48 protein-coding genes and 1 pseudogene (1 of these 49 only partly in view) are annotated in these 56783 nt (G+C 66.1%); 19 read left to right on the top strand and 30 right to left on the bottom strand.

Annotated elements, in window-relative coordinates; translation table 11 throughout:
- The first annotated feature begins 194 nt into the window (after positions 1–194).
- Positions 195–1436, top strand: a complete 1242-nt coding sequence (locus tag G542_RS0108780; protein WP_012695605.1) for an L-lactate MFS transporter — start codon at positions 195–197, stop codon at positions 1434–1436.
- Positions 1437–1529: 93 nt separating this feature from the next.
- Here G542_RS0108780 and G542_RS0108775 read toward each other — a convergent pair whose 3' ends face one another.
- The 6 genes from G542_RS0108775 to G542_RS0108750 all read right to left on the bottom strand — a co-directional run bounded on the left by G542_RS0108775 (position 1530) and on the right by G542_RS0108750 (position 9359).
- A complete protein-coding gene (locus G542_RS0108775) occupies positions 1530–3563 on the bottom strand; it encodes a methyl-accepting chemotaxis protein (RefSeq protein WP_027823909.1) in 2034 nt (677 codons plus the stop codon).
- Positions 3564–3623: 60 nt separating this feature from the next.
- Positions 3624–4574 (bottom strand): patatin-like phospholipase family protein, encoded by a 951-nt coding sequence (locus G542_RS16405; protein ID WP_012695607.1) that lies wholly within the window; start codon positions 4572–4574, stop codon positions 3624–3626.
- A gap of 86 nt (positions 4575–4660) precedes the next feature.
- Complete coding sequence (holA, locus tag G542_RS0108765; RefSeq protein WP_012695608.1) at positions 4661–5668, bottom strand: DNA polymerase III subunit delta; 1008 nt, start codon at positions 5666–5668, stop codon at positions 4661–4663.
- 6 nt (positions 5669–5674) lie between these two features.
- The gene (locus G542_RS16400; protein ID WP_012695609.1) at positions 5675–6220 is read right to left on the bottom strand and encodes an LPS-assembly lipoprotein LptE; all 546 of its coding nucleotides are present in this window, start codon (positions 6218–6220) and stop codon (positions 5675–5677) included.
- A 49-nt stretch (positions 6221–6269) separates the two neighbouring features.
- Positions 6270–8870, bottom strand: a complete 2601-nt coding sequence (leuS, locus tag G542_RS0108755; RefSeq protein WP_027823907.1) for a leucine--tRNA ligase — start codon at positions 8868–8870, stop codon at positions 6270–6272.
- Between the two features lie 81 nt (positions 8871–8951).
- Positions 8952–9359, bottom strand: a complete 408-nt coding sequence (locus tag G542_RS0108750; RefSeq protein WP_012695611.1) for a hypothetical protein — start codon at positions 9357–9359, stop codon at positions 8952–8954.
- 184 nt (positions 9360–9543) lie between these two features.
- Here G542_RS0108750 and kup point away from each other — a divergent pair, with 184 nt between their 5' ends.
- Positions 9544–11412 (top strand): low affinity potassium transporter Kup, encoded by a 1869-nt coding sequence (kup, locus tag G542_RS0108745; protein ID WP_012695612.1) that lies wholly within the window; start codon positions 9544–9546, stop codon positions 11410–11412.
- A 1-nt stretch (position 11413) separates the two neighbouring features.
- On the opposite strand, the gene G542_RS0108740 is transcribed toward kup, so the two are convergent.
- The 3 genes from G542_RS0108740 to ampD all read right to left on the bottom strand — a co-directional run bounded on the left by G542_RS0108740 (position 11414) and on the right by ampD (position 14643).
- Positions 11414–12538 (bottom strand): M20 family metallopeptidase, encoded by a 1125-nt coding sequence (locus tag G542_RS0108740; protein ID WP_027823906.1) that lies wholly within the window; start codon positions 12536–12538, stop codon positions 11414–11416.
- 49 nt (positions 12539–12587) lie between these two features.
- The gene (gene dcuC / locus G542_RS0108735; RefSeq protein ID WP_027823905.1) at positions 12588–13964 is read right to left on the bottom strand and encodes a C4-dicarboxylate transporter DcuC; all 1377 of its coding nucleotides are present in this window, start codon (positions 13962–13964) and stop codon (positions 12588–12590) included.
- A gap of 112 nt (positions 13965–14076) precedes the next feature.
- On the bottom strand, positions 14077–14643 hold the full coding sequence (gene ampD, locus G542_RS16395; RefSeq protein ID WP_034985385.1) for a 1,6-anhydro-N-acetylmuramyl-L-alanine amidase AmpD: 567 nt from the start codon (positions 14641–14643) through the stop codon (positions 14077–14079).
- Positions 14644–14705: 62 nt separating this feature from the next.
- On the opposite strand from ampD, the gene G542_RS0108725 reads away from it, so the two are divergent.
- Positions 14706–15221 (top strand): hemerythrin domain-containing protein, encoded by a 516-nt coding sequence (locus tag G542_RS0108725; RefSeq protein ID WP_027823904.1) that lies wholly within the window; start codon positions 14706–14708, stop codon positions 15219–15221.
- 256 nt (positions 15222–15477) lie between these two features.
- Here G542_RS0108725 and G542_RS0108720 read toward each other — a convergent pair whose 3' ends face one another.
- The 13 genes from G542_RS0108720 to G542_RS0108655 form a co-directional block, all read right to left on the bottom strand.
- Complete coding sequence (locus G542_RS0108720; protein ID WP_027823903.1) at positions 15478–16338, bottom strand: helix-turn-helix transcriptional regulator; 861 nt, start codon at positions 16336–16338, stop codon at positions 15478–15480.
- Between the two features lie 331 nt (positions 16339–16669).
- Positions 16670–18466, bottom strand: coding sequence for a 2-isopropylmalate synthase (locus G542_RS0108715; protein ID WP_012695619.1), 1797 nt, complete (start codon positions 18464–18466; stop codon positions 16670–16672).
- A gap of 132 nt (positions 18467–18598) precedes the next feature.
- On the bottom strand, positions 18599–21724 hold the full coding sequence (locus G542_RS17510; protein ID WP_012695620.1) for an EAL domain-containing protein: 3126 nt from the start codon (positions 21722–21724) through the stop codon (positions 18599–18601).
- A gap of 129 nt (positions 21725–21853) precedes the next feature.
- Complete coding sequence (gene lpdA, locus G542_RS0108705) at positions 21854–23632, bottom strand: dihydrolipoyl dehydrogenase (protein WP_027823902.1); 1779 nt, start codon at positions 23630–23632, stop codon at positions 21854–21856.
- 9 nt (positions 23633–23641) lie between these two features.
- Complete coding sequence (gene aceF, locus G542_RS0108700) at positions 23642–25285, bottom strand: dihydrolipoyllysine-residue acetyltransferase (RefSeq protein ID WP_027823901.1); 1644 nt, start codon at positions 25283–25285, stop codon at positions 23642–23644.
- A 59-nt stretch (positions 25286–25344) separates the two neighbouring features.
- The gene (gene aceE / locus G542_RS0108695) at positions 25345–28002 is read right to left on the bottom strand and encodes a pyruvate dehydrogenase (acetyl-transferring), homodimeric type (RefSeq protein ID WP_012695624.1); all 2658 of its coding nucleotides are present in this window, start codon (positions 28000–28002) and stop codon (positions 25345–25347) included.
- Between the two features lie 382 nt (positions 28003–28384).
- A complete protein-coding gene (locus tag G542_RS0108690; protein ID WP_051189983.1) occupies positions 28385–29836 on the bottom strand; it encodes a M48 family metalloprotease in 1452 nt (483 codons plus the stop codon).
- A gap of 62 nt (positions 29837–29898) precedes the next feature.
- Complete coding sequence (locus tag G542_RS16385; protein ID WP_051189982.1) at positions 29899–30228, bottom strand: rhodanese-like domain-containing protein; 330 nt, start codon at positions 30226–30228, stop codon at positions 29899–29901.
- A gap of 27 nt (positions 30229–30255) precedes the next feature.
- Positions 30256–31611, bottom strand: coding sequence for a TolC family protein (locus G542_RS16380; RefSeq protein ID WP_051189981.1), 1356 nt, complete (start codon positions 31609–31611; stop codon positions 30256–30258).
- Positions 31602–31838: a YgaP family membrane protein gene (locus G542_RS0108670; protein ID WP_012695630.1), complete on the bottom strand. Its 237-nt coding sequence runs from the start codon at positions 31836–31838 to the stop codon at positions 31602–31604. The genes G542_RS16380 and G542_RS0108670 overlap by 10 nt, the downstream gene beginning before the upstream one ends.
- On the bottom strand, positions 31835–35059 hold the full coding sequence (locus G542_RS0108665) for an efflux RND transporter permease subunit (RefSeq protein ID WP_027823899.1): 3225 nt from the start codon (positions 35057–35059) through the stop codon (positions 31835–31837). The genes G542_RS0108670 and G542_RS0108665 overlap by 4 nt, the downstream gene beginning before the upstream one ends.
- On the bottom strand, positions 35059–36096 hold the full coding sequence (locus tag G542_RS0108660; RefSeq protein ID WP_027823898.1) for an efflux RND transporter periplasmic adaptor subunit: 1038 nt from the start codon (positions 36094–36096) through the stop codon (positions 35059–35061). Before G542_RS0108660 ends, G542_RS0108665 begins: the two co-directional genes overlap by 1 nt.
- Positions 36097–36165: 69 nt before the next feature.
- Positions 36166–36486 carry an ArsR/SmtB family transcription factor gene (locus tag G542_RS0108655; RefSeq protein WP_012695633.1) on the bottom strand — a complete coding sequence of 107 codons (321 nt, stop codon included), beginning with the start codon at positions 36484–36486 and terminating at the stop codon, positions 36166–36168.
- 108 nt (positions 36487–36594) lie between these two features.
- Between G542_RS0108655 and nadD the strand changes: the two genes are divergently transcribed.
- The 5 genes from nadD to G542_RS0108630 all read left to right on the top strand — a co-directional run bounded on the left by nadD (position 36595) and on the right by G542_RS0108630 (position 39422).
- On the top strand, positions 36595–37257 hold the full coding sequence (nadD, locus tag G542_RS0108650; protein ID WP_027823897.1) for a nicotinate-nucleotide adenylyltransferase: 663 nt from the start codon (positions 36595–36597) through the stop codon (positions 37255–37257).
- Positions 37254–37661 (top strand): ribosome silencing factor, encoded by a 408-nt coding sequence (gene rsfS, locus G542_RS0108645; RefSeq protein WP_051189980.1) that lies wholly within the window; start codon positions 37254–37256, stop codon positions 37659–37661. The genes nadD and rsfS overlap by 4 nt, the downstream gene beginning before the upstream one ends.
- 9 nt (positions 37662–37670) lie before the next feature.
- Entirely contained in the window at positions 37671–38141 is a 471-nt protein-coding gene (gene rlmH / locus G542_RS0108640; RefSeq protein WP_012695636.1) for a 23S rRNA (pseudouridine(1915)-N(3))-methyltransferase RlmH, read from the top strand.
- A gap of 76 nt (positions 38142–38217) precedes the next feature.
- The gene (locus tag G542_RS0108635; RefSeq protein ID WP_012695637.1) at positions 38218–38433 is read left to right on the top strand and encodes an alkylphosphonate utilization protein; all 216 of its coding nucleotides are present in this window, start codon (positions 38218–38220) and stop codon (positions 38431–38433) included.
- 140 nt (positions 38434–38573) lie between these two features.
- Positions 38574–39422, top strand: coding sequence for a methylated-DNA--[protein]-cysteine S-methyltransferase (locus G542_RS0108630; protein WP_239887163.1), 849 nt, complete (start codon positions 38574–38576; stop codon positions 39420–39422).
- Here the strand turns inward: G542_RS0108630 and G542_RS0108625 are convergent.
- Genes G542_RS0108625 through G542_RS0108615 form a run of 3 tightly spaced genes read right to left on the bottom strand, consistent with a single transcriptional unit; the run spans position 39412 to position 42028 of the window.
- Positions 39412–39882: a YidB family protein gene (locus G542_RS0108625; RefSeq protein WP_373279781.1), complete on the bottom strand. Its 471-nt coding sequence runs from the start codon at positions 39880–39882 to the stop codon at positions 39412–39414. The genes G542_RS0108630 and G542_RS0108625 overlap by 11 nt on opposite strands.
- A 33-nt stretch (positions 39883–39915) precedes the next feature.
- A complete protein-coding gene (locus tag G542_RS0108620; protein ID WP_012695640.1) occupies positions 39916–40680 on the bottom strand; it encodes a sulfite exporter TauE/SafE family protein in 765 nt (254 codons plus the stop codon).
- Positions 40681–40738: 58 nt separating this feature from the next.
- Complete coding sequence (locus tag G542_RS0108615; protein WP_027823893.1) at positions 40739–42028, bottom strand: NCS2 family permease; 1290 nt, start codon at positions 42026–42028, stop codon at positions 40739–40741.
- A gap of 193 nt (positions 42029–42221) precedes the next feature.
- Here G542_RS0108615 and guaD point away from each other — a divergent pair, with 193 nt between their 5' ends.
- The gene (gene guaD / locus G542_RS0108610) at positions 42222–43532 is read left to right on the top strand and encodes a guanine deaminase (protein ID WP_012695642.1); all 1311 of its coding nucleotides are present in this window, start codon (positions 42222–42224) and stop codon (positions 43530–43532) included.
- Positions 43532–44116 (top strand): transglycosylase SLT domain-containing protein, encoded by a 585-nt coding sequence (locus tag G542_RS0108605; RefSeq protein WP_027823892.1) that lies wholly within the window; start codon positions 43532–43534, stop codon positions 44114–44116. Before guaD ends, G542_RS0108605 begins: the two co-directional genes overlap by 1 nt.
- Before the next feature lie 95 nt (positions 44117–44211).
- Here the strand turns inward: G542_RS0108605 and G542_RS0108600 are convergent, their stop codons facing one another.
- From G542_RS0108600 to G542_RS0108590, 3 genes are read right to left on the bottom strand one after another with little or no spacing between them, the layout of a single operon-like run.
- Positions 44212–44712, bottom strand: a complete 501-nt coding sequence (locus tag G542_RS0108600) for an RDD family protein (protein WP_012695644.1) — start codon at positions 44710–44712, stop codon at positions 44212–44214.
- A gap of 34 nt (positions 44713–44746) precedes the next feature.
- Positions 44747–45145 carry a DUF3106 domain-containing protein gene (locus G542_RS16375; RefSeq protein ID WP_012695645.1) on the bottom strand — a complete coding sequence of 133 codons (399 nt, stop codon included), beginning with the start codon at positions 45143–45145 and terminating at the stop codon, positions 44747–44749.
- On the bottom strand, positions 45142–45888 hold the full coding sequence (locus tag G542_RS0108590) for a hypothetical protein (protein WP_012695646.1): 747 nt from the start codon (positions 45886–45888) through the stop codon (positions 45142–45144). The genes G542_RS16375 and G542_RS0108590 overlap by 4 nt, the downstream gene beginning before the upstream one ends.
- Before the next feature lie 279 nt (positions 45889–46167).
- Between G542_RS0108590 and ilvB the strand changes: the two genes are divergently transcribed.
- The 4 genes from ilvB (at position 46168) to G542_RS0108565 (ending at position 50941) form a co-directional block, all read left to right on the top strand.
- Entirely contained in the window at positions 46168–47925 is a 1758-nt protein-coding gene (gene ilvB / locus G542_RS0108580; RefSeq protein ID WP_012695647.1) for a biosynthetic-type acetolactate synthase large subunit, read from the top strand.
- A 19-nt stretch (positions 47926–47944) separates the two neighbouring features.
- On the top strand, positions 47945–48436 hold the full coding sequence (gene ilvN, locus G542_RS0108575; RefSeq protein ID WP_012695648.1) for an acetolactate synthase small subunit: 492 nt from the start codon (positions 47945–47947) through the stop codon (positions 48434–48436).
- A gap of 64 nt (positions 48437–48500) precedes the next feature.
- A complete protein-coding gene (ilvC, locus tag G542_RS0108570; protein WP_012695649.1) occupies positions 48501–49517 on the top strand; it encodes a ketol-acid reductoisomerase in 1017 nt (338 codons plus the stop codon).
- A gap of 134 nt (positions 49518–49651) precedes the next feature.
- Positions 49652–50941, top strand: a complete 1290-nt coding sequence (locus G542_RS0108565) for a transporter family protein (protein ID WP_051189979.1) — start codon at positions 49652–49654, stop codon at positions 50939–50941.
- Between the two features lie 67 nt (positions 50942–51008).
- Here the strand turns inward: G542_RS0108565 and G542_RS0108560 are convergent, their stop codons facing one another.
- Together G542_RS0108560 and G542_RS0108555 are read right to left on the bottom strand one after the other, a co-directional pair.
- Positions 51009–51602, bottom strand: a complete 594-nt coding sequence (locus tag G542_RS0108560) for a FapB/FapC family functional amyloid domain-containing protein (protein WP_027823888.1) — start codon at positions 51600–51602, stop codon at positions 51009–51011.
- 2 nt (positions 51603–51604) lie between these two features.
- Positions 51605–52075, bottom strand: a complete 471-nt coding sequence (locus G542_RS0108555; RefSeq protein ID WP_027823887.1) for a hypothetical protein — start codon at positions 52073–52075, stop codon at positions 51605–51607.
- A gap of 338 nt (positions 52076–52413) precedes the next feature.
- Between G542_RS0108555 and G542_RS0108550 the strand changes: the two are divergent.
- The 5 genes and pseudogenes from G542_RS0108550 to tal all read left to right on the top strand — a co-directional run.
- A pseudogene (locus tag G542_RS0108550) lies at positions 52414–53049 on the top strand (phosphatidylserine decarboxylase); the annotation flags it as partial.
- 51 nt (positions 53050–53100) lie between these two features.
- Positions 53101–53910: a CDP-diacylglycerol--serine O-phosphatidyltransferase gene (pssA, locus tag G542_RS0108545; protein ID WP_027823885.1), complete on the top strand. Its 810-nt coding sequence runs from the start codon at positions 53101–53103 to the stop codon at positions 53908–53910.
- A 128-nt stretch (positions 53911–54038) separates the two neighbouring features.
- Positions 54039–54728, top strand: a complete 690-nt coding sequence (gene phoB, locus G542_RS0108540; RefSeq protein WP_012695656.1) for a phosphate regulon transcriptional regulator PhoB — start codon at positions 54039–54041, stop codon at positions 54726–54728.
- A 3-nt stretch (positions 54729–54731) separates the two neighbouring features.
- Positions 54732–56081: a phosphate regulon sensor histidine kinase PhoR gene (gene phoR / locus G542_RS0108535; RefSeq protein WP_027823884.1), complete on the top strand. Its 1350-nt coding sequence runs from the start codon at positions 54732–54734 to the stop codon at positions 56079–56081.
- A 102-nt stretch (positions 56082–56183) separates the two neighbouring features.
- Positions 56184–56783: the 5' portion of a transaldolase gene (gene tal / locus G542_RS0108530; protein WP_012695658.1), read on the top strand. It continues 462 nt past the right edge of the window; the window shows 600 of its 1062 coding nt (coding positions 1–600); the start codon lies at positions 56184–56186; the stop codon falls past the right edge of the window.

Here is a 56783-nt window from a genome sequence, read left to right as displayed (position 1 = left end):
AGGTTGAATGCAGGCCCGGACGGCATGACTCAAGGCAGATATCAATCAGAAAATCTTAATATTCAATTGTGCAAATTTATGGAAATCACTAGACTGCGCCGTTTTTAATCGGGCAGGCCCCCCGTCGGGCCGCGCCAGGCAGACGCCGTACGGGTCCGGTACCCCGGTTTCTGCCGACGTGGAAAGTGATGTGCATGAGCAAACTCAACAAAGGCTTGCAGGTACTGGTGGCCGGTACCTGCATCAACCTGACCATCGGCGTGCTGTACGCCTGGAGCGTGATCAAGAAGGCGCTGGTGAATGACTGGGGCTGGACCAACACCGACGCTTCGATGCCGTACAACGTGGCCATCGTGGTGTGGGCCGTGGCCCTGCTGATTGCCGGTGCGCTGCAGGACCGCATCGGGCCGAAGAAGGTGATCACCCTCGGCGTGGTGCTGGTGGGTCTGGGCATGATCCTGTCGAGCATGATCCCGCAGGACAGCGTACTGGGGCTGACCGTGGCCTTTGGTGGCGTGGTCGGCACCGGCATCGGTTTTGCCTATGCCTGCGTGACCCCGGCTGCCATGAAGTGGTTCCATTCATCCAAAAAGGGCATGGTGTCGGGCATTACCGTCGGCGGCTTCGGGCTGGCTGCCGTGTACCTGGCACCGCTGTGCACCGGGCTGATCGACGGTTTCGGCATTTCGCAGAGCTTCATGATCCTCGGCTCGGCCGTGCTGGTCATCGGCCTGCCGCTGACCCGGGTGATTTCCAACCCGCCGGAAGGCTATGTGGCACCGGCTCCGGCTGCGGCGGCCAGCGCTTCGGCACCGAAGGCATCGGGCCACAACATGACCTGGCGTGAAATGATGAAGACCCGCCAGTTCTACTTCCTGTGGATCATGTTCGTGTTCTCGTCCTCGGCTGGCGTGATGATCATCGGCAACCTCGCCTCGATCGCCACCGACCAGGCCGGCATCCTGAACCCGGCCTACCTGGTGTCGATCCTCGCCATCTCCAACGCCTCCGGCCGTGTGGGTGGCGGCATCCTGTCCGACAGGATCGGTCGTACCAACACCATGCTGCTGGCCTTTGCCCTGCAAGCCGTCAACATGCTGGCCTTCTCGATGTACACCGATGCCGGCATGATCCTGCTGGGTACGGTGGTGGCCGGCATGGCATACGGTTCGCTGATGTCGGTATTCCCGTCGACCACGGCCGACTTCTACGGCCTGAAGAACTACGGTGCCAACTATGGCGTGCTGTACACCGCCTGGGGGGTGTCCGGCTTTGTCGGCCCGCTGCTCGCCGGTCTGGCCGTGGACATCACCGGTACCTACGAATACGCCTACATGATCTCGGCAGCCCTGCTGGGTGTGGCCATCGTGCTGGGCCTGATGACCAGGCCGGTCAAGATGGCCGTGGAACCGGAAGCCGTACCGGCCCGGGCCTGATGCTCCGGGGAACAGGGCATCGCTGATGTCCTGCCGGGAAAAACAAAGGCCGCTGTCCACAGGACAGCGGCCTTTGTCGTTGTAGCGTGTGTGTCAGTCGAGGCGGAAGCGCGTCACCATGCCGTTCAGCGTACCGGCCAGCTGGTTGAGATGGTCGGCACTCTGGCGGCTGGTCTGGCTGGCCCGCTGGTTGTCATGCGACAGCTCGGCAATGCGCCCGACACTGTGGCTGATGGTCTGGCTGGCATTGCTCTGCTCGCGGGTACTGCCGGCGATGCTGCTGACGGCCTCGACGGCCTGCCGGCTTTGCGACTCGATGCGCTCCAGCGTGCCGCCGGCCGCTTCCACTGCCGCCACGCCGGCATTCATGCGCTGGGAAACCGCACGCATCTGCTCGACCACTGCCTGCGATTCGGTCTGCACGCCGGCAATCAGCTGGTCGATCTCGCTGGCCGACCGGGTGGTGCGCTCGGCCAGCTGGCGCACTTCGTCGGCCACTACCGCAAAACCGCGGCCGGCCTCGCCGGCACGGGCGGCTTCGATGGCGGCATTGAGTGCCAGCAGGTTGGTCTGGTCGGCAATGTCCTTGATCAGTTCCAGTACCCGGCTGATGTCGCTGGTGCGTTGGCCGAGCTGGTTGACCACGCCGGCCGTGCCGTGGATTTCCCCGGCGATGGCATGCATTTCGCGGGCGGCTTCGCTGACCTGCCGGTTGCCCTCGCGGGCAGCGCTGGTGGTGGCCTGCGCGACCCGCTCGGCGTCGGCACTGTGTTCGGAAATGTGGTTGATGCTGGTGGACAGCTGCTGCACCGAGGCAGCCAGTTCGCCGGCCGCATCCGACTGTACGTGCGAGCCCTGCTGTACCCGTTCGGCGGCGGATTCCAGTTCGGTCACGGCCTGACCCAGGGCGTGGTTGGACTGGTGGATCTGGCGCATCAGCCCGTTGATGGCCTGGCGCATGTCTTCCAGCGAGCCGGACAGGCGATCGGTTTCGCAGCGGCTGCGGCTGTCGTGCTCGAACGGCGTGGCCAGGTCACCCTGGCCAAAACGGGCCACCGCCTGCGTGATGCGGTTGATCGGACGCAGGCCGCGCCGGGCCACCCAGGCGATCAGGATCACGGTCAGCAGGCCGGCCAGCACGGCGGCCAGCATCAGCCGCTGGCGGACCTGGCTGGCGGCGGCGGTGAATTCGTCTTCCCAGCTGCCGGCACCGACCACCCAGCCGGCTTCGTCGATGGTGGCGACGGCGGCAATCTTGCTGCCGTGCCGGCCGTTGGCCGGGTCCTGCCAGTCGTAGTGCAGGACACCGTTTTTCAGGGTCAGCATGTCGTTGACGACCTGGTTGAGGTTCGGATGCTGCAGCTCTCCCAGGTGTTTGCCGGCCAGTGACGGGTGGATCAGGAAATAGGTATCCGGGAGGCTGGTTCCCGGCTTCATCACGAAGGCGTAGCCGCTGTCGCCGATCCTGAGTTTTTTCAGGCTGGTGGCCATCTGTTGCAACAGGCCGTCCATGCTGATGCGGACCGACAGGGCGCCGATGACCTGTCCCTGCTCATCCAGCACCGGATCGAAATAGCTCATGTAAAAGTGGCCGTTGCGGTTGACCATGCCGTGAAACGGCTTGCCGGCACGCAGGGCAGCGACTTCGGCGCTGTCCGGGCTCAGTGGCACCCCGGTCTGTGGCTGACCGTTCTTGTCCTTGAGCAGGGTGGCGACGCGGATGAACTGGCCATTGTGGCGCACCATTACTGCGGGGTCGGCATCCAGCGTGTCGCGCAGCTGTTCCAGCAGCTGGATGTTGCCGTTGAGGTTCTGCTGGCCGGCCCAGAGCGTGGGGACGCCGGCCAGTGGTCCTCCGGCAGCCGGAGGACCAAGCCGCAGGCCGGCCGGCAGCAGGTGGCGGAACAGCTTGAGCCGCTGGGTAGCGATCTGCCTTGAGTTGGCGAAGTTATCCGACAGGCTGACGGCAATGGCCGACATTTCGTGCGACAGCTGTTTTTCCGCCTGCCCGACGGCCAGCTGCCGGGTCATCAGGTCGGTCAGCAGGATCAGTCCGCCGAATGACAGGACACAGGCCAGAAAGGCCGCCAGTGCCAGACGGGTCGAAAGCGGCACGCGCTTGAACATGGGCAACACTCCTGATGGCTGGCTCCCGGTCGGGAGGGTGTCAGGAGTTTAATTTGTTTGTCATATTTCGTCAGGAGCGGCATGTCTGTGCTGTTGCAGGCGCGGCACAATCTTGCGCAGGAACTGCAGGCCGCACAGGGTACCGCGCCGGTAGTCGTGCTCGAGATCCCGGGGGTGGCTGCCGACCACCCGGCTCTTGAGCGGCTGGCGCGGGGCGATTTCGATGATGCGCAGGTCGCCTGGCGGGGCATCGATGAAGTGCTGGGTGGCGGCGTAGATGCGTTCGTGCTGTTCCAGCAGCCGCACTGCCGTCTGGAGCTTGTCGCTGCGCGACAGGGCCTTGTGCATGTGCTGGCGCCAGGCCGGCACCGGCGAAATGCCGCTGGGCAGGGTGCGGATGACAAGGATCAGGTCGGCGCCGCGATGCCAGGCTTCGCGCACGGGAATGGCATCGCGCACTCCGCCGTCCACGTAACGGACATCGCCGACTTCGGCACCGTTGCGGTACAGCAGCGGAATGGCGCTGGAGGCCTTGAGGCTGGCCAGCCAGTCATAACGGCCCGCCGGCAGGTAAACCGGCCGGTAGTCGTCCTGGCGGCAGGCGCAGAACAGCAGCTCGCGCCCGTTCAGGCGCCGGTGGGCTTCTTCGAGGTCCAGCGGGTAGTCGCGCCGGACCGTGTCGACATACCAGTCAAGGTCGATCAGGTGGCCGCCGCGCAAGAAACGCAGCGGATTGAAGAAATCGCGGGTGGTGGTATAGCGGGTGATGACGTGGCGTGAATAGCCGTGCTGGCCGCAGGCATAGGCTGACAGCGTCTGGGCTCCGGCCGAAGTGCCGATCATCAGCTCGAACGGGAAAAACGCCTGTTGCAGGAAGGCATCCAGCACGCCGGCGGTGAAAATGCCGCGTTGGCCGCCGCCCTCGCAGACGAGGGCGAATTTGCGGTACGGCAGCATCGGCAGCGTGGAGTGGTGTGCTCCCCAGGCGTTGAGCGCGAGTTTGAAGCCCATAAGACAGCAATCATGAAAGCGGGTTCGGAGGACCAGTTGCGGTGCATGTCAGCTGCACTGCTCTTAAAGACACTAGCCGGCCCGCTTCAGTTTGTCCTGCACAGTCCGACGAGCAGGGCCTCCAGCCGGCGCCATGGCTCTCCGGGACCGGCACCCTTGATGGCCCGGTCGATGGCCGCACACTCGGACAGGGCGGCCTGCAGGCGTGCCTGCCCCAGTCGCCGCAGGGCCGGTTCGGCCAGCCGCTGGCGCTCGCCCCACATGCGGTTTTCGCGCAGGAGCTGGGCCATCGGCTTGCCGTCGCGCAGGCCGATGCGGATGCGGATCAGGCTGCGCAGCTCTTCGGCCACCGACCACAAGGCCAGCACCGGGGCTTCACCCTCGGCCTCCAGCCCGGCCAGCATGCGGGCGACGCGGGCGGTTTCGCCGGCGAGCCATGCGGCGTTGAGCTGGAAAACGTCAAAGCGGGCAACGTCGGCCACGGCGGCCTGCAACGCGGCCAGCTCCAGTTCGCCCGGTGGATGCAGCAGGGCGAGCTTGTCGATTTCCTGGCGGGCCGCCAGCAGGTTGCCTTCGACCCGGTCGGCCATGAAGGCCAGCGCCTCCGGCGTCAGCGACTGCTGCTGGCGGGCCAGCCGGCGGCTGATCCAGCCCGGCAGTTCACGCCGCTCGACGGCCTGGGCGGCCAGCGTCACGCCGGCGCTGTCGAGCGCCTTGAACCACTTGCTGGCCTGCTGGGTCTTGTCCAGACGCGGCAGCAGCACCAGCGTCACGGTGTCGTCCGGCAGGCGGGCGGCCAGCCGCACCAGCGCCTCGGCGCCCTCGGTGCCGGGCTTGCCGGACGGCAGGTGGATTTCCAGCAGCTTCCTGTCGGCAAACAGCGAGCTGCTGCCCGCTGCCGCGGTGAGGAGTGACCAGTCGAAATGGCCCTCGACCGTCAGCACCTCGCGTTCCAGATGGCCGGCGGCGCGGGCTGCGGCCCGGATGGCGTCGGCGGCCTCCAGTGCCAGCAGCATTTCGTCACCGTGAATGACATACAGCGGTGCCAGCCCGGCTGCCAGCAGGCGGTCGAGCTCGTCCAGACGTTTCTGCATGGCGGGTCAGTCGGCGCTGGCTGGTGCGGTGGCTGGCGGAGTCTTGTCGTCCGCCGGCTTCAGGGCTGCGAGGCGGTACATCAGCAACTGGGCGGCGCCTTCGCGCAGGGCTTTCCAGACCGTCAGTTCTTCTTCGGCCTTGCCGAGCACCGAGCTTTCGCTGTACGGGAAGTTCTGCGACGCGCTGACCGTGATCGGCTCGCCCAGCTGGCGGCCGTTCTGGGTCACCGTGACCGTGGCGCGGTAGATCAGGCGGTATTCGCTGATCTGGCCGGCCCGGTTGAGGGTGGCGGTTTCCTTGAGCTGCTGCTCGTTGGTCACGCGCAGGACCGCCTGCGCTGCCTGCGGCGTGGAGACCCGGGCCAGGTTGGGCTGGAATTTCAGCTGGCGGTCGATCTGTGCCACGAGGGCGGCGCCCGGCACGACATAGACCGACTGGAACGGCAGTGGCCGCAGGGTGGTGTCAGCCGGCGTGCCGCGCAGGTGAAAGCCGCAGGCAGTCAGGCCAAGGGCCAGCAGGGCGGCCCACAGGGCGCGAGGGACTACGGTCATACGGTTCTCCTGAAGGGGCCGGACCGGCGGCAACCGGCCCGGCCGGGGATCAGACCACGATGTTGACGAGGCGGCCCGGGACCACGATCACTTTTTTGGCCGGCTGGCCGTCCATGAACTTGCGGACCTGTTCGTGCGCCAGGGCGGCGGCCTCGATCACGTCGCGGCCGGCGTCAGCGGCCACGCGGACCGAACCGCGCAGCTTGCCGTTGACCTGCACCACCAGCTCGATTTCGTCCTGCACCAGGGCCGCCGGATCGACTTCCGGCCAGCGCTGGGCCAGCAGTTCGCTGCCGGGCTTGAGCGCGCTCCACAGGGTTTCGCAGATGTGCGGCACGATCGGCGACAGCAGGACCACCACGCTTTCCAGTACTTCCTGCCTGACGGCGCGCGAGGCTTCGGTGCGGTCAAAGAGGTTGAGAAGTTCCATCACGGCGGCGATGGCGGTGTTGAACTGCTGGCGTACGCCGAAGTCGTCGCTGACCTTCTGGATGGTGGTGTGCAGCTTCAGGCGCAGGGCCTTTTCGTCGGCGGTCAGCTCGCCGGCCACGAAGCGTTCGGCTACACCGCCAGCGACGTATTCGCTCACGATCTTGTAGAGGCGCTTGAGGAAGCGGTACGCCCCTTCCACGCCGGCGTCCGACCATTCGAGCGACTGGCTCGGCGGTGCGGCAAACATCATGAAGAGACGCGCGGTGTCGGCGCCGTACTGTTCGATCAGTGCCTGCGGGTCGACGCCGTTGTTCTTCGACTTCGACATCTTCTCGATGCCGCCGACCACGACCGGCAGGCCGTCGGCCTTGTGGGTGGCGGCAATGATCTTGCCCTTTCCGTCGCGTTCGATGACCACGTCGGCCGGGGTGATCCATTCCTTGCTGCCGTTGTCGAGGTCACGGTAGAAGGTTTCGCATACCACCATGCCCTGGGTCAGCAGCCTCTGGAACGGTTCGTCGTTGGCGAGCAGGCCTTCGTCGCGCATCAGCTTGTTGAAGAAGCGCGCGTACAGGAGGTGCAGGATGGCGTGTTCGATGCCGCCGATGTACTGGTCGACGTTGAGCCAGTAGCGGGCGCGGTCGTCGACCATGCCGGTGGCGCAGTCGGGCGAGGCGTAGCGGGCAAAGTACCAGCTCGACTCCACGAAGGTATCCATGGTGTCGGTTTCGCGCCGCGCCGGCTTGCCGCAGCACGGGCAGGTGGTTTCGTAGAATTCGGGCATCTTGGCCAGCGGGTTGCCGCTGCCGTCCGGCACCACGTTTTCCGGCAGCACCACCGGCAGCTGGTCGGCCGGGACCGGCACGTCGCCGCAGCTGTCGCAGTGGATGATCGGGATCGGGCAGCCCCAGTAACGCTGGCGGCTGATACCCCAGTCGCGCAGGCGGTACTGGGTTTTCTTTTCCCCGGCAGCCTTGGCGGCGAGGTCGGCGACGATGGCGTCAAAGGCGCCCTGGAAACCGAGTCCGTCGTACTTGCCCGAGTTGACGAGGCGGGTGCTGTCGTCCTTGGTGGCGTACCAGTCCTGCCAGGTGCTGGCGTCGAAGGTGGCGTCGCCCTCCTTGAGGGTGATGACCTGCCGGACCGGCAGGGCGTACTTGTTGGCGAAGGCAAAGTCGCGCTCGTCGTGCGCCGGTACCGCCATCACCGCACCGGAGCCGTAGCTCATCAGTACGTAGTTGGCGACCCAGACCGGCAGTTTTTCGCCGGTGAGCGGATGCACGACAAAGAGGCCGGTCGGCATGCCTTCCTTTTCCATGGTTGCCATGTCGGCTTCGGCAACCGAGCCGGCCTTGCATCTGGCGATGAAGGCCTGGAGTGCCGGATCGTTCGCGGCAGCCTGGGTGGCCAGCGGGTGTTCGGCGGCGACGGCGACGTAGGTAGCGCCCATCAGGGTATCCGGACGGGTGGTGTAGACGGTCAGCTCGCCGGCGCTGCCGATGCTGGCTTCGTCGTAGGCAAAGCGCACGTCGGCGCCAAAGCTCTTGCCTATCCAGTTGCGCTGCATGGTGGCGACCTGCGGCGGCCAGTCGAGGGTGTCGAGGTCGGACAACAGTTCGTCGGCGTACTGGGTGATGCCGAAGTAGTACATCGGGATTTCGCGCTTTTCCACCAGCGCCCCGGAGCGCCAGCCGCGGCCGTCGATCACCTGTTCGTTGGCGAGTACGGTCTGGTCGACCGGGTCCCAGTTCACCACGCCGTTCTTGCGGTAGATCACGCCCTTTTCAAACAGGCGGGTGAACAGCCACTGCTCCCAGCGGTAGTAGTCCGGCTTGCAGGTGGTGACTTCGCGCTCCCAGTCGATGGCAAAGCCAAGGCTCTTGAGCTGGGTCTTCATGTACTCGATGTTCGAGTAGGTCCAGGCAGCCGGTGCGACCTGGTTCTTGAGGGCGGCGTTTTCCGCCGGCATGCCGAAGGCGTCCCAGCCCATCGGCTGCAACACGTTGTAGCCCTTGAGCGCCATGTAGCGCGACAGCACGTCGCCGATGGTGTAGTTGCGCACATGGCCCATGTGCAGCTTGCCCGACGGGTAGGGGAACATCGACAGGCAGTAGTATTTCGGGCGGCTGGTATCTTCCACGGCCTTGAAGGCGGCGGTCTTTTCCCATTTCTGCTGGGCGGCGACCTCAATGTCGCGGGGCTGGTACTGTTCGTGCATGGTGGCGGGCAATTCTGTCTGGAAAATCAATCGGCCGATTATATCGACCTGCGCAGGCCGCAATCAAAGAAGCCGGGCAAATCAGGCACAGGGCGTGGTGCGCCACAGGCGGTCGGCCGGCCGGCGGCAGCGGTGCTGGCGCAGGCTGCTGTCGATCTGCCAGTGGTCGGCCTGGCGGCTGAGCACGAGCTGGTAGCGGACGTCGCGCAGGCTGTCGTCCAGCAGGCCGGACTGGGTCACCGTGATGGTGACCTGGCGCGGGTCTTCGCCCTCGGCCGAACGGGCATCCAGCAGCAGCTGGCGGGAGGCGGGGGTGATGCCCTCGCCCAGTACCGGAGCCAGCCACGCGAGGGCGACCCGGGATGGCTGCTGACCTGGCTGGCCGGCGTAAGGCAGGGCCGGCAGCAGGCCGGCGGGTTCGGCTCCGGCCTGTCCGGCAGCGAGGCAGAGTGTCGTGAAAGCAAGGCTGGCAAAGGTATGGCGGAACATGGAAGTGTTCTCCTTGCAAAAACGGGAATGACGATGATGACTGTCTACAGTACCTGCTCGGGTGTGGTGTAAAAACCCGGCTTTCATGGAAACGTCGTATGGTTGATGCGGCCTGTCGGGTACACCACTACAATGCGGGCCAGTTTCCGTCTGGCTGCCGGCCGCAATACCGGTAGATCGCTGCATGCAGAACCTTGAACACCGCGACGCCCTGCCGCCGCTGGTCCTGGCCGCACTGGGTATCGTGTTTGGCGATATCGGGACGAGCCCGCTTTATACCCTGAAGGAATGCTTTTCGCCGCTCTACGGGCTGGCGCCTTCCACGGGCAACGTGCTGGGCATCCTGTCGCTGATTTTCTGGTCGATCTCGCTGGTGGTGTCGCTCAAGTACGTGGCCTACGTCCTGCGGGCCGACAACCGCGGCGAGGGCGGCGTGATGGCGCTGATGGCGCTCGCCAAGCGGGCCCGGCCGCGCTGGCGCTACGGGCTGATGATCATCGGCATTGCCGGTGCCTCGCTGTTTTACGGCGATGCGGTGATCACGCCGGCCATTTCGGTGCTGTCGGCCGTCGAAGGGCTGGCAGTGGTGGCGCCGCAGTTCGAAACCTACGTGCTGCCGCTGGCCCTGACCGTACTGGTGGCACTGTTCCTGCTGCAACGCTTCGGCACGGCGCGCGTCGGCGCGCTGTTCGGGCCGGTCATGGTGCTGTGGTTCGGCACGCTGGCCGGGCTGGGCGTATGGCAGATCCTGCAGAATCCGGAAGTGCTCAAGGCGCTCAACCCGGTCCACGCCGTGGTGTTTTTCGTCGAACACCGCACGGCGGCCTTCTTCGCGCTGGGCGCCGTGGTGCTGGCCCTGACCGGAGGCGAAGCGCTCTACGCCGACATGGGCCACTTCGGCCGGCGGCCGATCCGCTGGGCGTGGTTCGGGCTGGTGCTGCCGGCGCTGACGCTCAATTATTTCGGCCAGGGTGCGCTGTTGCTGGCCAACCCGGCCGCAGTGGAAAACCCGTTCTTCAACCTGGCACCGTCCTGGGGCACCCTGCCGCTGGTGGTGCTGGCGACGGCCGCCACGGTGATCGCATCGCAGGCGGTGATTTCCGGTGCCTATTCGCTGACCCGCCAGGCCGTGCAGCTCGGCTACTGCCCGCGGGTGGACATCCGCCACACTTCCGAGCGCGAAATCGGCCAGATCTACATCCCGGTGGTCAACTGGGCGTTGCTGGCCGCCGTGGTGCTGGTCATCCTGGTGTTCGGCACCTCCTCGTCGCTGGCTGCGGCCTACGGCATCGCCGTGACCGGCACCATGGTACTGACCACGCTGCTGGCTTTCGTGGTGTCGCGCTACCGCTGGCGCTGGCCGCTGTGGGCCTCGCTGCTGGTCACCGGCTTTTTCCTGACGCTCGACCTGTCGTTCTTCAGCGCCAACATCCTCAAGGTGCTGGACGGCGGCTGGCTGCCGCTCCTGATGGGCCTGCTGATCTTCACCCTGCTGACCACCTGGAAGCGCGGCCGCGAAATCCTGTACGAGCGCCTGTTTGCCGACGAGCTGCCGCTGGACGATTTCATCGGCAACCTGGAAGCCTACCCGCCGACCCGGGTCGAGGGTACGGCCGTGTTCATGACCGGTTCGACCGAGGGCATTCCGCATGCGCTGCTGCACAACCTCAAGCACAACAAGGTACTGCACCAGCGTGTGGTGCTGATGACGATCAAGAACCTCGACGAGCCTTACGTCAACGACGACACCCGCGTCCACATCCGCCAGCTGTCGCCGTCGTTCTGGCAGGTGGTGGCCCGCTACGGTTTCAAGGAAAGCCCGGGCATTCCGCAGGTGCTGGCGTTGTGTGCCGAACAGGAACTGGTATTCGAGGAAATGGACACCTCGTTCTTCCTGTCGCGCGAAACCCTGGTCTCGACCCGACGACCCGGCATGGCACGCTGGCGTGAAAAGCTGTTCGCCATCATGTCGCGCAATGCCACGCGGGTCACCGACTACTTCCACATCCCGGCCAACCGCGTGGTCGAGATGGGAACAATGGTCGAGATCTGACTCAGCCGGCCAGCCGCGCCAGTACGCCTTGCAGCAGGCGGACGCGCGGCCCGACGCTGTCCAGCATCAGGAACTCGCTTTCGGCGTGGAACCCGCCGCCCTGCGGGCCAAAACCGTCCAGCGACGGAATGCCGGCTGCGGCAGTGAAGTTGGCGTCCGAGCCGCCGCCGGCCTCCTGCCAGCCAAAAGCGATGCCCTCGCTGGCAGCGACTTCTTCCACCACGCGCATCAGCGCCTCGGTTCCGGCAGTCGGCCGCATGGCCGGCTTGTAGGTCTGGCGTTCGACTTCGATCCGGCATCCCGGCACGAACGGGCTGGCGGCCATGGCTTCCAGACGGGCGTGGATGGCGTCGGCTTCGTCGTTGTTCCAGAACCGCAGGTCGACAATCGCCTCGGCAAAATCGGGCACCACGTTGACGCCGGTACCGCCCTGCACCATGCCGACATTCAGCGTGGTGCCGGTATCGAAATTCACCAGCCCGTTGATGGCCAGCGTCCAGTGTGCCAGCTCGGTGATGGCCGAAATGCCGTCCCGCAGCGAGGTACCGGCATGGGCGGCCTTGCCGTGGAAGGCCAGGCGGTACTTGGCATTGCCCTTGCGGGCCTTGACGAGGTCCCCGTTGGCGCGGGCGGCTTCGCACACCAGCACGCAACGGCTCTTGCGGGCCGTGGCCACCAGCCAGTCACGCGAAGAGGGCGAGCCGATTTCCTCGTCGCAGTTGAGGCATACCACCACCTTCAGCCGTGCCAGCACCGCCGGGTCGAGTCCGCGCAGCGCGTACAGCATGGCCAGCACGCCGCCCTTCATGTCCGACACACCGGGACCGTAGGCGGTGGAGCCTTCCACGCGCAGGGGACGGCGGGCGGCTGTGCCGACCGGAAACACGGTATCCATGTGGCCCGACAGCATCACGTCGTATTGGGTCGCACCCGGCGCATTGGTGATTTCCAGGCAGGGACCGCTGGCCGCATCGAGCTGGTGGCGGGTCACCTGCCAGCCCAGTGCTGCGTAATGCGCGGTCATCAGGTCGGCGATACGGGCCACGCCTGCCGGCGTCCGGCTGCCGCAGTCGGTATTGATCAGGGGTTCGAGGTCGGCAAGAAAGGCTTGCAGCGGAAAGGTCATCGCAGGCTCCATCGGCAGAACGGGGTGCCGGACCGGCACCCCGCAGGGATTACATGAAGAGGAAGTAGTTCAGCAGCAGGGCGGTCAGGAGCGCGCCGGTCATCGGCACGCTGGTGCGCTTGACGATTTCGAACGGCGACACGCGGGCGATGCCGGCGCAGGCGATCACTACCGCTGCAATCGGCGACACCGAGCGGCCGATGCTGGATGCCAGCTGCATCGGCAGCAGCATGGTCACGGCCGGAACGCCGAACTTGGCCGCCACCGTCGGTGCCAGCGTGGCAAAGCTGAGGAACGAGGCATTGCCCGAACCCATGACCACGGCAGCGGCCATGATGAGGCCGACCAGTACCAGGGTCATGAAGGTGGCGCCCAGTCCGGCGCCGTCGGCCGAATGCAGCAGCGCGTCGATGGCACCGATGGCCTTGAGCGACTCGGCAAACAGCTCGGCGCAGACGATCAGTGCCACCACCGGGCCGAACACCTTGCCCATGCCTTCCAGGAAACTGTTGAAGCCGGACAGCGATTCGCGCACCGAGCGTGTGCGCACCAGTTCGCAGGCCATGCCGGCAAACACTGTCAGCAGCATCGCCACTTCGACGCTGACCCTGATGTCGTCGATCACCAGCTTGGAAAACACCATCATCAGGCCGAAGGGGATGACCGGCAGCAGCGCGTACCAGCCCGGTGCCTGTTTGTCCTCGCTGCCCTGCTCGTCCAGTTCGGCGTGCTCGCCACGGTGGCTGGCCGGATCCCAGCCCTGCGCACGGTCGCAGTGGCGCTGCCAGAAGTAGTGCAGCAGCATGGTGACGACCAGCATCGGGGCCACCAGCCAGATCTGGTAGTCGACGAAGTAACTGGTCGGGTCCAGCCCGGCCTGGCCGGCCGAGAAGATGGCATTGGTCTGGGTCGGCCCGATCTCGAACGCCTGCGAGGTGGCGATCACCCCTACGGCGGCACCGGGGCTGATGCCGAGGTTACGCATCACCGGATACATGGTGACCATCAGCAGCAGGCCAAGGCCGGTGGCCGAGGTCACGAACAGCGACACGAATACGGCGACCAGATAGCACACCATCAGCATGACGTAGCTGGAGCGGATGCCGGCCACCGGCCTGACCGCTACCCGCACCAGCGCCTGCGAGGCACCGATGTGCGACATGTAGGTGGCAAAACCGGCCACGGCCATGATGGTCAGGCCGAGTGCGGCAGCCCGCTTCGAGAAAATGCCCTTGAACACTTCAAAGAGGTCAAAAAGCGGCAGCCCGGTGCTTTTGGCCGCCGGCAGGATCGGGTGGATGCCGCTCCAGAAGGCGATGACAAACAGGGCCATGCCGGCAATCGCCAGCACGGCCTGCGGGTTGTAGTCCTTGACGATGCCGTAGATGACGAGCGCCAGGACGGGCAGGACGAACAACAGTTCCATTTAGTTGATTAGCGTATTCTTATAAACAAAATTAATATATCTGAAAGCGGTCATTCCCGCTATCGGCGGGACGCCGGCCAGACAAATGGACAGGAAAAGGCCGGCCGGAAACTTAACGCAATGAAGGCAGGATGCAGGGCAGGCTGGTGGCGCGGGCGAGTCGCAGCCAGTCGAACATCGGGCCCGGATCGGTCTTGCGGCCCGGCGCGACATGCTCGTGGCCGGTGATGGCTGCCAGTTGCGGATGGCGCTGCGGCAGGGCGGCCAGGAGGGCGGTCAGCACCCGGTACTGGGCGTCGGTGAAGGGATCGGACAGGTTGCCTTCCAGCTCGATGCCGATGGAGAAATCGTTGCAGCGCTCACGGCCCTGCCAGTGCGACTGGCCGGCATGCCAGGCGCGCCGGCAGGTCGGGACAAACTGCACCAGTTCGCCGTCGCGGCGGATCAGGAAGTGGCTGGATACCCGCAGGTGCGCCACGTCGCGATAGTAAGGATGGGCATCGGCTTCCAGCGTGTTGGTGAACAGGCGCTCGATGGCCGGCCCGCCGTAGCTGTCCGGCGGCAGGCTGATGTGGTGCAGGATGACAAGGTCCGGTCCGGCCCCGGCCGGGCGGGCATCGTGGTTGGGAGACAGGCACGGGCGGGCGGCATCGCACCAGCCGTTGGGATCGATCAGCATGCGCGGGCAGAAACGGACGGATTACACTGGCACGACGATAACAGCCTTGCGAGCGTCCTTCCATGCTGCCTTTTGCCCGTCCGGCTCCGGCCGCCGATGATCCCCTGGGCCTGCTGGCCGCCTGCCACGACAAGGTCCGCCGTTTTGCCGGCATGCTGGAGCGCCTGCCGGCCCATGTAGAGCAGCACGGCATGGATGCCGGGACGGCAACGAGCGTGCGCCAGATCCTGCGCTATTTCGACGTGGCCGGTCCGCTTCATCACCAGGACGAAGAACGTGACCTGTTCCCGCTGCTGCGCCGGCATGTGCCGGAACTGGCGCCGGTACTGGCCGGGCTGGAACAGGAACACGCAGCCCTGGGTGCGCAGTGGCAGGTCCTGCGCCAGCAGTTGCAGGGCCTGCTGGTACAGCCGGAGACCCTGCCCGATGCCGGACTGTGCCGGCAGTTTGCCTACCAGTACTGCGCGCATGCCGTGCAGGAAGAAGCCGTCCCGTTTGCCGAGGCTGCCCGTTGCCTCGACGCCGGCGAGCTGCTGGCCCTGTCGCAGGCCATGGTGGCACGACGGCAGGCCGGCTAGGCGCATCGCGTCCGCCAGGGCTGCCGGCGGCGGTGCTTATGCCACACCCATCCATCCCGCATGGCAGGAGTCCATGTGGTGGCAAACCGGTTTTGGCGAAAAATGGGCAGGTAATTCCGGCGCAAAGCTGGCGAGATTGACTAGAAAACGGTGTTTTCTGGTCACCTTGCGGTGCTTTCTGGTCAAGCTGGACCAGTGGGTGTTGTGTCTGTCCGGCAGGGCTAGCACGATAGCTTCGTACACATGGTTGACTGAATCAGCGATAGAACTGGATCGGACTGCGCTCCGGTTGCGGCACAGGTTCCGGCGGCAGGCGAAAGCTGCTGGGGGTGTGGCCGACATGCTTCTTGAACACTTTGGTGAAATAGGTGGCTGACGAAAATCCCAGCTGGACGGCGATGGACTGGACCGACTGGTCGGACTGTTGCAGGTACAGGCAGGCCAGCCGGATTTTCTTGTCGAGCAGCCAGTGATGGAACGGCAGGCCGAGGTTTTTGCGGACGGTGCGGCAGAAGGTCGATTTGGACATGTGAAAGTGTTGCGCCAGCCGGTCCAGTGACCAGTCGTGGGCCGGATCGGCCTCGATCAGTTCGTTGAGGGCATTGCAGAACGTGATTTCGCGGTCGGAGCGGCGCTTGCGCGGCACCACCCATTCGTCCTCCGGCGGACAAGGGCTGCATACCAGCGCCAGCAGCGCCGCCAGATGATGCAGGTCGTGCAGGGTACCGTGTTCGCCCAGGGCATTGGTGTGGCGCCAGACTTCGGTCGCCGCATGGTTGAGCAGCAGCCGGCCGTGGTTGCCGGTCTGGTGAAAGCGTTCGATGGCGCCGCCGTACAGGGTGCCGGCCAGCATCAGGTGCAGTTTGTGCAGGTGCAGGCGCAGGACCAGCCAGCGCTGGTGCAGGCGGTCGGCCTGCAGCGAGTGTGACAGGAAGGCCGGGACCAGCAGGACTTCACCGGGATGGACCCGGAACATGTCCAGGTCTTCCAGATGTACCTGCAACGGTGCGTCGAGCGGAAACACCAGCTCGAGATAGTTGTGGCTGTGCGCAGGCGCAGCGGTTTCATAGTCCTTGCGGAACAGCAGGGTTTCGATGGGCGCGGCGGCAGACGGCATGACAGGCAGACGGCAGTCGGGATGCCTCATTGTAGGGAGGCTGCCGCCCGGCCCCTTTAAGGGGCATCAAATCCGGCAGGCGGAACATGACCGCCGGCCTGATGCAACAGGCAGTGATGCAGGTTGACTCCCCGGGCCGGGGATGGGGGACGGTCCACGCCAAAAGGGAAGCCCGGACACCACTGGTGGCCGGGTTTGGCGTTTATGCAGCAGGCAGACAGGCCGGACGGCGCCTTGTGGGCGCCGTCCGGGTCAGGTGGCCAACCGGATCACGGCGCCACCGATGGGGCGCGCCAGGCGGGATCACCGCCGGCGCTGCAAGCTTCGGCAATCAGATGTCAAACTGGGCGTTCAGGCGCTCGACGTTGCTGGCGAGCTTGTTGAGGGCCGACAGGTAGGCCTTGGCACTGGCGACGATGATGTCGGTATCGGCGCCCTGGCCGTTGGCGACGCGGCCGTCGCGGGTCAGCCGCACGGTGACTTCACCCTGCGATTCCGTGCCCTTGGTGATGGCATTGACCGAATACAGCTCCAGCTCGGCGCCGCTGTTGACCACCTGTTCGATCGACTTGAACGCGGCGTCCACCGGGCCGGAGCCGCTGGATTCTGCCCGCTGCTCGGCGCCGTGCTGGGCGAACACGATGCTGGCCACCGGCGGCTCGCCGGTTTCGGTGCTGACCTTGAGCGACACGAACTTGTAGTTTTCCGGCTCGCTGGCCACCAGCTCGTCGGACACCAGTGCGTGCAGGTCTTCGTCGAAGATCTCGCGCTTGCGGTCGGCCAGTTCCTTGAAGCGGGCAAAGGCGGCATTCAGCGCTTCTTCGCTGCCGAGCTCGATGCCGAGTTCGGCCAGCTTGGTCCTGAAGGCATTGCGGCCGGAGAGCTTGCCCAGCGTCAGGCGGTTGGTGCTCCAGCCCACTGATTCGGCCGACATGATCTCGTAGGTTTCGCGGTGCTTGAGCACGCCGTCCTGGTGGATGCCGGATTCGTGGGCAAAGGCGTTGGCACCGACAATGGCCTTGTTCGGTTGTACCGGGTAGCCGGTGATGGTGGATACCAGTTTGGATGTCGGCACGATCTGGGAGGCCTCGACGCGGGTCTGGAGACCGAATACGTCTCGACGGGTCTTGATTGCCATCACCACTTCTTCCAGAGAAGCGTTGCCGGCGCGTTCGCCCAGACCGTTGATGGTGCACTCGACCTGGCGGGCGCCGCCCTGCACGGCGGCAAGGCTGTTGGCCACGGCCATGCCAAGGTCGTTGTGACAGTGGGTTGACCAGATCACCTTGTCGCTGCCGGGTACACGGGCGATCAGGGTGCGCATGTGTTCCTGCCATACGGACGGGATGCTGTAACCGACAGTGTCGGGCACGTTGATGGTGGTGGCACCGGCCTGGATGACGGCGTCGAAGATACGCACAAGGAAGTCCATGTCCGAGCGGACTGCATCTTCGGCGGAAAATTCAACGTCGTCGGTGTATTCGCGGGCGATCCTGACAGCCTTGACGGCGGCTTCGACCACCTGGTCCGGCGTCATCCGCAACTTCTTCTCCATGTGGATCGGGCTGGTGGCGATGAAGGTGTGGATACGGCCGCGGGCAGCCGGCCTGATCGCTTCACCAGCGGCACGCACGTCGTTTTCATTGGCGCGGGCCAGGCTGCAGACCGTTGATTCCTTGATGACTTCGGCAATGGCGCGGATCGATTCGGCATCGCCCGGACTGGCGGCAGCAAAGCCTGCCTCGATGATGTCGACACCGAGCTTTTCCAGCTGGCGGGCCACGCGGATTTTTTCCTCGCGGGTCATGGCCGCACCCGGGCTTTGTTCGCCGTCGCGCAAGGTGGTGTCGAAGATGTAGAGGCGATCGCTGCTCATGACAGTCTGGCTCCCGTTCTCTGGCGCGGCGCTGGCGCCCTCGATGTAGTGTTGGATATCAAGTTTCCAGCCGCGGTCAGCCGCGATCCGGGTGAGTTTTTGTAATTGGGAGAGCGGGAGACTGCCGCGGGCGCGCCATTTGTAAACGGCAGCCCTGCTGACCGGATCGGCCGGGTAGGCGAAGGTCAGGGCGTCGGCGAGGGCGGTAACCCCGCCAAAATCGCGAATCAGACGATCAATGTCCAATTGCATGTCGGTCTCCAGCGTCTATGTGTCATGACACTACGCTGGATTGGACAGTGTGGCAAACAGAATTTGCCGGAAAGCGCAAAAATCTGGCGAAAAAGCGTGTCCAGTCATATTTATTGGACTTTTTGTCCAAATTTATCTGGCGGGAAGAGCGTCGCTCGCGGCGGACGTAGCCGGTGGTCCGGCCTCGGACAGGCTGACCGGCAGCAGGCGCTGCGCCAGATAGGTGGCCATGTCCTCGGCCGGCAGCGGCCGGCTGAAGTAATAGCCCTGGATGAAGTCGACCCCCGCCGCGTGCAGGTAGTCCAGCTGGCCCTGCGTTTCCACGCCTTCGGCGATCAGCCGCAGGTTGAGGATTTTGCCCAGTGCAATGATGGCGCGCACGATGGCCGCGTCGGAGGGGTCGGTTTCGACGTCACGCACGAATCCCTGGTCGATTTTCAGCAGGTCGACCGGGAAGCGCTTGAGGTAGTTGAGGCTGGAATAACCGGTGCCGAAATCGTCGATCGACAGTTGCACGCCGAGTGCCTTGAGTTCGGTCAGGGTGGCGATCACCTGTTCGACGTCGTGCATCACGATGCTTTCGGTCAGCTCCAGTTCCAGGTACTGGGGCGGCAGGCTGGTGTCGGCCAGTGCATCGGCCACCACGGCGGTAAAGTTGGACTGCTGGAACTGGCAGCCCGACAGGTTGACCGCCACGGTGAGCGGCGGCAGGCCGGCGCGCTGCCAGACCATCGCCTGGCGGCAGGCTTCACGGATGGCCCAGTTGCCCAGCGTGATGATCAGGCCGGATTCTTCAGCCAGCGGGATGAAGCGTCCCGGGCTGACCATGCCGAGGGTCGGATGCTTCCAGCGCATCAGTGCCTCGCAGCCAACGACGTGGCCGTCGGTCACGTCGATCTGCGGCTGGTAGTGCAGCATGATCTCGCCGCGCAGGTGGGCGTTGCGCAGCTCGCCCTGCAACTGCAACCGCTCGGCGGCGGCGGCGTTCATGTCCGGGGTGTAGAGCTGGAAAGTGTTACGGCCGCGCGCCTTGGCTTGGTACATGGCGATGTCGGCATTGCGGATCAGGTCATCGGCTTCTTCGCCGTCGCGCGGATACAGGCTGACGCCGATGGTGGGCGTGGTTGGGAGTTCGCGTCCGTCGACGCGCACCGGCACCGACATGGCGGTCAGGATGCAGGCTGCGACTTCGGAGGCGGCGCGTTCGTCGGCACCGGGCAGTACCAGCAGGAATTCGTCGCCACCCAGCCGCGCCAGGATGTCGTCCGGGCCGGCAAAGTCCGACAGGCGGCCGGCCACTTCGCGCAGCACCACGTCGCCGACGGCGTGGCCCAGCGTGTCGTTGATGGTCTTGAACTTGTCCAGGTCGACAAACAGTACCGCCAGCGGATGCTGGTGCTGGTGCACGCTGGTGATGGCCTGGCCCAGCCGGCGGTACAGCGCATGGCGGTTGGCCAGTCCGGTCAGGGCGTCGAAATGGGCGTAGCGCTCGATCTGCTCTTCGTTTTCCTTCTGGTCGGTCACGTCGTTGACGGTACCGACAAGGCGCGCAGCGGCCGTGTCTTCGGCGGCAGCAATGTACTGCCCGCGCGCATGCACCCAGCGCATCCGGCCGCCGGGCGGGCAGACCCGGAAGCTGGTTTCCAGCCGGTCGGGTGCATGCGGCTCCTGCTGCCAGTGCTCGAAGGCCTGACGGATGCGGGCCTGGTCGTCCGGGTGCACCCAGGCCAGCCACAGGGCGGCCGGGATCGGCTGCTGTTCCGGTACGCGGATGTCGAGGCGCTGGCGGATGGCGCCGGTGATGGTGATGGCGCCGGTCGCCAGTTCCAGTTCGTAGAGTCCGGTGCCGGAGGCCTGCAATGCCAGCCGCAGGCGTGCGTCGCTGTTGGCAAGGGCGGCAGCGGCCTGCTTGAGCTCGCTGACGTCGCGGGCGATCAGGCACAGCAGTCCGTCGCCTTCGGTGTGGGTCAGCACGCTGGCGGTGACTTCGACTGCCAGGGTCTGGCCGTTGCGGCAACTGAACGAGGTTTCCAGTGTGACGTTGTCCCCGCGCGCAATGCGCTGCTGCAGGCTCATCCAGGCCGCGCCGCCCAGGCTGGGGGCGATCCGTGACAGTGGCCGGCCGTAGAGCTCGTGCGGATGCCAGCCCAGCTGCTTTTGTGCACGCAGGTTGGCATAGCGCACCCGGCTGTTGAGGTCGACCCACAGGATCAGGTCGACACCGTGGTCGACCGAATACTGGGTCAGGCGCAGCTGGCGCTCGCTGTGTTCGACCCGGCGCAACTGGCGCAGCAGCACGCCCAGCAGCAGGCCCGATCCGCACAGCAGCAGGCTGATCAGCAGTGCCTTGGCACGCATGTCCTGGTACCAGCGCTTGAGCAGCACCGAGTAACTGCGGCTGATGCCGATGGCGAGCGACTGGCCGCTGAGCCAGGTCAGCGTCAGCAGGCGCTGTTCGCCATCGGCGGCCTGGTAGTCGAGGATGCGGTCGGTGCTGACCTCGCGCAGCTGTTGCTGCACCAGCGCCTGGGGCAGGGGGTGGCGGTGTGTGGTGGTGCGGGCGTCGGGGTACGAAATCAGCGCCGTACCGTCAGCACGCAGGACATCGATGCCGGTATGTTCGTCCAGCCCCAGCGAGCGGTAGAACTGGTAGAAATAGTCAGGATCAATGCCGGTCAGCAGGACACCGGCAAACTGCCCGTTGTCGTGCAACGGAGCGGCAATCGGCACGAACAGGCGCTGGTCATAGAGGTTGGGCACCGGCTGACCGTAGGTATAGGGCAGTCCGGGCGTGTTGCGCAGCGTATTGAAGTAGTCACGCTGGTGGATGTTGAGCCGCCCGATCGGATAGTGCAGCGACGAGGCCAGCACGTTGCCCCAGGCGTCGGCCACGGTCAGGAAATACGATTGCGGATCCACTTGCAGGGCTTCCTGCAACCGGGCGTACAGGGTGGATTCGTCCCGGTCGTGGATGGCGCGCAGCAGGTCGGCGTCACGGCCGAGGTTGGCCAATTGTCCGGAGGACAGCCGGAACGAGCGCGAAAAATGCACCGACAGCGCCCGCGACAGGGTCAGGAGCTCGGTGCGCGCATCGGCAAGGGTTTGCTGGTAACTGCGCCAGGCCTCGTAACCGGTGGCACCACAGACCAGAATGACCAGCACGGCAAAACCGGCGATCAACCCCCGGCGCAGCCGGGCGGCCGGATGCTGGGCATGGGCCGGAAGGGTGTGCCGCAGGGCAGAGGGCAGGACGGACATTCTGCTGACAGGCCAGGCTCGGGATTCAAGAGGCTGCCATCAAAGCAACAAGCCTGCCTGTTCGTCAAGCAATAAGGTAATTCAATGGCATGACTGTCGCCGCCCGACAGGCGGCGACAGGATTCATGCTCAGCGCCGGCGGACGGGCGGCAGGTCGGTGCAGCTGCCCAGCGCCACTTCCGCCGCCATGCCGATGGATTCGCCCAGCGTCGGATGCGGGTGGATGGTCTTGCCGATATCTTCGGCATCGCAGCCCATCTCGATCGCCAGGCACAGCTCGCCGATCATGTCACCGGCGTGAGTGCCGACCATGGCGCCCCCGACGATCCGGCCGGATTCGCTGTCGAACAGCAGCTTGGTCAAGCCCTCGTCACGACCATTGGCGATGGCGCGTCCGCTGGCGGCCCACGGGAACACCGCCTTCTGCACGCTGACACCCTGCTTTTTCGCCTCGTCCTCGGTCAGGCCCACCCACGCCACTTCCGGATCGGTATAGGCCACGCCCGGAATCACCCGTGCATCGAAAAACGCCTTGTGACCGGCGCAGTTTTCCGCTGCCACATGCGCTTCGTGCACCGCCTTGTGCGCCAGCATCGGCTGGCCGACGATGTCGCCGATGGCAAAAATGTGCGGCACGTTGGTGCGCATCTGCTTGTCCACCGGGATGAAACCGCGCGCATCCACCGCCACGCCGGCCGCTTCGGCACCGATGCGGCGGCCGTTGGGTGCCCGGCCGGTGGCGTACAGCACCCGGTCGTAGCGCCGGGCTTCGGCCGGGGCGTCCGGGCCTTCAAAGCTGACCCATACGCCGTCCTCGCGCGCCTCGACCGCCACGGTGCGGGTATTGAGCATCACCCGGTCGAAACGGTGGGCGTTGTACTTCTGCCAGACCTTGACCAGATCGCGGTCCGGGCCCTGCATCAGACCGTCGAGCATTTCCACCACGTCGATGCGGGCGCCGAGGGTGGAATACACCGTGCCCATTTCCAGCCCGATGATGCCGCCGCCGATGACCAGCATGTGCTCCGGCACCGATTCCAGCTTCAGCGCGCCGGTCGAGTCGATCACCCGCGGGTCGTCCGGCAGGAAGGGCAGTTTCACCGGCTGGCTGCCGGCGGCGATGATGGCGTGTTTGAAGCCGATCACGCGGGTTTCGCCGCTCTGTTCGCGGCCATCGCCCTGGGTCAGTGCCACCTCCAGATGGAAGGGATCGACAAAGCGGCCTTCGCCGCGTACCACGTCCACCTTGCGGGCGCGGGCCATGCCGGCCAGCCCGCCAGTCAGCTTGCCGGTGACCTGGTTCTTGTAGGCACGCAGGGCGTCGAGGTCGATTTCCGGTTCGGCGAAGCGGATGCCGTTGGCGGCCAGATGCCGCACCTCGTCGATGACCGCCATGTTGTGCAGCAGTGCCTTGGACGGAATGCAGCCGACGTTGAGGCAGACCCCGCCGAGGGTGGCGTAGCGTTCGACGATGACGGTTTTCAGGCCAAGGTCGGCGGCACGGAAGGCGGCCGAATAGCCACCGGGACCACCGCCGAGCACCAGCACGTCGCAGTCGATATCGCTGCCGTCCCGTACGGGGGCCGGCGTCGGTGCCGTTACGGCGGCCGGGGTCGGGCTGGCGGCAGCGGCGGGTTCCGCGACGGGCGCGGCGGCGGTCGTGGCCGTGTCGGCACTCTCCACCACCACCATCACGTCGCCCTCGCTGACCTTGCTGCCGACCTTGACCCGCACCTCGCGCACCACGCCGGCCGTGGTGGCCGGCACGTCCATGGTGGCCTTGTCGGTTTCCAGCGTGATCAGGCTGGCGTCCACGGCCACGGCGTCACCCGGCTGCACCAGCACGTCAATCACGTCCACATTGGCGTGGCCGCCGATGTCCGGCACCTTCAGTTCGATCAGAGCCATGGTGTCTCCTTACAGCATCAGGCGGCGGATGTCGGCCAGCAGCTGGCCAAGATACGCGGTGAAACGTGCGGCGGCAGCGCCGTCGATCACGCGGTGGTCGTAGGAGAGGCTCAGCGGCAGCATCAGGCGCGGCGCGAAGGCCTGGCCGTCCCACTTGGGCTTGATCTCGGACTTGGACACGCCAAGGATCGCCACTTCCGGGGCATTGATGATCGGCGTGAACGCGGTGCCGCCGATGCCGCCGAGGCTGGAGATGCTGAAGCAGCCGCCCTGCATCTCGGTCGGCAGCAGCTTGCCCTCGCGGGCCTTCTTGGCCAGCAGGGCAGTGTCCTGCGCCAGCTCGATCAGGCTCTTCTGGTCGGCATCGCGCACCACCGGCACCACCAGCCCGTTGGGCGTGTCGGCGGCAAAACCGACGTGGTAGTACTGCTTGAGCACCAGCTGGTCGCCATCGAGGCTGGCGTTGAATTCCGGGTATTTCTTCAGAGCAGCCACCACGGCCTTGATCAGGAAGGCCAGCGGCGTGAGCTTGATACCGTCGGCCTTCAGCTCGTTGCCCATGTCCTTGCGGAAGGCTTCCATGTCGGTGATGTCGGCTTCGTCGAACTGGGTGACGTGCGGGATCATCGCCCAGTTGCGCGCCAGATTGGCGCCGGACAGCTTCTTGATGCGGGAGAGCGGCCGCGTTTCGACCGGACCGAATTTGGCGAAGTCCACCTTCGGCCACGGCAGCAGGTCGAGTCCGCCGCCCAGCGACGGGCCGGTAGCGGGGGCGGCCGTGGCCGGTACGGCCAGCGTGGCCTTGACCCAGGCCTTGAGGTCGGCGTCGAGAATGCGTCCCTTGCGGCCGGAACCGGTGACGCGGGCCAGGTCGACTCCCAGCTCGCGGGCCAGCCGGCGTACCGACGGGCCGGCGTGGGCCCTGGTGAAACCGGCTTCGTCGATGGCCGTGACGGCGGCGGCGGGCGCAACGGCGGCAGGCTGGCTGGCTACGGCAGCTGCAGGCGCCGGCGTGGCGGGGGCCGGGGCGGAGGCCGAGGCGGCAACGACTGCCGGAGCAGCCGGCTGTGCGGTGGCGGTTTCTGTGGTTTCGATCACCACCAGCTCGCTGCCTTCGCTGACCTTGTCGCCGGCCTTGACTCGGACTTCGATCACGCGGCCGGCCTGTTCGGCCGGTACGTCCAGCGTGGCCTTGTCGGTTTCCAGCGTGGCGAGGGTGGCATCGACGGCCAGCAGGTCGCCGGGTTTTACCGGTACGTCGATCACGTCGACATTGGCGTGGCCGCCGATGTCGGGTACGCGCAGGGTCAGGCGCTGGCCAGTGGCGGCCGGTGCGGCCGGTGCCTTTGCAGCCGGAGCAGCAGCTGTGGCCGGAGGAGCGTCGGCAGCCGGTGCCGCAGCAGTTGCAGTGGCAGAGGTATCCAGCACGACCAGCAGCGAACCTTCGCTGACCTTGTCGCCGGTCTTGACCTTGACGTCAATGACGCGGCCGGCGTGCGTGGACGGCACGTCCATGGTGGCCTTGTCGGTTTCCAGCGTGACCAGCGGGGCGTCGACGGCGAGGGTGTCACCGGGCCTGACCAGCACGTCGATGACATCGACACCGGCGTGGCCGCCGATATCGGGCACCTTGATTTCGATGGGATGGGACATGGGGAGCGATCCTTGGGTCTGGCCGGCCGCGCAGGCGGCCGGCGAAAGTCAGTGTGGCGTCAGACCGTCCACGGGGCCGGACGGTCGGCATCAATGCCGTAGCGGGCAATGGCTTCGGCCACGCGCCCGGCCGGCAGCCGGCCTTCGTCGGCCAGGGCCTTGAGCGCGGCAATGACGACATGATAACGGTCGACTTCGAAATGGCGGCGCAGGTTGGCGCGGCTGTCGGAGCGGCCAAAGCCGTCGGTGCCGAGCACGGTGTAGCGGCCCGGAACCCATTCGCGGATCTGTTCGGCGTAGGCGCGGATGTAGTCGGTGGCGGCGATGAAGGGGCCTTGCTGGCCGGCCAGCTGCTGTTCGACCCAGCCTTGCTGCGGGGCAGCGGTCGGGTGCAGGCGGTTGTGGCGCTCAGCAGCCCGGCCGTCACGGGCCAGCAGGTTGAACGAGGTGGCGCTCCAGACATTGGCCTGGAGGCCGAAGTCGTCGCGCAGCAGGTCGGCGGCTGCCAGCACTTCGTTGAGGATAGTGCCGGAGCCCAGGAGCTGCACGTCGGCGCCGTCAGCCGGTTGCAGGCAGTAAAGGCCCTTGAGCACGCCCTGTTCGCTGCCGGCCGGCAGCGCGCGGTGACGGTAGTTCTCGTTCATCAGGGTGATGTAGAAGAACACGTCTTCCTGGTCGACGTACATGCGCTTGAGGCCGTCCTGCAGGATGACGGCCAGCTCGCCGGAGAAGGTCGGGTCGTAGCTGACGCAGTTGGGGATCAGGCCGGCCTGGATGTGGCTGTGGCCGTCCTCGTGTTGCAGGCCTTCGCCGTTGAGCGTGGTGCGGCCGGCGGTGCCGCCGAGCATGAAGCCGCGGGCGCGCATGTCGCCGGCGGCCCATGCGAGGTCACCGATGCGCTGGAAGCCGAACATCGAGTAGTAGATGTAGAACGGGATCATCGGCGTGCCGTGGTTGGCGTAGCTGGTGGCGGCGGCAATCCAGCTCGACATGGCGCCCGGCTCGTTGATGCCTTCCTGCAGCATCTGGCCGTCCCGCGATTCCTTGTAGAACATCAGCTGGTCGGCATCCTGCGGCACGTAGTTCTGGCCCTGGGTGGACCAGATGCCGTACTGGCGGAACATGCCTTCCATGCCGAAGGTGCGTGATTCGTCCGGCACGATCGGCACGATGTGGCGGCCGATGGTCTTGTCTTTCAGCAGCGTGCCCAGCATGCGCACGAAAGCCATGGTGGTGGAGAAGCTGCGCTCGCCCGAATCCTGCAACAGGGCGTCAAAGACGTGCAGGCCGGGAATGGCCATCGGCGCCTGGACCGGCCGGCGCTGCGGCAGGTAGCCGCCCAGTGCGGCGCGGCGGGCGTGCATGTAGCGCATTTCGGCGCTGTCGTCGGCCGGCTTGTAGTAGGGGGCGCTGGCCAGCTCGGCGTCCGATACCGGAATGCCGAAGCGGTCGCGGAACTTGCGCAGGTCTTCCAGGTCCATCTTCTTGGCCTGGTGGGCGATGTTCTGCGCTTCGCCACTGGAGCCCATGCCGTAACCCTTGATGGTCTTGGCGAGGATCACGGTCGGCCGGCCCTGCGGATTGGTGGTGGCCTCGTGGTAGGCGGCGTACACCTTGTGCGGGTCGTGACCGCCGCGGTTGAGCGCCCAGATTTCGGCGTCCGACATGTTGGCGACCATCTCGCGCAGCTCCGGATACTTGCCGAAGAAGTGCTCGCGCACGTAGGCGCCGTTTTTCGACTTGAAGGTCTGGTAGTCGCCGTCCACGCATTCGTCCATGCGCTTTTTCAGCAGGCCCTTGCTGTCCATGGCCAGCAGCGGATCCCAGCGGCTGCCCCAGATCACCTTGAGCACGTTCCAGCCGGCGCCGCGGAAGTTGCCTTCCAGTTCCTGGATGATCTTGCCGTTGCCGCGCACCGGGCCGTCCAGCCGTTGCAGGTTGCAGTTGATGACGAAGATCAGGTTGTCGAGACCTTCGCGCGCGGCCATGGCGATGGCGCCCATCGATTCGGGCTCGTCCATTTCGCCGTCACCGCAGAAGCACCACACCTTGCGTCCCGGCGTCTTGGCCAGCCCGCGGCTTTCGAGGTACTTGAGGAAGCGTGCCTGGTAGATGGCCATCAAGGGGCCCAGGCCCATGGACACGGTGGGGAACTGCCAGAACCCCGGCATCAGCCACGGGTGCGGGTAGGACGACAGGCCCTGGCCGTCGACTTCCTGGCGGAAGCTGTCGAGCTGCTCGGCGGAGATGCGTCCTTCCATGAAGGCGCGGGCGTAGATGCCCGGAGCGATGTGGCCCTGGAAAAACACCAGATCGCCTTCCTGCTCGTCGTTGTGGGCGCGCCAGAAGTGGTTGAAGCCGACGTCATAGAGGGTGGCGGAAGACTGGAAGCTGGCGATGTGGCCGCCCAGCTCGAGGTCTTTCTTGCCGGCGCGCAGCACCATGGCGGCCGCGTTCCAGCGGTTGATTGAGCGGATGCGGTGCTCCAGCTCGTGATCGCCCGGCGAGTGCGCCTCTTTGGCGACCGGGATGGTGTTCTGGTAGGCGGTGGTGGCATCGAAGGGCAGGTAGGCGCCGCGGCGGCGGGCGCGTTCGACCATCTGCTGCAACAGGAAATGGGCGCGTTCTGGGCCTTCGGTGTCCAGCACGGACGCCAGCGCGGCCAGCCATTCCTGGGTTTCCTGCGGATCAATGTCGGGGGTCGGGTAGTCAGCCATGTCTCTTCCACCTCTGCTGTTGTGGGTGTGTGGGCGCCGGGCCGGTCCGGCCGGTGCCGCGTTGTGTGTCCGGTTTGGTTGAAACCGAAACATGAATGTCGTTTTGTGCGCGCAGAATTGTGCCGTAACCCGTTCAAATTTGCAGCGGTTTTCGCATACGTCAACGGCAGCCTGTGTACCGTTTTTCGAATATTCAGGATGTGCGGTGCAACAAAGCCGTTTTATTGGCTGTTTTGTGGCAATTTTCCGGATTTAACCACTGTCTGACAGTCGGGTTGCCGGGTAAATGTCCGTAGGTGCGTATTTGTTGTTTTGTGAAAATAATGTGAAAAAATCTGCCTGCCGCCGCGAATCCGTCGCCAGCCCGGCATCGCCGTACCGGTTAGCGGCGCTGGCGCTGGGCCTCGATCTGTTCCTTGACCACGGGCATCAGCTCGCGGATGCGCGCATCAAGGCGCGAACGCAGGTAAAAATCGTCACCCGGTGCTTCGCGGGCCAGCTGGAACTGCTCCAGCGCCGGGCGCGCTTCCTGCTGGTAATACAGCTGCTGGCCCAGCGCAAAGTGGTAGCGCAGCTTGTCGCGGTCGGCATAGATGCGTGCCAGCCGCGCCCACAGCTCGGGGTCTTCCGGCCGGCGCGACACGGCTGTTTCGGCCAGCTGGCGGGCTGCATCGGTCTGGCCGGCGGCGATCAGGCTGTCGAGTTCGCCATAGGCGAGAGCTGGTGCGTCCGGGAAGCGCTGGCGGCCTTCGCGGTACAGGCGGGCGCTGGTGGCGTAGTCGCCGCCGGCTGCGGCGATGGCAGCGTCCAGCGACACCAGCCACGGATGCGGAGCCGGTGCCAGCGCGCGTGCCCTGGCTGCCGATGTCCGCGCCGCGGCCAGGTCGTTGCGCTTGAGCTGGGCCCCGGCCAGACCGTACCACTGCGCCATTTCGCTCAGGTAACGGCCGTCCTTGAGCGCATCGGTATAAAAGCTGATGGCGGCCTGCGGGTCGAGGCGGGACAGGCGTGCCTTTTCGCGTGCCAGCAGGAATTCGGTCGAATCGGCCGGCATGCGGCTGGGCAGGCTGAGTGCCCGGCCCTGTGCCTCGCTCATGCGCTCGCTGGTGACCGGGTGGGTGCGCAGGAAGGCCAGCGCGTTGTTGTTGCTGGCGCGGTTGACCTTCTGCATGCGGTCGAAAAACGCCGCCATGGCGCGCGGGTCAAAGCCGGCGCGTGTGAGTGTCTGCATGCCGACACGGTCGGCCTCGCGCTCGAAATCCCGGCTGTACGCCAGCTGCTTTTGCATCGCCATGCCCGGGCCGACCTGTGCAGCGGCCAGTGCCGCATCGGCGCCGCCGCCGGCGCTGGCCATCAGGACCGCAGCCAGGATGCCGCCGATGGCCAGCAGCTGGTTCATGCCCTGCTGCTCCAGCTGGCGGGCAATGTGACGCTGGCTGACGTGGGCCATTTCGTGGCCGATGACGCTGGCGAGCTCCGATTCGCTCTGGGCCGCCAGCAACAGGCCGGTATGCACGCCGATATAGCCGCCGGGCATGGCAAAGGCGTTGATCTGGCCGTCGTCGATGGCAAACAGGGTGTAGTGCTGGGCCGGGTCCGGGCTGGCGGTGGCCAGCCGGCGGGACAGCCGGTTGAGGTAGTCGTCCAGCTCGGCGTCACCCAGCATGGCCTCCTGGGCCCGCAGCCAGACCACGCCCTCGCGGCCGGCGCGAGATTCGTCGCGGGAGCTGAATCCGGCTTCGGCCGAATCGCCGAGATCGGGCAGGTTGATCTGGGCCGTGACCGGTGTAACAGCCATCAGCCCGGCGAGCAGGAGTGCGAGCGGCGTCTTCATGCGTTTCATCATAAACGCGCAGCCGGGCTGTCGTCCTTAACGTCGTGGCCGGTCGCGCCGCATCAGGTGCTGCTGTTGCGCTGGCGCGCCCACGCTACGGCCTGACCGAGGCCGCCGGCATTGTGCACGCCGGTATAGCCCAGTGCGGCCAGCATGCGTACGCCGCTGGCCGAGCGCATGCCGCTGGCGCAGTAGAGGATCATCGGCGTGTCGAGGCCGGGGGCAATGCGGGCAATGCCGGACTGCAACTGGCCCAGCGGCAGCGACAGGGCACCGGGAGCGTGGCTGCCGGCGAATTCGGCCGGCTCGCGCACGTCGATCAGCAGGACATCGTCACCTTGCGGCAGTTGCGGGCTGTGGCCGCCCAGCAGGCGTTGGAACAGGGCAAACATGGTGTATTTCCGGACAACTCGAAAGGGTTAGTTCAGCAAGGCATTGACGCGGGCCAGCGCTGCCGGGTCCAGGTCACCGGTAGCGGCCTGCAGGCGCAGCCAGTCCAGCAGGGTATCGTGGCGCAGCGCAGCCTGCTCGCGCACGATGCCGGCGCGGGCCTGTTGGGCATTCAGCAGGTCCAGCGTGGTGCGGGCACCTTCCTCGACGCCGGCGCGGGTGGCCGCCAGCTGGCGCTCCACCGACTGCCGGGCTGCCGCCAGTGCGGCCAGCCGGGCATGGCCGACGCTGACGCCCTGCCATGCCTGCCGCACCTGGTCATCCACTGACAGGGCTTGGCTGCGCAGGCCGGCATCGGCCGCCTCGCGCCGGGCCAGCGCCTCGTCGAGCCTGGCCGAGCGCCAGCCGCTGGTAAACAGCGGGATGGTCAGCTCGACGCCGGCATACTGCTGGCGCCCGTACTGGGCGGCACTGCCGCTGCCGCGGAGGCGGTCTTCTCCGGCGCGGGCCACCAGTTCCAGCTTCGGGCTGGCCCAGGCGCGGTATTTGCCGACTTCTTCGGCCGCCGCATCACGGGCGGCCGATCCGGCGGCCAGCAGCGGACTGTGCTGGCGCGCCCGCGCCTGCAATTCCGCCAGCGGAGCCAGCGGCAGGCCGGTGGGGCCGGGATCGCGGCTGATGGCCGCGGGGCTGCCGGCCAGACCGCCGGTGACGTCGGCGAGGCGGGCCCCGGCCAGTTCGCGGGCCTGTTGCAGGGCCAGCAGTTCGGCAGCGATCAGGTCGCGGCGGGCGCGGGCTTCTTCCAGGTCGGTGACCGGCGCGTCGCCCACGTCGTAGCGGGCCTGGGCCAGTCCCAGAGCCTCGGCCACCGCTTCGTCCTGCGCCCGGGCACTGGCCAGTGCCGCGTCCAGCCGCAGGACTTCGAAATAGCGCTGTGTCACATCCAGCATCACGCCCTGTTCGTCCGCCGTGGCGCGGGCGGCGCCGGCGCGGGCCCGCGCTTCGAGCTGGCTGGCGCTGGCCGATTTTTCCCGGTCGTAGAGCGGCTGGCGCAGTTCCACGCCCCAGCGGGTGGCGGTGCCGTTGCGTACCCGCGACTCAAAATCCACCTGGTCGGACTGCATGCCCGGCATGGTGAAGCGGGCGCCCTGGGTGTCCTGTTCCTGGCTGGCCGTGCCGGCTCCGGCGCTGAGTCCGACGGTCGGCAGGCGCAGGGCGCGTCCCTGGCGGGCCAGCGTGGCGTCGGCTTGGCGGGTGGCTTCGACGGCCGCCAGTTGCGGATCGTGCTGGCGGGCTGCCTGCCAGGCGTCGAGCAGGTCAAAGGCGTACAGCGCCGGGCTCGCCGCCAGCAGGGCTGCGAGCACCGTCAGGCGGTTTACGAACATGCCCGGCCTCCGCAGCCGCCCGTGCCTTCCTTGACGCCGAGCTTTTTCAGCACGATGGCGAGCGGGCAGAAGTTGGTCAGCGAAAACTGCAACAGGTTGGCGCCGACAAAGGCCGTCAGCCACAGGAAGTTCTGGCTGGCGTACAGCGGGCTGGCCGGGACGGCCAGGGCGAGGCTCAACAGGATCATGCAGCCGGCAAAAAAGCGGATGGCGCGTTCGATGGTCATGCGGTTTCTCCTTGGGATGGGGCGTGGTCGCCCTCGTGACTGGAACGGAAAGCGATGTAATAGAGCAGCGGGATCACCAGCAGGGTGAGGACGGTCGACACCAGGATGCCGAAGATCAGCGAGATGGCCAGCCCGTTGAAGATCGGGTCGTCGAGGATGAAGAGGGCGCCCAGCATGGCAGCCAGCGCGGTCAGCGCGATCGGCTGGGCCCGGGTGGCGGCCGAGTCCACCACGGCTTCCTTGAACGGCACGCCGCGCGCCACTTCCTCGCGGATGAAATCCACCAGCAGGATCGAGTTGCGCACGATGATGCCGGCCAGCGCGATCATGCCGATCATCGAGGTGGCGGTGAACGGTGCCCCGAGCAGGGCATGGCCCGGCATCACCCCGATCAGGGTCAGCGGGATCGGCGCCATGATCACCAGCGGCACCAGATAGCTGCCGAAGTGCGCCACCACCAGGAGGTAGATCAGCACCAGGCCGACAGCGTAGGCCGCACCCATGTCGCGGAAGGTTTCGTAGGTGATCTGCCACTCGCCGTCCCACTTGATGGCGTAGCCGCGCCAGGCGTCGTCCGGCTGGCGGATGAAGTATTCGGCCACCGGGCCGCCGTCCGGCGCGGTCAGCGCACTGATGGCGCCGCGCATGCCGAACATGGCGTAGAGCGGACTGTCGGTCTGGCCGGCCATGTCGCCCACCACCATCGCCAGCGGCAGGCCGTCCTTGCGCCAGCGCGGCTGGTCCACCGTGCCGGGCTCGGCCGTCACCAGCTCGCGCACCGGCACCAGTTCGCCGCTGGCGGCGCGCACGGTCAGCGCCAGCAGGGCTTCGTCGTTGCCGCGGGCAGACACGGGCAGGCGCAGCTGTGCCGGCACCGGATACTTGCCGGCACCGTGCAGCCAGGTGGCATTGTCGCCGTTGAGGGCGGCGGCCAGCGTGGCGACGATTTCGGCCTGCGGTACGCCGCGGCGGGCGGCTTCGGCCTGGTTGACCACCAGCACGCGCCTGGCGGCCGGCGGATTGACGGTACTGTCGATGTCCACCACACCGTCCTGCTGCGTGAACAGCTGGCGGATCTGCCCGGCCAGCGCATCGCGGCCGGCGGCTGACGGGCCGTAGATTTCGGTCACGATCGGCGACAGCACCGGCGGACCCGGCGGCACTTCCACCACCTTGACCCGCGCGCCGTGGCGGGCCGCGATGGCCTCCAGTGCCGGCCGCACCCGGCGGGCGATGTCGTGGCTCTTGGCGTGGCGCTCGTGGCGGTCGGCCAGGTTGACCTGGATGTCGCCGACTTCGCCGCCGGCCCGCAGGCCGTACTGGCGCACCAGTCCGTTGAAGTTGATCGGCGCCGCGGTGCCGGCATAGGCCTGCCAGTTGACCACTTCCGGCTGGGTGGCCAGCCAGGCGCTCATTTCGCGCAGGGTGGCCGCGGTTTCCTCCACCGGCGTACCGGCCGGCAGGTCGACCACTACCTGGAATTCCGACTTGTTGTCGAACGGCAGCATTTTCAGCACCACCAGCCCGGACACCGGCAGCAGCAGCGACACCGCGATCAGGCCGGCCACGCCGAATCCCAGGAGGCGGCGGGCGCGGGTGCCGGTGCGGTCATCCAGGAACGGCGCGAACAGGCGGCGGGTCAGCGGCAGCAGGCGGCCGGCCATGCCGGCGTGGGCCTCGAACCGGTGCGGCAGCCACTTGAGTGCCAGCCACGGGGTGATGACGAAGGCCACGCCGAGCGAGATCAGCATGCCCATCGAGGCATTGATCGGGATCGGGCTCATGTACGGCCCCATCAGCCCGGAAACAAAGGCCATCGGCAGCAGGGCAGCAATGACGGTGAAGGTGGCAAGGATGGTCGGGCCACCCACCTCGTCCACCGCACGCGGGATCAGCGTGACCAGCGGGGCTTCCGGGTCGAGCAGGCGGTGGCGGTGGATGTTTTCCACCACCACGATGGCGTCGTCGACCAGGATGCCGATCGAAAAGATCAGCGCGAACAGCGACACCCGGTTGAGGGTGAAGCCCCACGCCCACGAGGCGAACAGGGTGGCGGTCAGGGTCAGGACCACTGCCACGCCGACGATGGCAGCCTCGCGGCGGCCCAGTGCAAAGAACACCAGCGCCACTACCAGTGCGGTGGCAAAGGCCAGTTTCTTGATCAGCGTCTGCGCCTTGTCGTTGGCGGTTTCGCCATAGTTGCGCACCACTTCGACGCCGACGCTGTCGGGAATCACCGTGCCGGACAGCGAAGCCAGCCGCGCCTTGAGGGCATCGGCCACCGCGACGGCATTGGCGCCGGCCTTTTTGGTGATGGCCAGCGTCACCGCCGGGTATTCGCCGCCGTTCTGGCCCTTGATGCCGTGCCAGACATAGCGCACGGCCGGCTCCGGGCCGTCGGTGATGCGGGCGACCTGGTCGAGGTAGACCGGGCGGCCGTTGTAGACGCCGACCACCAGCTTTTCGACCGCGCGGGCGCTGTCGAGGAAGGGGCCGGTTTCGATGGTGAGGCTACGGTTGTTGGCGATCAGTTCACCGGCCGGCAGGGCGGCGTTGGCGCCTTGCAGGGCACGGCGCAGGTCGCTGACGGTCAGCCTGGCGGCTTTCAGGCGCGCCGGGTCGAGTTCGATGCCGATGGCGCGACCCGGACCGCCGAGGGTGGTGACTTCGCGTACGCCGGCCACCCGCTGGAGGTCGCCTTCGATGCTGTGTGCCACCCGTTCCAGTGCGTAGGCGCCCTGCTGCGGATCACGGGCAAACAGGGTGACGGCCACCACCGGCACGTCGTCGATGCCCTTGGGCTTGATCAGCGGCGGCAGGGTGCCCAGGCCCGGCGGCAGCCAGTCGCCGTGGCTGTGCACGGTGTCGTAGAGGCGCACCAGCGCATCGGTACGCGGCACGCCGACCTGGAACTGCACCGTCAGGATGGCCAGCCCCGGACGCGACAGGGCAAACACGTGTTCGACACCGCTGATCTGGCCCAGCACCTGCTCGGCCGGCTGCGCCACCAGCGATTCCACCGTTTCGGCGCTGGCGCCGGGGAAGGGCACCAGCACGTTGGCCATGGTGACGTTGATCTGCGGCTCTTCCTCGCGCGGGGTGACCGCGACGGCAAACAGGCCGAGCAGCAACAGCAGCAGCGCAATCAGCGGCGTGATGCGGTTTTGCAGGAAAAAGGCCGCCAGCCGGCCGGCCAGCCCCATGGATGCAGGCGTGCGCATCAGTGACCTCCCGTGCGGCGGGCCGCCGCTTCCGGCGTGGTGACCACCCGCTCGCCGGTCCGCAGTCCGGCCAGCACCTCCACGTCGCTGCCAAGGCTGTCGCCCAGCCGCACGTAGCGCAGCTCGGGCGCACCCTTGGCGCGCAGTACGTAGACGGCGGTCAGTTCGGCCCGGCGCACCACGGCCTGTTGCGGCACGGTCAGCCGGCTGCTGCCGGCCGCTCCGCTGACCGGCAGCTCGACCCGGGCAAAGCGGCCCGGTGCCAGCGCGGTCTGTGCCGGCAGCTCCAGTCGCAGCGTGCGCGTCTGGCTGACGGCATCGGTGGCCGGCAGCCATTGCACTCTGGACGGCACCAGGCGCTGGCCGTCGACCACGATGGCGAACCTGCCGCCGGCCTGCACCCGGCTTTCGACGCTGGCGGGCACGCTGGCGGTGACGCGCAGGGCCGCCGGGTCGTAGACCACGGCAATCGGCTGCCCCGGCTGGGCCAGGTCACCGACGTTGGCAAACGTGTCGGCCACCAGGCCGGCAAACGGGGCGCTCAGGCGGTACAGGCCGGCCTGGGCGCCGGCCGCGCGGGCACTGGCCCCCTGGGCGCGGGCGCGGGCTGCGGCGCTGCGGTACTGGGCTTCGGCCCGTTCCAGCGCGGCGGCTGACAGGTACTGCTTGGCGGCCAGCGCGCGGGCCCGCTCGACTTCGCGGCGGGCCACATCCAGCTGGGCCTGGGCGGCGGCAATCTGGGCGGCACTGGCAGCGGCGGCCTCGCGGGCAGTTTCACCGTCGATTTCGGCTACCAGCTGGCCGGCGCTGACGCGGTCACCGGCATTGACCGGGCGGGCGGTGACACGACCGGCCACCGGGACGGCCAGCCGCGCTTCGCGCACGGCTTCGACCTGCCCGTCAGCCTGGTAAACGCCGCTGGCTGCCGGTGCGCCGACGGTGACTGCCGGCAGGGCCGGGCCGGCGGCGAATGCGGGAGAAAGGGCTGCCAGACCGGCAAGAGCGGCAGCGAGCGGGAGGAGGGGCAGTCGGTTCATGTCGGTACGTTATTCAAATTTATATAATGTTTGCGGCAGAAAAAGCCGCATGACGCGGCCTGGCGTTTTTCAGGCGGCCGGACCGGGCCCGGGAGCAGTCTTGCAGTAAATGCCGTGCAGGGCGTCGAGCAGGATCAAGACTTCTTCGCGCGCCACCCGGTAGTACATCCACTTGCCGTCGCGCCGGGTGTCGACCAGCCCTTCGTTGCGCAGCACGCCCAGCTGTTGCGACAGGGTGGGCTGGTGGATGGCGGTCAGGTTTTCCAGTTCGGTGACCGTGCGTTCGCCGCCGACGAGCTGGCACAGCAGCAGCAGCCGGTCGGGGTTGGCAAGGCTTTTCAGAAGCGCCGAAGCGGCGCGGGCATTGGCTTGGAGAAGATCGATCTGCATGAAAGGCATCCTGTCGACGGCATCATTATATTTTTTTGTAAACTATTCGCAAGCCCCCTGCCACATTACAATTTCCGCTCCTTTGAATCTCGCGGGGTGCTGCCTGCCATGACTGTCTTGCCGCGTGTGGCCATCGGCCTGTTTGGCGGTTCGTTCGACCCGGTGCACGAGGGGCACCTGCGCCTGGCGCGGGCGCTGCGCGACGAGCTGCAACTGGCCGAAGTGCGCCTGCTGCCGGCCGGCACGCCGCCGCACCGCGCACCGCTGGCGGCAGCGGCGGCCGACCGGCTGGCCATGCTGCGGCTGGCGCTGGCCGGCGAGCCCGGCCTGACGGTGGACGAGCGCGAACTGTCCGGCCGGCTGTCCGGCTATACCGTCGACACGCTGGCGATGATCCGCCGCGAGACAGGGCCGGAGGCGGCGCTGTGGTGGCTGGTCGGCGGCGACCAGCTGGCGAGTCTTGACCGCTGGCACCGCTGGCGTGACCTCTTCGGGCTGGCACATCTGGCGGTTGCCGTGCGGCCGGGCTTTGATGCCGGTTCGCTGCCGCCTGCGGTGGCTGCCGAGTGGCAGGCGCGGCAAGCGACTGATTTTGCAAATCTTCCGCCCGCGGGTAGAATCCGCGTCCTGTCTTTATCGCCGGTGGACATTTCCGCCACCGCCATTCGCGCCGATCTGGCGCGCGGTGGCGACGGACTCGGGCATCTTGCGCCGGCCGTGCGCGACTATATTCATCTTCACCGGCTCTACCGTTCCGAAAGCCCCGCATGACCGAAGTCATTGAAACCAAACCGTATCCGACCCCGGACGAAATCGCCGCCCTCGCTGCCGAGGCGCTGGATGACGTCAAGGGCAAGGACATCGTCAACCTCGACACCCGCGAGCTGACCTCGCTGTTTTCGCGCTTGGTGGTGTGCACCGGTGATTCCAACCGCCAGGTCAAGGCACTGGCCAACAATGTGGCCGTGACCCTGAAGGGCCAAGGCGTCGACATCGTCGGCATGGAAGGCGAACAGTTCGGCGAATGGGTGCTGGTCGATGCCGGCGACGTGGTCATCCACATCATGCTGCCGGCCGTGCGCGACTACTACGACCTCGAAGCCCTGTGGGGCGGCCAGAAGCCGGTGTTCAACCCGATTCCGGGCGTGCGCGGCTGGAAGGCCACCGAAGAGTAAGTCCGGCGCATGAAGATCACCCTGCTGGCTGTCGGCACCAAAATGCCGCGCTGGGTGGACGAGGCCTACGCCGATTACGCCAAGCGCCTGCCGCGCGAAGTCCAGCTGGAACTGAAAGAGATCAAGCCGGAAAAGCGCGGGGGCGGGGTAACGGCAGAAAAGGGCATTGCCGCCGAGCATGCCCGCCTGATGGCGGCACTGCCGCCGCGGGCAAAACTGGTGGTGCTCGACGAGCGTGGCCGCAACTGGACCACCATGCAGCTCGCCGACAACCTCAAGGGCTGGCTGGCCGACGGGCAGGACATCGCCATCGTGATCGGCGGGGCGGACGGCACGGCGGCCGAACTCAAGTCGCGCGCCGACATCCTGCTGCAACTGTCGGCCATGACCCTGCCGCACGGCATGGTGCGCGTGCTGCTGGCCGAGCAGGTCTACCGTGCCGTCAGCATCCTCAACGGCCACCCCTACCACCGGGAATGAGCCGTCCGGCAGCCGCCGGACCGGAACCGGCCGCTGCAAGGCGGCCTTTTTCTTTTGACTGATTGAAAGGAAACACATGGACGTGCGCGACAGTAACGGCACGCTGCTGAACGACGGCGACACTGTACAGGTCATCAAGGACCTCAAGGTCAAGGGAACGTCGGTCACGCTCAAGCGCGGCACGGTCATCAAGGGCATCCGCCTGATCGAAGACGACGAAGAAGCCATCGAGTGCCGCACCGACAAGGTGAAGGGGCTGGTGCTGAAAACCTGCTTCCTCAAGAAAGCCTGATCCACGACGGCACGCCCTTCACGGCGTGCCGTTGCTGTTTTTGCCGGCCGTCCGGCAGATTGGCAGGAATCGGGTGTCGGCAAGGCGGCCGGCTCCGTATGCTGGACCTGTCGGCTTGCAGGAGCAGGATGATGGAATCCATGGAAACAGCCGCCCGCCACTACGCCGTCGTCGAGCGGGCGATCGTCTGGCTGAACGAACATGCCGCCGAGCAGCCGTCGCTGTCCCGGCTGGCGCAGGCCGTCGGCCTCAGCGACAGCCGCCTGCAACGGGTGTTCAGCGACTGGGCCGGAGTGTCGCCCAAGCGCTTCGTGCAGTTCCTGACCCTCGGACACGCCCGCCGGTTGCTGGCGGCCGGTCGCCCGGTCGATGCCACGGCACTGGCCGTCGGCCTGTCCGGCAGCGGCCGCCTGCACGACCTGATCGTGCAGCACGAAGCGCTGACCCCGGGCGAACTGCGCCGCGGCGCGGCCGGCGTGCCGGTGGGCTGGGGACTGGCTGCCACGCCGTTCGGCGAAGCCCTGCTGGCATGGACGCCACGTGGTCTGGGCTATCTGGCGTTTGTCGACGACACGCCGGCTGCGGCGCTGGCCGGCTGCCAGGCCCGCTGGCCGCAGGCCGTCTGGCACGAAGATGCGGCCACGGCCGCCGGTTGGGCCCGGCGCGTGTTTGCACCCCGGGCGGCCGACGATCCGCTGCCGGTGTTGCTGCGCGGCAGCCGGTTCCAGCTCAAGGTGTGGGAAGCGCTGCTCGGGATCGCGCCCGGACAGCGCCTCAGTTACGGCATGCTGGCGCAGCAGCTGGGCCAGCCGGGTGCCGCCCGCGCGGTCGGCAGTGCCGTGGCGGCCAACACGCTGGCCGTGCTGGTTCCCTGCCACCGGGTCATCCGCGACACCGGCGTGCTGGGCCAGTACCGCTGGGGCAGCACACGCAAGGCCGCCCTCCTGGTGCGTGAATCAGCCGCCGCCCAGCCGGAACTCAGCGATTGAAAAGCCCCTTGAGCAGCTCGACGCCGTGACCGAGCAGGTCGCCGCCGGCCGGAATCTCGCCGTTCGGGGTCAGGCGGTCGACGATCGAGGGCAGGTACTGCGACGCCATTTCGGCGGCCTGCTGCGGGTCGATGCCGAGCCGGCCGGCCAGCTCGCCCAGCTGGCTGCCGTCGAGTGCGCTCTGGATCTGTTCCGCGCTGACCGGCAGGTTGGCGCCGGTGCCCACCCATGAGCTGACGATGTCGCCAAGGCCGCCCTGCTGGAATTTTTCCACCAGCCCGCCCACGCCACCGTTTTCCTGGATCAGGTTCGACACGGCCGAGAGGGTGTCACCGCCCTGTCCCATCATGTCGCCTGCTGCATTCACCAGACTGTCGAAAAGTCCCATCGTATTGCTCCTGTTGCCAGTGACAAGCGGTACGGCCGGAGTGCCGTCCGACTTGAGCCTAGATGCTGCCAGCCGAAACCTGGCTGTAGCTGATGAAAGGCCGTGTCAGAACAGGCCGAAGGTAAAACGGCCGATCTCGATGACCAGCAGGCCGAGGAACAGCCGGCGGATCAGCCGGTTGCCGCCCTTGCGGATCAGGCGGCTGCCCAGTACGGCCCCGGCCACCGAACAGGCGCCCATCGCCAGTCCGATCGGGAACACCACATGGCTGAACGCGATGAACCACAGCAGCGAGGCAAGGTTCAGGCCGTTCACCACGATCTGCGCGCACTCGCTGGCGCGGCGGAAGTCGAATCCGAACAGGTGCACGAAGCCCAGCAGCAGGAAGCTCTGGCTGGCCGGGCCGATAAAGCCGAGGTAGAGGCCGGCAGCCGCTCCGGCACCGGCCGAGCCCAGCTGCTGGTGGGCGGAGGTATGCAGGCGTGGCGCAGTGGCGTTCTGGCCCAGCGCTGGATGACGCCAGGTGTGGATGGCCAGCGCAATCATCACCACCAGCAGGACCGGCTTGTACCAGTGCGGCGGAAACGCCATCAGCAGCGCCGAGCCGGCGGCGGCCATCGGAATGCCGGTGACCAGTGCCGGCCACAGCACGGGCCAGGGCGGCCGGGTGTGGCGCAGCACGCGCCAGACGTTGCTGGCCCCGCTCATGCCGAAAACCAGCCGGTTGGTACCCAGCACCGTGGCGCTGGGCAGGAGGGGATAGGCGTTGAACAGGGCCGGAATCAGCACCAGGCCGCCACCGCCGACCGAGGAACTGACCAGACCGGCCACAAAGGCCAGAAAGGCAAGGTAGAGATCGGTCCACGACATGGCGGGCTCCTGCGGGTACTGCTTGCAGTGTAGAAGCCCGCCGTGGCCGGGGCGGCGCTTATCCGACCGCGAAGCGCAGGACGAACAGCGCCGCCACCACCGCGATCGGCAGGCTGACCTGGCGCCACTGGCCGGACAGCACCTTGACCAGCACGTAGCTGATCACCCCGAAGGCGATACCGTCGGAAATCGAGAAGGTGTAGGCCATGGTGACCACGCAGGCGATGGCCGGCGCCGATTCGGTACTGTCGTCCCAGTCGATGAAGGTCAGGCTGCGCAGCATCAGGATGGCGACAAACAGCAGGGCCGGCGCGGTGGCGTGGGCCGGAATCATCGCCGCCAGCGGCGACAGCCACAGCGCGGCGAGGAACAGCAGGCCGATCACCACGGCGGTCAGGCCGGTGCGGCCGCCGGCAGCAATGCCGGTGGTGCTTTCGAGGTAGCTGGTGGTGCTGGACGTACCGAGCAGGCTGCCGCAGACGATGGCAGTGCTGTCGGCTAGCATGGCCTGCTTCAGGCGTGGCAGCCGGCCGGTCGCATCCAGGAAACCGCCGCGTTCGCCGATGGCGATCAGGGTGCCGGAGGTTTCAAAAAGGTCCATCAGGAACAGGCTGAGGATGATCGCCAGCAGGCCGCCGGTCAGCGCGCCGTGGATGTCGGCGGCAAACAGGGTCGGTGCCAGCGACGGCGGGGCCGACACGATGCCCTGGTAGGGCGTCAGTCCCATCGCCACTGACACGGCGGTGACGGCGAGGATGCCGATCAGGATGGCACCGCGCACGCCGAGCTTGTCGAGCACCACCATCAGCACGAAGCCCGCCATCGCCAGCAGCGCCTGCGGGGTGGCCACCGGGCCGATGGTGACCAGCGTGTCCGGGCTGGCCACCACGATGCCGGCGCTGGAAAGGCCGATCAGGGCGATGAACAGCCCGACCCCGGCGGCAATGGAGTGCTTGAGGCTCTGCGGAAAGGCGTTGACGAACCATTCGCGGATTTTCAGGCCGCTGACCAGCACGAAGAGCAGGCCGGAGATGAACACGCAGCCCAGCGCCACTTCCCACGACAGCCCCATGCCCTTGACGAGGCCGAAGGTGAAGAAGGCGTTGATGCCCATGCCGGGCGCCTGGCCGATCGGGTAGTTGGCCAGCAGGCCCATGATCAGCGAGCCGATGGCGGCGGCCAGGCAGGTGGCGACAAAGGCCGCGCCGTGGTCGATGCCGGCCTGGGCGAGGATGTCGGGATTGACGAACAGGATCGCCGACATGGTGAGGAAGGTGGTGCAGCCGGCGAGGATTTCGCGGCGCACGGTGGTGCCGTTGGCGGCAAGCGCAAACAATCGTTCAAGCATGGACAGAGGGCAGTGAGGGTCAGCAACACGCATTCGCGGAACAGGCGAACGCCCCGGGGAACCTTTCCCTGGCAAGGGCCACTGGCAAGACATCCGGCGCCCGAAAGGGCGCGAGTATAGCGGTGAACGGCGGGCTTGTGAGGGATGGCTGTCTGTCGCTAGAGTAGACGGCTTTGCCGTTCTGGAAGTTGTCATGAAAACCGCCGTCCGCGGAGCCTTGCTGTCCTTTTCTGCCGATCCCCTGCGCGAGGAGGCCGACAGCTGCATGCAGTACGAGCCTGACGGCATCGTGCTGATGGAAGCCGGCCGCATCGTCGGGCTGGGTCCGGCCAGCCGCATCCTGCCGCTGCTGGGTCCGGACACGGAGCTGGTCCACTATCCGCACAAGCTGATCCTGCCGGGCTTCATCGACAGCCATGTCCACTACCCGCAGACCGAAATGATCGCTGCGCCGGGCGGGCAACTGCTGGAATGGCTGGAGCGGTACACCTTCGTGGTCGAGCAGCGCTTTGCCGAGCAGGCGCACGCCGACCGGGTGGCGGCCTTTTTTGTCAGCGAGCTGCTGCGCAACGGCACCACCTGTGCCGCCACCTTCTGCACCGTGCACCCGCAGTCGGTGGATGCGCTGTTTGGCGCGGCGGCCCGCTACGACATGCGCCTGCTGGCCGGCAAGGTGTGCATGGACATCCACGCTCCGGCCGCCCTGCTCGACACCCCGCAGCGTGCCTGGGACGAATCCGGCGAGCTGATCGCCCGCTGGCACGGCAAAGGCCGCGCCGAGTACGTGATCACGCCGCGGTTTGCCGGCAGTTCCACCCGCGAACAGCTGGAAATGCTGGGCGCGCTGGCGGCCCGGCATCCGGACATGGCCATCCAGTCGCACGTGGCGGAAAACCGGGCCGAAGTGCACTGGATGCGGCGGCGCTTTCCCGAATGCGAGCACTACACCGGCATCTATCACCGCTACGGCCTGCTGCGGCCGCGCGCCGTCTATGGCCACGGCATCTACCTTGCCGAAAGCGAGCGGCACCTGCTGGCTGAAACCGGCACGGCCATCGCCCATTGCCCGACCTCGAACTTCTTTCTCGGCTCGGGGGCCTTCAACGTTCACCAGGCGCGCCAGGCCGCCCTGCCGGTCAAGGTGGGGTTGGCGACCGATATCGGCGCCGGCACCAGTTTTTCCATGCTGGCGACCATGGGCGCGGCCTACAAGGCGGCCCAGCTCAACGGCAATGCGCTGACTGCCCGGCAGGCGTTCTACCTGGCCACGCGCGGCGGCGCCGAAGCGCTGGGCATCGCCGACAAGGTCGGCTCGCTGGCAGTCGGGCTGGAAGCCGACCTGTGCGTGCTGGACCTGCACTCGACGCCGCTGATCGACTTCCGCATGCAGCAGGCCGATTCGCTGGACGACGTGCTGTTCGTGCAGATGATGCTGGCCGATGACCGGGCCGTGGCGGCTACCTGGGTGGCCGGCCGCTGCGTGTATTCCGCCGCAGCCGCCTGATGCGCAGCGGGCTGCGGCTGCTGGCGCTGGCAACCGGCCTGTGGCTGGCGGCACCGGCTGTGGCCGGATTCCAGAGCGAAGAGGCGCTGGCTGCCAGTGTAGCCGCCGGCCTGCGGCAGGCCGTGACGCGCGCCACGCCGCCCCGGCTGGTGTTCGACAATGCCGAAGAAGGCCGGGCGTGGCTGCTGGACATGTCCGGCCGGCTGGCGCGCCGTGTGCCGGACAACTGGATGCGTGAGCGCCTCTTGACGGTGATCCACTACGAAGCCAGCCGCGCCGGGCTGGACCCGGCGCTGGTGCTGGGGCTGATCGAGGTGGAAAGCGGTTTCCGCAAATACGCCATCAGCCCGGTCGGCGCCCGCGGGCTGATGCAGGTAATGCCGTTCTGGGTCGGCGCCATCGGCGCACCGGACCACAACCTCTTTGATGTCACCACCAACCTGCGCTATGGCTGCGTCATCCTGCGCCACTATCTGGCACGCGAAAACGGCAACCTGTACCGGGCGCTCGGGCGTTACAACGGCAGCCTGGGGCCGACCGGCTATCCGGAGGCGGTGCTGGGCGCCATGCGGCGCTGGCAGTGACGTCATGGCGCGACACCGGCCAGGGCCGGACGGAAGCGCTTTTTTGCCGCCGCCGCCGTACGGGCTGCGGCAACCGGAAGTGGCGGGCTGACCGCTCAGGCCATGACCAGCGCGCAGCCGCTCAGCCGGTCGTACAGGAACTGGCGGTCGCGGTCGAGCAGCGTCCAAGCCACCGGCACGATGGCCCAGGCACTGGCCAGCCAGCCCAGCCAGGCGAGATCCGGCTGGTAGTGCACCCAGGTCCAGGCCGGCAGCAGCGGCGCATAAAAGAGGGCCGCCAGTACGAGGCGCAGCAGGGCATGACGCCAGTCCGGCCGGCCACCGTCGACGGTGCGTACCAGCGCGATTTTCCAGGTTTTCATCGCCAGCGTCTGGCCGCCGCGGGTCCAGCACCAGCCGAAATAGGCGTACACGATCACGGCCAGGTACAGCTGGTAGACCACCCGCAGCCACGGGATTTCGCCCAGCCACAGGAAAAGCGGCTGGAACAGCAGGCCGGCCACGAACAGGACGCCGATCAACAGCAGGGCATCGTAGGCAAGGCTTCCGATCCGGCGCAGGCGGCCGGCGGGCAGGGTATCGGCAGGAAGGGTCACGACAAACGGGCCAGGGTCAGGAAAACGGCATAGTTTAACGCGGCCCGGCGGCGAGGGCGGCCGCCTGTTCGCGTGCCAGCCAGTCTTGCTCCAGCCTGGCCTGCCGTGCCTGGCGTTCGGCCGGTGGCAGGGCTTCGATGTCCGCAAAGCGTTCTCGGGCTGTCTGGCGTTCGGCGCCGGTCAGTGCGGCCCAGTCGGCCAGATGCAGCTGCACGCGGGTCTGTTCGATCGGGGTCAGGCGGGCCCAGTCCTGCGTCAGGGCCAGCAGCATGCGCTTTTTCCTGGGGTGGAAACGGTCCCACTCGGGAGCCAGCGGGGCCAGCAGGGCCTGCTCGGCCGGGGCCAGCTGCGCCCAGCGCGGATTGGCCATTCTTTCGTCGGCGTGACAGGCGGCCAGCAGGAGGGGCAACAGCCAGAGCAGTCGGGGCGTCATGGTGCGGAATCCTTGTCCAGATAGGCCGCCGGTGCCAGCTCGCCTGCCAGCAGGCGCAGGTCCAGTGCGCCGTTGACATCGGGCGGAGCCTGCCACTGGCGCCAGGCCAGCGTGCCGCTGCCCAGCAGGCAGACGGCCAGCAGGGTGCTCCAGCCGGTACGCCGCAGGGAGATGCGCCAGTCCAGGTACAGGGCGCGGCTGCGGGCAGGCAGTGTGGTGGGAGCCGCAGGCAGGGGCCGGGCGGGCGGGGGGGCGGCCACCAGGCGTGAGGGCAGGGCATCCAGTCCGGCGGCCGCCGGCAGGTCGCGCTGGGCCAGGAGTTCGGTGATCAGCTGGCGGGCCTGCTGCTGGCGTCGCAGTGCGGTGCGCGGCAGGCAGCCGAGTGCGCGGGCAGCGGCATCCGGGGCCAGGGCAAACCCGCTGCTGGCAAACCAGGCGTCGCGCAAGGCCGGCGGCAGTACGCGCAAGGCCCGCAGTCCGGCAGCATCGATATCCAGCACGCAGTCCGGTTCCAGCGGTTCGGCCGGCTGTCCGTACCGGCGCCCGAGGTGGCGCAGCTCGGCAAGGAGTGCCGTACGCAGGTGGTGCCGGAGCCAGTTGTCCGGGTAGCGACGGCCCAGCCGTGCCGGCAGGCCGTCGAGGAGGCTGGTGGCGGACTCTGCTGCGATGCCACAGGCGTCAAGATAGGCACGGGCCAGGGCCAGGTCTTCGGCGGTGATTTGGGCAGGGGCAAAGCCGGGCATGGAATGGATGTCGGTCTGCGGAGTAACGTAAAAGCGTAACAGATTATTGCCCGATTCGGCCCATTGGCAGCATCAGCCGGGGGCAGGTCTGCAAAAGCGTAGCACGGATCGTGAAAACCCTCTGCGGCAGGGCGGGCACGATGCGGTTTTTTCCACGCCAGATCAGGGCTTTTGCCGGTTTTTGCACAGCACAAATCCGCTTGACCGTGCTTTGTCATATCAGCTAGGGTTGTTGGCCATCAAGGGATGAAATCTGCATTACTAGAGGCTAGCAAAATCATGGAAATCTCCGGCGCCGAAATTGTCGCGCGCTGTCTGCAGGCGGAAGGCGTCGAGTACGTCTTCGGGTACCCCGGCGGGGCAGTGCTGGAAATCTACGACGCGATCTTCAAGCAGGACCAGTTCAAGCACGTACTGGTACGGCACGAGCAGGCCGCGGTGCACGCGGCTGACGGCTACTCGCGCTCCAGCCACAAGACCGGCGTGGCGCTGGTCACGTCCGGGCCGGGGGCGACCAATGCGATTACCGGCATTGCCACTGCCTACATGGATTCGATTCCGATGGTGGTGCTGTCGGGGCAGGTCACGACCCCTGCCATCGGCCTGGATGCCTTCCAGGAAGTCGACATGGTCGGCATCACCCGGCCGTGCGTGAAGCACAACTTCCTCGTCAAGGATGTCCGCGAGCTGGCCACCACCATCAAGAAGGCATTCCACATTGCCAGTACCGGCCGTCCCGGCCCGGTGGTGGTGGACATTCCCAAGGATGTCCAGCAGGCAAAAACCGGTTTCCATTATCCGGAGTCGGTCAGCATCCGCAGCTACCAGCCGGCCACGCGCGGCCATCCGGGCCAGATCAAGAAAGCGGCCCAGCTGATTGCCGAGGCCAAGCGTCCGTTCATCTATGTCGGCGGCGGTGCGGTCCTGGCCAACGCCAGTGATGAAGTCATCGGTCTGGCGCGTTACCTGAATGCGCCGGTCACCAACACCCTGATGGGGTTGGGTGCCTATCCGGCCACCGATCGCCAGTTTGTCGGCATGCTCGGCATGCACGGCACCTATGAAGCCAACCTCGCCATGCAGAACTGCGACGTGCTGATTGCCGTCGGAGCCCGCTTTGACGACCGGGTGATTTCGGTGCCGGACAAGTTCCTGGCTGCGCCGAAAAAGATCATCCACATCGACATCGACCCCAGCTCGATTGCCAAGCGGGTCAAGGTCGACATTCCGATCGTCGGCAACGTCCGCGACGTGCTGGGCGAACTGCTGAACGTGTTGCAGCAGGAGAACCTGCGTCCCGACCCCTGTGCCGTCGAAGCATGGTGGCAGCAGGTCGAGGAATGGCGCGTGCCGCAGTGCCTGCGTTATGACCAGGGCAGCGAGTTGATCCTGCCGCCGTACGTGGTCGAAAAACTCTACGAAGTCACCGGTGGCCAGGCCATCGTGACCTCCGACGTCGGCCAGCACCAGATGTTCGCTGCCCAGTACTACAAGTTCGACCGTCCGCGCCAGTGGCTCAACTCCGGTGGCCTGGGCACCATGGGTGTCGGCCTGCCCTACGCCATGGGCGCGCAGCTGGCCAACCCGGATGCGCAGGTGGCCTGCGTGACCGGCGAAGGCTCGATCCAGATGAACATCCAGGAACTGTCGACCTGTCGCCAGTACACCATCCCGGTCAAGATCATCAACCTCAACAACCGCTATCTCGGCATGGTGCGCCAGTGGCAGGAGCTGTATTACGGCAACCGCTACTCCGAGTCGTACATGGATTCGCTGCCGGACTTCGTCAAGCTTGCCGAAGCCTACGGCCATGTCGGCATGCGCATCGAAAAGCCGGCCGATGTCGAGCCGGCACTGCGCGAAGCCTTCAGTCCGGCGCTTCGCGACCGGCTGGTGTTCCTCGACTTCATGACCGATCGCACCTCCAACGTCTACCCGATGGTCGGCAACGGCAAGGGACTCGACGAAATGGAGCTGCCGCCGCACATGCGCCACAACGGCGGTGACGGCGAGCGCGACTACGGCAACCTGTGCTGATCGGGAGGCAACAGAAATCATGCGTCACATCCTGTCCATCCTGATTGAAAACGAAGCCGGTGCCCTGTCGCGCGTGGTGGGACTGTTTTCCGCCCGCGGCTACAACATCGATTCGCTGACCGTCTCGACCACCGAAGACGCCACCCTGAGCCGGATGACCATCGTCACCCACGGGTCGGAAGAAGTGATCGAGCAGATCACCAAGCACCTCAACAAGCTGATTGAGGTTGTCAAAGTGATTGACCTGAACGAGTCCGAGCACATCGAGCGCGAGCTCATGCTGATCAAGGTGCGTGCTTCGGGCCGCGACCGCGAAGAAATGAAGCGCATGGCCGACATCTTCCGCGGACGCATCATCGACGTCACCGAAAAGACCTACACCATCGAGCTGACCGGCACCAGCGGCAAGCTCAGCGCCTTCCTTGATGCCATCGACCGCTCGGTGATCCTGGAAACCGTGCGTACCGGTGCTTCCGGCATCGGCCGCGGCGAGCGCATCCTCAAGATCTGACAACCATGGCGCCCCGGCCGCCACTCCGGACGGGGCGCCTCTTTATTTGCACAAGGAAAACCAGATGAAAGTTTATTACGACAAGGACGCCGACCTTTCCATCATCCGTGACAAGAAAGTGGCCATCATCGGTTACGGTTCGCAGGGCCATGCCCACGCCCAGAACCTGAAGGAATCCGGTGTCGATGTCATCGTCGGCCTGCGCAAGGACGGTGCCTCGTGGAAAAAGGCCGAAGCAGCCGGCCACACGGTCAAGGAAGTCGGCGAAGCGGTCAAGACGGCCGACGTGGTGATGATCCTGCTGCCGGACGAAACCCAGCCGGACGTCTACCGCAACGATATCGCCCCGAACCTCAAGAAGGGTGCCGCGCTGGCGTTCGCCCACGGGTTCAACATCCATTACAACCAGATCGTGCCGCCGGCCGATATCGACGTGATCATGATCGCCCCGAAGGGTCCGGGCCATACCGTGCGCTCGGAATTCCTCAAGGGTGGCGGCGTGCCGTCGCTGATCGCCGTGTACCAGGACCACTCCGGTCGCGCCCGTGACGTCGCCCTGTCGTACGCTGCTGCCAACGGCGGCACCAAGGGTGGCGTGATCGAGACTTCATTCCGCGAAGAAACCGAAACCGACCTGTTCGGCGAGCAGGCCGTGCTGTGCGGTGGTGCCGTCGAGCTGGTCAAGGCCGGTTTCGAAACGCTGACCGAAGCCGGTTACGCTCCGGAAATGGCCTATTTCGAGTGCCTGCACGAACTGAAGCTGATCGTGGACCTCATGTACGAAGGCGGCATCGCCAACATGAACTACTCGATCTCCAACAACGCCGAATACGGCGAGTACGTGACAGGTCCGGAAGTGATCACCGCTGCCAGCAAGGAAGCGATGAAAAAGGCGCTGTACCGCATCCAGTCCGGTGAATACGCCAAGATGTTCATCCTCGAAGGCAAGACCAACTACCCGAGCATGACCGCCCGTCGTCGCCTGACCGCCGATCACCCGATCGAGAAGGTGGGTGCCGAACTGCGCGCCATGATGCCGTGGATTGCCAAAAACAAGCTGGTTGACCAGTCGAAGAACTGATCCGTTACCGTTCGTCGGGCCGCCCGGAATACCCGGGCGGTTTTTTTATTGTCAACCGTTCATGCGAATGGCAATGTAGCACCCGTTTTCGCATAAGCCGGCACCGCCGGACCGCTTGTTCAGAAGGAGTTTTCATGTTGTCTCGCATGCCCTTCGTTGTATCCGGCCCGGCACTGGCCGTGAGTCTGGCTTTCGCCTTGCCGGCATTGGCCGCAAATGATCCGGACAGTGTGCAGGTTTTGCGGAAAAAGGTCTCCGCACTGGAGGCCGCCAATCGCAGCTACGCCGCCCGGTTGGCTGATCTGGAAAAACGGCTGGCTGCACTGGCACCGGCGCCGGCCATGGCGACCGGCCCTGCCAGTGGCCGAAGCATGCAGCCGGGGCCTGTCGTGGCACAGGCGGCTGCCCCGGCCGCAACACCGGCAGCACAGACGACGGCCTCCCTGCCGGTTACCAGTTCGGTCCCCAAGAGTGTGGAAGCCATCTACCAGGAGGCCAGCGGATTTACCCAGGGTTCCGGTCGCTGGTCGGTCGAACCGTCGCTGACCTACGGTTTTTACGATGTGCGTGACCTGCGGCTCAATGGCTTCCTTGCTCTGGACTCCATTTTCCTTGGCAACATCAATCTTGACCGTATCAAGAGCGAGACACTGACCCTGGATACTGCCGTGCGCTACAAACCGTCAGCGGACTGGCAGTTCGATTTCAACGTGCCGGTCGTCATGCGCAAGAGCCGCTACTTTTCAGGAGGAGCCGGTTATTCGACCAACAAGATTTCCGAAGCCTCGCTGACGGAAAACGGCGAAATCGGCGACGTGGGTTTTGGCCTGTCGTACCGGCTGTTTGCCGAAACAGCAGACCGGCCGGACACCTTTGTCTCGTTGCGCGTCAAGGCGCCGACCGGGTCATCTCCATATGGCATCAAGGTTCGCAATGTGGATGATGGCAATACCAACCTGGGCGTGCCGGACAGCCTGCCGACCGGCAACGGCGTCTGGTCGGTGTCGGGCGGTGTATCGGTGGTCAAGACGCTGGACCCGGCCGTGGTGTTCGCCAACCTCAGCTACACGCATTACCTCTCCGGGCATTTCAACGATATCAGCGCCTCTGTGGGTCAGACCCTGCCTGGCGATGTCAAGCTGGGCGATACATGGGGCTTTGGCCTCGGGTTTGCCTTCGCACTGAACGAGCGCCTGAGCCTCGGCATGTCCTATTCGCAGCAGATGGGCAATTCCACTTCCCTGCGGCCGGACGGCAGCAGCTGGCAGAAGGTGCCGGGCAGCGAATCCAATTCCGCCACGCTGAATGTCGGCATGACCTATTCGCTCGGGCAGCACCTGTCGATCGTGCCCAATGTGGCGATCGGCCTGACGCCGGATTCGCCCAATTACAATTTCTCGGTCCGCTTCCCGTACAACTTCTGATTCCCGCCTGACCGGCAAACAGCGCCTCCGGTATCAACCGGCCGGCGCCGTTGCTGTCTTGTGCGGATCAGTGCTGGCCGGGTGGCAGGATTTGCAGGCTGAAGCTGTTGCTGGCGTGATTCATGGTGCCGGCGATCTGGTTCAGCTGGATCACTCCGCTGGCGCCCTGGAAGGCCTGGTCCGACAGTTCGGTGCTGGCATTCGATCTGGTGGCCGGTACCGCACGGCTGCCGTTTTGCGAACCGGTGCTGGCACTGGCCAGCCAGTTGTCAGACAAGGCGGCCGTACCTGACTGCGTGCCGGTGCCCACGCTGATGGTGGCCAGGTTGCTGCTTTGGTTGGCGCTGCCCGCCGTCTGGTTGATGCCCAGCAGTCCCTGGCTGCCGGCAAAGGCATTGCCCTGGATGACGGCCCGGGCATCAGGCTGCGCGGCCAGTGGATTGGTTGCCGGGGCATTCTGCACCTGGTTCAGCCCGGTCTGGCTCAAGGCGGCATCGCCCAGGGCCAGTGCCCGCAGGTTGGCCTGCTGGTTAATGCTGCCGGCGGCCTGGTTCAGCGACACGATGCCGGTGTTGCCCTGACCGCTGTTGTCGATCAGGGCCAGGTCTGCGGCCCAGAGCGGTGTGGCAGCCAGAGCCAGTATCAGGAGCATGTAACGCATGGTCAGTTTCCCTTGCCGCCCAGCAATGATCCGAGAGACCCCAGTCCCTGCGTCATGGCGCTGACCGGACTGGTGGTGATGCGGGCCGTGCCGGCCGGGGCGGTGCCGCCGCCTGCCAGCAGGTTGCCCCCGGCCATGGGCGTGGCGATCAGGCTGCCGACGCTGCCCATCTGGCCGGTGAGGATTCCCAGGGGGGAATCGCTGCGACTGGCCGAACCGAGTATCTGGTCAGAAGCAATCAGGGTGGCGACGGGGGCAATCAGGGCCGTGCCGTCGGTACTCTGGGCCAGGTTGGCGTCTGCCGTTACTTGGCCGGGTGCGACCGGCCGGTAGGCGACATGGTCCGGCACATCCCGGGTGATGACGAAATTCTGGTCAGCGGAAGGTAACGTGCTGGCGTTGTCTGCCAGTGCCGGGCCAACGGTGGCCCACAGCAGCAGGCTGCTGCCAATGAAAAGGGCGGGATGTGTCATGAGCGGACTCTCCGGTGATGGTCCGTTCATTGCACGGGATGTGCCAAATTGGTAACCATATGTTTTTCATGTGATTGTTTTGTTTCTTTGACTTGATGGGGAGGCAGGGTGCTCCATCGGTGAGACAGTCTCCGGGCCTGGTCAAGGAAATGTGGGACGGGTGTCGCAAGATCGGAAACATGGCCTGAGGGCACGCGTACCGGCATGGCGATCAGCGTGGCCGGTGAGAGGACAACCGGCATTTCGGTATGCAAAAAGAATGACTAAAAGCTGCCGGTGCGGGCAGGCACTGCTTTACAATGCGCGCCTGACCGGTAACTGACTGATAGACGTTTTCGATGAATCATTACCCGCATCCCGTACTGGCCCGTGAAGGTTGGCCGTTTATCGTGGCCTCCCTCGCGCTGGCACTGCTTCTGACCTGGGCCGCCGGCTGGTGGTCGGTGCCGTTCTGGCTGATTGCCGTATTTGTCGTGCAGTTTTTCCGCGATCCGGCCCGGACCATTCCGCAGCAGCCCAATGCCGTGCTGTGTCCGGCCGACGGACGCATCGTGGTGGTCGAGCGGGCCGAAGATCCGCAGCTCAAGCGTGAAGCCATCAAGGTGAGCGTGTTCATGAACGTGTTCAACGTGCACTCCAACCGCAGCCCGGTGGACGGCACGGTCATCGCCGTGAACTACCATGCCGGCAGCTTCCTGAATGCCGCACTCGACAAGGCCTCGCTGGAAAACGAGCGCAATGCAGTGTCGGTACGCATGGACAACGGTACCGAGGTGACTTTCGTGCAGATCGCCGGCCTGGTGGCGCGGCGCATCCTCTGCTATGCCAAGGCGGGTGACCGTCTGTCCCGCGGCCAGCGTTACGGTTTCATCCGCTTCGGTTCGCGCGTGGACGTCTACCTGCCGCTCAGTGCTACCGTCAAGGTTGCCATCGGTGATAGAGTGAGCGCGACCGAAACCGTACTGGCCGAACTTGCCGAATAAATGCCGCTGCATGGCTTTGTTGCCGGCCCGGCCAACCATGTCATGACCGAAAAACCACAGAAAATGCCGTTGGCACGGCAGGGAATCTACCTGCTGCCCAACCTCTTTACCCTTGCCGCCCTGTTCGCCGGTTTCTACGCCGTGGTGCAGGGCATGAACAACCAGTTCGAAACCGCTGCCGTGGCAATCTTCATTGCCATGGTGCTCGACGGCATGGACGGCCGCGTGGCGCGGATGACCCACAGCCAGAGTGCATTCGGTGCCGAGTTCGACTCGCTGTCCGACATGGTCAGCTTCGGCGTGGCGCCGGCTCTGGTGGCCTACGAATGGCTGCTGCGCGACTACGGCAAGCTCGGCTGGATGGTGGCATTCATCTACTGTGCCGGCGCCGCACTGCGGCTGGCGCGTTTCAACACCATGCTCGGCGTGACCGACAAGCGCTGGTTTGTCGGCCTGCCCAGTCCGGCCGCGGCAGCCCTGGTTGCCGGTCTGGTCTGGATCGTGCACGCCTATGAGCTCGAAGTGCCGGGCATCGGCATCATCGCCCTGGCGATGACGGCCTTTGCCGGCATTTCCATGGTGACCAACGTGCGCTTCTGGTCGTTCAAGGAAATCAACCCGCGCGCCCGGGCACCGTTTGCCGCCCTGCTGGTGGCGATGATCGCACTGGTGCTGACGGCCTCCACGCCGGCGCTGGTGCTGTTCGGCTTCTTCATCTGCTACGCCGTCTCGGGCTACGTCATGGTGCTGGTGCGCGCCGGTCGTCGCCGGCCGGCTGCGAATGCAGCACCCGCAGTGCCTCCTGCCGGGATCTCGGCTCCTGCCAGGGATGACGGCACGCCGTCAGCCTGACCCTGCTTTCCGTCGCCGGCCTCGTGCCGGCGTTGTCTTTTTCATGATGGCCTGCGTGACTTGTCATGTACCGGTAACACGCGCTTTTTATGCTTGCCATATTGCTTCCGTAAAGAGACTGCCTGCCCATGCCCGCCACCATCCTGCTGGTTGAAGACGAGCCCGCCATCCAGGAACTGATTGCCTTCAACCTGGCGCAGTCCGGCCATCAGGTGTTGCGGGCTGCCAGTGCCGAAGCTGCCCAGACACTGGTCAAGAACGCCTTGCCGGACCTGGTGCTGCTGGACTGGATGCTGCCGGGACAGAGCGGCATCGAATTCGCCCGCCGGCTGCGCAGCGACGAGCGCACCCGCGAAGTACCGATCATCATGCTGACCGCCCGGTCGGACGAGCAGGACAAGATCGCCGGGCTGGAAACCGGCGCTGACGACTACATCACCAAGCCCTTCAGTCCGCGTGAACTCCAGGCCCGCATCAAGGCGGTATTGCGGCGGCGGGCACCGCAGATGACCGATGACGCGGTCGAGGTGCAGGGCCTGCGGCTGGATCCGGCCACCCACCGGGTCGCCGCCGGTGGACAACCGCTGGATCTCGGCCCGACCGAATTCCGCCTGCTGCACTTCTTCATGACCCATCCGGAGCGGGTGCACAGCCGCAGCCAGTTGCTGGACCAGGTCTGGGGCGACCACGTATTCGTCGAAGAGCGGACCGTGGACGTGCACATCCGTCGCCTGCGCTCGGCGCTGGAGCCAAGCGGCCATGACGCGCTGGTGCAGACGGTGCGCGGCACCGGCTACCGCTTTTCGGCACAGGGATAACGCGTGTCGGCTTTTGTGACCCGGTGCACGGCCTGGCTGGCGGTGTTGCTGCTGTTTGCCGTGGCAGCCGGCCTGACCGCCGGGGCGCTGGTGTTCTGGGGCGTGCTGGCCACCGGGCTGGCCGGCTGGCTCGGTTTTCACCTCTATCACATTGCCTTGCTGCTGCGCTGGCTGCGTGCGCCGCGGCCGGAGTGCATTCCCGAAGGCATCGGCAGCTGGCAGCAGGTGTTTTCCGCCCTGTACCGCCAGGCCCGCCAGCAGCAGTTCAACCAGAAAAAGCTGTCGAGCACGCTGGAGCGCTTCATCAATGCCGGCGAGGCCATGCCGGACGGCGTGGTGGTGCTGGACGATAGCGACCGCATCGAGTGGATCAACCCGATGGCGGTCGAGCACCTCGGGCTGGACCGTCAGCGCGATGTCGGCAACCTGATTGCCAACCTGGTGCGCCAGCCCGGTTTTCATGCCTTCCTGACCGCCGAGCAACACAGCCAGCCGCTGATCCTGCACCTGACCCAGCCGCACGAGCTGGTGTTGTCGGTGCAGCTGGTGCCGTTTGACTCCACGCGCAAGCTGCTGCTGTCGCGTGACATCACCCAGCTGGACCGGGTGCAGACCGTGCACCGCGATTTCGTTGCCAACGTGTCGCACGAACTGCGCACTCCGCTGACCGTGATCGGCGGTTTTGTCGAAACGCTGTCCGACATGGAGGCGCCCGGGCCGGACATCCTCCGGCAGTTCCTGCCGCTGATGATGGAGCAGGCGCGGCGCATGCAGGTGCTGGTCGAGGATCTCCTGACCCTGTCGCGGCTGGAAAGCGGTGGCAAGTCGCAGCCGTTCGAGCGCATCGGCATGAGCGAGCTGCTGCACACGCTCAAGGTCGAGGCCGAAGGGCTGAGCCACGGTCGTCACCATGTCGAACTGGCCATCTGCACGCCGTGCGACCTGTGGGGTGCCCCGAACGAACTGCACAGCGCACTGGGTAACCTGGTGTCGAATGCCGTGCGCTACACCCCGGACGGCGGGCGGATCCGCCTGCTGTGGCAGATGCAGGGTGGACGTGCGGTATTCAGTGTCGAAGACAACGGAATCGGCATCGCCCGCGAGCACATTCCGCGGCTGACCGAGCGCTTTTACCGGGTCGACCGCGGCCGCTCGCGCAGCACCGGTGGCACCGGCCTCGGGCTTGCCATTGTCAAGCATATCCTGGCGCGGCATTCCGCCCGGCTGGAGGTGGACAGCGAGCCGGAACGGGGCAGTGTCTTCAGCGCGGTGTTTCCACCCGAGCGCCAGGCAGAACCCAGCAACCATGAGGCTTTGACCGGGGTCGGACCCTCGAAGAAACCTGCCGGATAGGCATGGCGGGACACGCGGCGACGGGTTAGGATGCAGTTCTGTGCATAACAAGAACCCACAGCCCGCCAGCCTTGTACCGGCGACGGGCAAGGACCTCACACGATGAACCGACTCTCTGCCATTCGCCCGTTCGGCCAGCGGATCTGGCTCGACAATCTTTCCCGCGAACTGCTGCAATCCGGCGTACTCGACCGGCTCATCCGTACCGACGGAATTGCCGGCGTGACGTCCAATCCGGCCATTTTCGAAAAGGCCATCCGCCATGATCCGCGCTACCAGACCGATCTGGCCCGCCTGAAGGCCGTGCCGCAGCTGACGGCCGAAGCGCGCTACGAAGCGCTGGTGATTCCCGACATCCAGGTGGCGTGCGACCTGCTGCGCCCGGCCTACGATGCCAGCCATGGTGAAGACGGCTACGTCAGCCTTGAAGTGTCGCCCTTCCTCGCGCATGACGAAGCCGGTACGCTGGCGGCTGCACGCCGCCTGTGGCAGGCGATCGAACGCCCGAACGCCATGATCAAGGTGCCGGCCACGCCCGCCGGCATCGCCGCCCTGCGCGTGCTGATCCGCGAAGGCATCAACGTCAACATCACCCTGCTGTTCTCGGCCCGCCAGGTCGACGCGGTCTGGGATGCCTACATGACCGGCCTGTCCGAGCGTACCGACGCCGGCCAGCCGCTCTACCATGTGCGGGCGGTGGCC

It is taken from the genome of Laribacter hongkongensis DSM 14985, from assembly GCF_000423285.1.
GTDB classification, from domain to species: domain Bacteria; phylum Pseudomonadota; class Gammaproteobacteria; order Burkholderiales; family Aquaspirillaceae; genus Laribacter; species Laribacter hongkongensis.
The sequence above is the reverse complement of the archived record's forward strand: the minus strand, read 5'-3'. Positions and strand labels throughout refer to the sequence as shown.

What these genes read in the sequence shown, in the direction of transcription:
- G542_RS0108725 (WP_027823904.1), top strand. Translation starts at nt 14,706, where the DNA reads ATGCTGCCTTTTGCCCGTCCGGCTCCGGCCGCCGATGATCCCCTGGGC.
- dcuC (WP_027823905.1), bottom strand. Translation starts at nt 13,964, where the DNA reads ATGGAACTGTTGTTCGTCCTGCCCGTCCTGGCGCTCGTCATCTACGGC.
- rsfS (WP_051189980.1), top strand. Translation starts at nt 37,254, where the DNA reads ATGACCGAAGTCATTGAAACCAAACCGTATCCGACCCCGGACGAAATC.
- G542_RS16380 (WP_051189981.1), bottom strand. Translation starts at nt 31,611, where the DNA reads ATGTTCGTAAACCGCCTGACGGTGCTCGCAGCCCTGCTGGCGGCGAGC.
- G542_RS0108615 (WP_027823893.1), bottom strand. Translation starts at nt 42,028, where the DNA reads ATGCTTGAACGATTGTTTGCGCTTGCCGCCAACGGCACCACCGTGCGC.
- G542_RS0108555 (WP_027823887.1), bottom strand. Translation starts at nt 52,075, where the DNA reads ATGACACATCCCGCCCTTTTCATTGGCAGCAGCCTGCTGCTGTGGGCC.
- G542_RS0108670 (WP_012695630.1), bottom strand. Translation starts at nt 31,838, where the DNA reads ATGACCATCGAACGCGCCATCCGCTTTTTTGCCGGCTGCATGATCCTG.
- G542_RS17510 (WP_012695620.1), bottom strand. Translation starts at nt 21,724, where the DNA reads ATGTCCGTCCTGCCCTCTGCCCTGCGGCACACCCTTCCGGCCCATGCC.
- G542_RS0108775 (WP_027823909.1), bottom strand. Translation starts at nt 3,563, where the DNA reads ATGTTCAAGCGCGTGCCGCTTTCGACCCGTCTGGCACTGGCGGCCTTT.
- G542_RS0108630 (WP_239887163.1), top strand. Translation starts at nt 38,574, where the DNA reads ATGGAAACAGCCGCCCGCCACTACGCCGTCGTCGAGCGGGCGATCGTC.
- lpdA (WP_027823902.1), bottom strand. Translation starts at nt 23,632, where the DNA reads ATGGCTCTGATCGAACTGAAGGTGCCGGACATCGGCGGCCACGCCAAT.
- G542_RS0108590 (WP_012695646.1), bottom strand. Translation starts at nt 45,888, where the DNA reads ATGCCCGGCTTTGCCCCTGCCCAAATCACCGCCGAAGACCTGGCCCTG.
- kup (WP_012695612.1), top strand. Translation starts at nt 9,544, where the DNA reads ATGCAGAACCTTGAACACCGCGACGCCCTGCCGCCGCTGGTCCTGGCC.
- aceE (WP_012695624.1), bottom strand. Translation starts at nt 28,002, where the DNA reads ATGGCTGACTACCCGACCCCCGACATTGATCCGCAGGAAACCCAGGAA.
- G542_RS16405 (WP_012695607.1), bottom strand. Translation starts at nt 4,574, where the DNA reads ATGGGCTTCAAACTCGCGCTCAACGCCTGGGGAGCACACCACTCCACG.
- pssA (WP_027823885.1), top strand. Translation starts at nt 53,101, where the DNA reads ATGACCGAAAAACCACAGAAAATGCCGTTGGCACGGCAGGGAATCTAC.
- ilvB (WP_012695647.1), top strand. Translation starts at nt 46,168, where the DNA reads ATGGAAATCTCCGGCGCCGAAATTGTCGCGCGCTGTCTGCAGGCGGAA.
- G542_RS0108560 (WP_027823888.1), bottom strand. Translation starts at nt 51,602, where the DNA reads ATGCGTTACATGCTCCTGATACTGGCTCTGGCTGCCACACCGCTCTGG.
- G542_RS0108780 (WP_012695605.1), top strand. Translation starts at nt 195, where the DNA reads ATGAGCAAACTCAACAAAGGCTTGCAGGTACTGGTGGCCGGTACCTGC.
- phoB (WP_012695656.1), top strand. Translation starts at nt 54,039, where the DNA reads ATGCCCGCCACCATCCTGCTGGTTGAAGACGAGCCCGCCATCCAGGAA.
- holA (WP_012695608.1), bottom strand. Translation starts at nt 5,668, where the DNA reads ATGCAGAAACGTCTGGACGAGCTCGACCGCCTGCTGGCAGCCGGGCTG.
- G542_RS0108690 (WP_051189983.1), bottom strand. Translation starts at nt 29,836, where the DNA reads ATGAAGACGCCGCTCGCACTCCTGCTCGCCGGGCTGATGGCTGTTACA.
- G542_RS0108620 (WP_012695640.1), bottom strand. Translation starts at nt 40,680, where the DNA reads ATGTCGTGGACCGATCTCTACCTTGCCTTTCTGGCCTTTGTGGCCGGT.
- rlmH (WP_012695636.1), top strand. Translation starts at nt 37,671, where the DNA reads ATGAAGATCACCCTGCTGGCTGTCGGCACCAAAATGCCGCGCTGGGTG.
- G542_RS0108720 (WP_027823903.1), bottom strand. Translation starts at nt 16,338, where the DNA reads ATGCCGTCTGCCGCCGCGCCCATCGAAACCCTGCTGTTCCGCAAGGAC.
- G542_RS16400 (WP_012695609.1), bottom strand. Translation starts at nt 6,220, where the DNA reads ATGACCGTAGTCCCTCGCGCCCTGTGGGCCGCCCTGCTGGCCCTTGGC.
- G542_RS0108715 (WP_012695619.1), bottom strand. Translation starts at nt 18,466, where the DNA reads ATGCAATTGGACATTGATCGTCTGATTCGCGATTTTGGCGGGGTTACC.
- G542_RS16375 (WP_012695645.1), bottom strand. Translation starts at nt 45,145, where the DNA reads ATGACGCCCCGACTGCTCTGGCTGTTGCCCCTCCTGCTGGCCGCCTGT.
- guaD (WP_012695642.1), top strand. Translation starts at nt 42,222, where the DNA reads ATGAAAACCGCCGTCCGCGGAGCCTTGCTGTCCTTTTCTGCCGATCCC.
- nadD (WP_027823897.1), top strand. Translation starts at nt 36,595, where the DNA reads ATGACTGTCTTGCCGCGTGTGGCCATCGGCCTGTTTGGCGGTTCGTTC.
- ilvC (WP_012695649.1), top strand. Translation starts at nt 48,501, where the DNA reads ATGAAAGTTTATTACGACAAGGACGCCGACCTTTCCATCATCCGTGAC.
- G542_RS0108660 (WP_027823898.1), bottom strand. Translation starts at nt 36,096, where the DNA reads ATGAACCGACTGCCCCTCCTCCCGCTCGCTGCCGCTCTTGCCGGTCTG.
- aceF (WP_027823901.1), bottom strand. Translation starts at nt 25,285, where the DNA reads ATGTCCCATCCCATCGAAATCAAGGTGCCCGATATCGGCGGCCACGCC.
- leuS (WP_027823907.1), bottom strand. Translation starts at nt 8,870, where the DNA reads ATGCACGAACAGTACCAGCCCCGCGACATTGAGGTCGCCGCCCAGCAG.
- ilvN (WP_012695648.1), top strand. Translation starts at nt 47,945, where the DNA reads ATGCGTCACATCCTGTCCATCCTGATTGAAAACGAAGCCGGTGCCCTG.
- G542_RS0108565 (WP_051189979.1), top strand. Translation starts at nt 49,652, where the DNA reads ATGTTGTCTCGCATGCCCTTCGTTGTATCCGGCCCGGCACTGGCCGTG.
- G542_RS0108655 (WP_012695633.1), bottom strand. Translation starts at nt 36,486, where the DNA reads ATGCAGATCGATCTTCTCCAAGCCAATGCCCGCGCCGCTTCGGCGCTT.
- G542_RS16385 (WP_051189982.1), bottom strand. Translation starts at nt 30,228, where the DNA reads ATGTTTGCCCTGTTCCAACGCCTGCTGGGCGGCCACAGCCCGCAACTG.
- G542_RS0108665 (WP_027823899.1), bottom strand. Translation starts at nt 35,059, where the DNA reads ATGCGCACGCCTGCATCCATGGGGCTGGCCGGCCGGCTGGCGGCCTTT.
- G542_RS0108740 (WP_027823906.1), bottom strand. Translation starts at nt 12,538, where the DNA reads ATGACCTTTCCGCTGCAAGCCTTTCTTGCCGACCTCGAACCCCTGATC.
- G542_RS0108750 (WP_012695611.1), bottom strand. Translation starts at nt 9,359, where the DNA reads ATGTTCCGCCATACCTTTGCCAGCCTTGCTTTCACGACACTCTGCCTC.
- G542_RS0108605 (WP_027823892.1), top strand. Translation starts at nt 43,532, where the DNA reads ATGCGCAGCGGGCTGCGGCTGCTGGCGCTGGCAACCGGCCTGTGGCTG.
- G542_RS0108635 (WP_012695637.1), top strand. Translation starts at nt 38,218, where the DNA reads ATGGACGTGCGCGACAGTAACGGCACGCTGCTGAACGACGGCGACACT.
- ampD (WP_034985385.1), bottom strand. Translation starts at nt 14,643, where the DNA reads ATGCTGATCGATCCCAACGGCTGGTGCGATGCCGCCCGCCCGTGCCTG.